Genomic DNA, 57671 nt, shown 5'->3' with positions numbered 1-57671 from the left:
TCTTCGCCTCGCTCGACGCCAGCACGAGTTCAGGCGCCACGCCCTGCATCAGAAGCGCGTACTGCGTCATCGCGAGCAGACACATGTTGTGCGCGGCGAGTTCGTTGAAACGCCACTCGCTCTGGTATTGGCGCACCTTGTCGGCGAAATCGCCGCCGCCCGGCACGATCACGACACGGCCGCCGCCAACTTCGCATAGCTCGGTGAGCCAGTGGCGCAGCGCCGGGTCGTGACTCAGACTGCCTCCGATCTTGACCACCCACATGACTGTTGTCCTCGCGTCCAGTTGAGTGCCCGGCTGGGCTCCGTCATGTTTCAAAACCGTGCTTTTCGCTACCGCTGCTTTTCACTAACGCTTTTCACGACCGCTGCTCATGACAGGGTTCGCGCGCTTGCAGATCGCTCGCCGCGAGCAGCGCGACCGCCACACTCGGCGCGCACGTCGCCGCCCACGCGGCGCAATCGTCCGGCACGCCCGCGAGCGCACCGAAGTCGCGATAGCCGCGCGCTTCCTCGCGCGCCAACGCGGCGACGAGGAACCGGCCGCAGCCCGCGCCCACGAGCGGCGCGGCGGCGAGCGCCGGATGCGCCGCGACCACCCGCGCCAGATTCACGCCGATCTCGCGCAACTGGAGCGCGCGCCAGCGCCGCGCGAAATGCAGCCAGTCGGCGGCGGCCGCTTCGTGCGCGTCGCGCCCGATCATGCGGGCAAGCCGCGCCCGGCTCGCGGCCTCCGTCTTCGGCCCCTGGTCGGCGCTCGGCTGCACGTCGTGCAGCGGGTCGAGTTCGCCCGTCAACCGGTAGACGTCGGCGGTCGTCGCAAACCATTCGTTCATCACGTTCACTGTCACACCGCCAAATTCGATGCGATGCGCGACACCGCACAACGGCGTGCGCACCACGCCCTGGTACACGAGTTCGCCGGTGGCGAGCCGGCCGGCATCGGTCGAAGCGCGCGCGACGACCCGGCCGCCGGCGATCGGAATGATGTCGGTGGTCGTACTGCCGATGTCGATGAGCACGGCGTTGGCCGCGCGGGTAGAGACCCAGTTCGCGGTGGCGAGCCAGTTCGCCGATGCGACGTGGCGCCAGTTGGCCGCGCAGGCGTCGGCGGAGAGCCAGCCGGCGTCACCGGCGTAGAAACGTAACGGTGAACGCGGTGGCGAACCCGCCGGCGAATCCAACTCCGCACCGAGCCGCCGCGCGAGCGTGGCGACGATCGCGCGCACGCCTTCGGCACGATCCGCGAAGAGGTCGACCATCTCGCCGGTCATCGTCACGGCGTGCTGCGCGGTGGACGCGCGGGCCTGCGGCCAGCGCTCGAAAACGAGGCCGACGGTGCGCTCCAGATGATCGAGCCCTTGCCACAGCGGACACGCCCATTGCGCGACATCGCGCACGGCACCGGTGCTATCGGCCAGCGACACCTTCACATGCGCGCCGCCGACGTCCCAGCCGAACACCGCCGCGGGGCCCGCATCGTTCGTGTCGTTCCCGATGTCCTCGCTGTCGTTCACCACGCCGTTCGCCCGTTGATTCGCCATGTCGTCGATCTGTGCCGTGCTCAAGGCCGCACCCCGAGAGTCGGCAGCGGCGAGTTCACGCGCGCCGCCCCGCATCGCCCGACGCGCACCCCATGCGCCGCGAGCAAAGCGCGCGCAAGCGCGCCGCCGCGTGCCGCGGACAATCCCGCATACGCCACCGTGAGACGCGGATTCACCTCGATCACGACCGGCCCGCGCTGCGGATGCCACACCACGTCGATGCCGACAAAGCCGCACAGGCCCGGTATCGCCTGCGCGACGCGCTGCGCGAGCGCTTCGAGCGTGCGGCCCTTGTCGCCGAGACGATCGATCTGATCGACCAGCACGCCGTCGAATTCGACGATCCGCGCAGTCTGGCGCGACGCGTCGCCGTCGCTCAAACCGATCTGCTGACGGTTGATGCTCACCAGTTCGGTGTCGCCGCCGCGGCAGATCAGCGACAAGCTCAACGGCTCGCCGTCGACCCACGCCTGCAACACGGGATTGCGCGCCGCGGCCGCGCGCGCGTCGTATTCGGCGCAGGCATCGGCGAAGCGGTCGAACACGAAAGTATCGAGGCCGCCCGCGCCATCGTCCGGTTTCACGACCCAGCGGCCGTCTTCGCCGGCAACCTCCTCGCCAGATTCGCCCACCTCGCCCGGTTCGAGCGCGGGCGTCGCGGCGATTCCCTGCGCGGCGAGACATGCCGCGGTCGCGCTCTTGCTCGACGCGACGCGGATCGCTTCCTTCGCGCAGCCGAGCCAGCGCGCCGTGCCGACGGCATCGTGAAAGCGCAGCAGCAAGCCGTCGCATTCAGGCGCGATGACCCACGCGTAATCGTGCTCGCGCGCCACGCGCGCGACGAAGGCCGTCATCGATTCGCCGGGCGCGGCCATACAATGAGCGTCGCCCGCGCCGGGCGTTTCGAAGCGCGAGGTCGCGAACGTGACCTGCACGCCGTCGAGTTCGTGCAGATCGGCGACCAGCGCGTCGCGCATCACCCGCCCTTCGACGATCAGCGCGCTCAGGTCGGCGAGACTGCCCGCGGCGGCCAGCTCCGGGTCGATGCCGCCGCCGGTGAGATACTCGTAGACAAAGATCTTGGTCAAAGGAACGCGCCCCTATGCAGGTGATACCGGTTCTCGATCTGCTCGACGGCCACGCCGTGCGCGCGGTGCGCGGCGAACGGACCGCCTATCGGCCCATCCAGTCCCGCCTCGCCGCGACGAGCGAGCCGCTTGCCATCGCCCGCGCGCTGCTCGATGCAAGCGGCGCGCGCACGCTCTATATCGCCGATCTCGGCGCGATCCTCGGGCGCGGTGCGCATGTATCGACGCTCGCCGCGTTGTGCGCCGCGCTGCCCGGCATCCACATCTGGATCGACGCGGGCTTCGCGGACTACGCGTCGATGCGCGCACTGTTCGAGCGCATCGACGCGATCGGGCAATCCATCGAACCTCGATCGAGCGAGCCGGCCAGTCAGCCCTACGGTCAACCCTACACTCAGCCTGACAACCAGCCCATCATTCAGCCCGCCAGCCAGCCCGACAACGAACCCGGCGGCCACGCTGCCCGCACCGGTCTCGCGACGCTCGTGCCGGTGTTCGGCACCGAATCGCTGCGCGACATCCACGCACTGCGCGCGGCGCAAACCGCCGGCCTCGCGCCGATCCTCTCGCTCGATCACCGCGCGGGCGAATTGCTCGCGGCCGCCGAACTCGAACGCTCGTCGGCATGGTGGCCATCGCGCGTGATCGCGATGACGCTCGATCAGGTGGGCAGCTACGCCGGGCCCGACCTCGCCACCTTCGAACGCATCCGCGCGCGCGCCGCCGCGCACACCACGGTGATAGGCGCGGGCGGCATCCGCAATCGCGCCGACATGACCGCCGCGGCCCGCACCGGCGCGACTGCATGGCTGGTTGCGTCGGCGCTGCACGACCGGCAGATCGGCTCCGCGCTCACCGGCTCCTGCTCCGACTCCTGGTAGGCTTGCCATACAATTTCCATGCCACGCGATCAGCAACCTGCGAATGTAAGCGAACGACAAGCTGGGCAGGCTCGGCGTGACACTCTGCTCCAGCGCGGCACACAACCTGTACGGCGCAATGGCCTCGCGGCGGTCTCACTGTGGCCTTTAAACCTGCGTGCCGCGGCTCGTTCGACGCACGCCGCGCGAAGCGTATTCAGACTCACGATCCGCTGAACGCAAAGCAGCACGACCGTGCGCAGTCATCCGGTCCATCACGAGCGCGAGCGCGTCGCCGCGTCATCGCTGCAATCGGCATGGAGCTTGCTAAAAGTGCGCCATGCACCTGTCCCCTACCGATCCATCGACTCCCCGCACGAGCGCACCGAGCTCACCGGGCGTAACCGGCGCGCTCGTGCCGGCCATCACTCGCGACTGGACCTGCCCGTTCTGCCCTTTGCTGTGCGACGACCTCAGCGTCCGCTCGCACGGCGACGGCACGCTCAGTGTGCAGGACACCGAATGTTCGCGGCTCACGCAGGCACTCGCGCAGTACGGCGCCACCGACGCGCAATGCCGCAGCCTCGTCGATGGCAGCGAGGTGGATGGCACAGCCGCACTGGCGCGCGCCGCGCAGCTTCTCGCGAACGCGCGCCGGCCGCTCTTCGGCGGTCTCGCCACCGACGTCGCGGGCGCCCGCGCGCTCTATGCGCTCGCGGCCGAATGCGGCGCGATACTCGATCATCTGCATGGCGATGCGCTGAGCCCGGCGACGCTCGCGTTGCAGGACCGCGGCTCGTTCTTCACGACGCTCTCCGAAGTGCGCTCGCGCGCCGACCTGCTGGTGTTCTTCGGCTGTCAGCCGTCGCGGCGTTATCCGCGCTTTTTCACGCGAACGCTGGCGGGCGCCGATCTCGCGCGCGAGCTGGTGTTCGTCGGCTGCGCGGCGGACCCGGCGGCGGACGGCTTCGCGCAAACGCGCACGGAAACGCTGCTCCCGCACGCCGATCCTTTCGACACGCTCGCGCTGTGGTCCGCGCTCAGCGAAGGGCGCGAGCCGGCTGCGCTGCAGCGCGACGATGGGAGCCATGACGGCAGCGGCCATGACGCCAGTGGTAATGACACCACCGCTGACGCCCGCCCAGACGCCACCCCAGCCGCAACGCTCGCGTCATTGCAGGCACGCATCGCGGCGGCGCGCTACACGGTGGTCGTCTACGAGCCGGGCGCGCTGCCGGGCCCGCACGCGGCGCTGCTCATCGAGGCGCTGAACCGGATCGTCAAGGCGGCGAACCGCACGAGCCGCGCGGCATGTCTCGCGCTCGGCGGCGACGACGGCGCATTGACGGTCAATCAGACGGTGACCTGGCTCTCCGGCATGCCGCTGCGTACGCGCGTGTCGAAGCCCGCGCGAATCGCCGGGACCGCGCCGCTCGATCACGATCCGTACCGCTATCGCGCGAGCCGCCTCATCGCGGACGGCGAAGTGGACGCGCTGCTGTGGGTCGCGAGCTTCGCGCCGCAGGCGTGGCCGGCTTCGCTCGATGCCGCCATCCCGTTGATCGTGCTGGGCCATCCGGCGCTCGCCAACGCCGCAAAGGCGCGCGGTGCGAACACCGTGTTCATTCCGGTCGCGACACCGGCTATCGACAGTGGCGGCCATCTGTTTCGCGTCGATAGTTCGGTCGTCATGCCGCTTGCCGCCGCGCGCGGCGCCGCGCTCGCGCCGGTGGCGGAGATTGCCGCGCGGCTGGGCGCTCTAACGAGTGAGCTATCGGGTGAGTTGTCAAGTGACATATCAAGCGCCCGCCCGATTCCACGCCCGAGCGCCGCACCGCCCGCGCGCCCGCCCGCCCAGCCCCCCGGCGAGGCGCGCCCATGAGCCTCGTCCGACTCAAAGGCGGCACGCTCTTCGACCCCGCTCACAACGTGAACGGCGAACGGCGCGATCTGACGTTCCGCGACGGCCGCATCGTCGACGTTGCGGCCAATACGCCCGCCGATCGCGAATACGACGCCACCGGCATGATCGTGATGGCGGGCGGCATCGACATGCATTCGCATATCGGCGGCGGCAAAACCAATCTGTCGCGCCTGCTGCTGCCCGAGGACCATCGCGCCGATCCGCTGCGCGACGCAGCCTATGAGGCGGTGCAGGACGACGCGGGCCGCTATCTGCGGCTGCCGTCGTGCGGCGTCTGCACGCCGGGCACGCTCGCGACCGGCTACCGCTACGCCGAAATGGGCTACACCGCCGCGTTCGAGCCGGCGATGATGCCGTCGAACGCGCGTCACACGCACCTCGAAATGGGCGACACGCCGATCATCGATCACGGCGCCTACGTGATGCTCGGCAACGACGAACTGTTCCTGCAGATGCTCGCCGCGCGCGACGACTTCGAACGCCTGCGCGACTACATCGGCTGGACGATTCATGCGAGCAAGGCGCTCGGCGTGAAAGTGGTCAACCCGGGCGGCATCTCCGCCTTCAAGTTCAACCAGCGCTCGCTCGACGTCGACGAGCCGCACGTGCACTACGGCATCACGCCGCGCGAAGTGCTGCATACGCTGTCGCGCGCGTTGACCGAATTGCGCGTGCCGCATCCGCTGCACGTGCACGCGAGCAATCTCGGCGTGCCCGGCAACATTGCCTCGACGATCGCGACGATGGACGCCGCCGACGGCCTGCCGATCCATCTGACGCACATCCAGTTTCACAGCTATGGAACCGAGGGGCCGCAGAAGTTTTCGTCGGGCGCGCGGCAGATTGCCGAGGCGGTGAACGCGCGGCCGAACGTGTCGATCGACGTCGGCCAGATCATCTTCGGACAGACCGTCACGGCCTCGGGTGACACGATGATGCAGTTCCGCAACACGCCGCTCGCGCGGCCGCACAAGTGGGTGGTGGGCGACATCGAATGCGATGCGGGCTGCGGCGTCGTGCCGTTCCGCTATCGCGAGCAAAGCTATGTGAACGCGCTGCAATGGATCATCGGCCTCGAGATTTTCCTGCTCGTCGACGACCCGTGGCGCGTCGCGATGACCACCGATCATCCGAACGGCGGCCCGTTCACGAGCTATCCGCATCTGATCCGCCTGCTCATGGACAAAACGTTCCGCGACGAGCAGCTCGCGAAGCTCAATGCCGACGCGCAGGTTGCGAGCGCGCTGCCTGAACTCACGCGCGAGTTCTCGCTGTACGAGATCGCAATCATCACGCGCGCAGGTCCCGCGCGGCTGCTCGGCCTGCGCGATCGCGGCCATCTCGGCGCGGGTGCGGCGGCGGACATCGCCGTCTATCGCGACGAGCCGGACCGCGAGCGGATGTTCACGTCGCCCGCCTACGTGTTCAAGGACGGCGAACTGGTCGCGCGCGACGGCACGCTCGTCGCCACGCCGACCGGCGGCATCCATTTCGTGTCGCCGGACTTCGACCGTGGCATCGAAAAAACGCTGCGCGCCTATAGCGACGCGAACCTCGCGAGCAACTTCGCGCACGCCGCGATCAGCGACGACGAGGTATGCAGTTGCTGCCGTGGCGGACGGCTGTTGCCCGTCGAATGTCTGGTCAACGGTTGAGGGCGGCCGACCTATGTCAGACGCGATGCGCAATGAGGAGCCGCCCACGATGAACGCTCCGGCCACGCTCGAAATCAACGGCACCGTGATCGACGCGACCTTCGCGGAAGCGTTTCCGATGAAGGCGACGCGCCTCGTCATCACCGCGCACACGCTCACCTGGGCGATGCACGCGGCGAACTCGCTGACGGGGTTCGCCACCTCGGTGATCGGCTGCGGCTGCGAGGCCGGTGTCGAGCGCACGCTGGCGCCCGGCGAAACGCCGGACGGACGGCCGGGCGTCGCGGTGCTGCTGTTCGCGGTGTCGTCGAAGGAACTCGCGAAGCAGATCGGCCGGCGCGTCGGGCAATGCGTGCTCACGTGTCCGAGCACCGCGGTATTCGGCGGCATCGATCCCGCCACGAGCCGCGCGCCGCTCTCTGATCTCGCGCCGCTCGGCAGCGGGCTGCGCTTTTTCGGCGACGGCTGGCAGATCTCGAAGATGATTGGCAACACACGCTACTGGCGCGTGCCGGTGATGGACGGCGAGTTCGTCTGCGAGGACACGGCGGCGACGGTCAAGGCGGTCGGCGGCGGCAACCTGCTGCTGCTCGCGCGCGACCAGGACGCCGCGCTCGCCGCCGCCGAAGCCGCCGTCGCGGCGATGCGCCGGCTGCCGAACGTCATCATGCCGTTCCCCGGCGGCATCGTCCGCTCGGGCTCGAAAGTCGGCTCCCGATATGCGGGCGCGAGCGCTTCCACCAACGACGCGTTCTGTCCGAGCCTGATCGGTCTGTCGGCGCGCAGCGAATTGAGCGCGGAAGTCGGCTGTGTGCTGGAAATCGTGATCGACGGTCTCACTGACGCCGATGTCGGCGCGGCCATGACGGCCGGTATCGCGGCGGCGGCCGGACTCGGACGCGCGGCGGGCATGCTGCGGATTTCGGCGGGCAATTACGGCGGCAAGCTCGGGCCGTACCACTTCCATCTGCATGCGCTCGCGGCCGGAGTCGAGGGGGGCCGCGTATGAGCACGAGCACAGGCATGAACACGACGACCCTGCGCGTGAAAACGCCGCCCGGCTTTCGCGTGGATGCCGCCGCGCTGCGGCCCGCGGCGCTGGCGGGCATGAGCGTGGCCGAGATCGAGCGCATCGTTCTGCCGGCTGGCAATGAACGCTGCGTCGTCGGCGATGTGTTCGAGGTGTTGCGTGACGAAGCGGCTGAGGGAATATCTGAGGAATTGCCTGAAAGGATGCCCGCGAAAGCGCCGGTATCGCCAGCCCGTTGTGACGGCCATGCTCCGACGCTCGTCATCGACGGCGCGGCGCAATGGCTCGACCGCCTCGGCGCGGAAATGGACGGCGGCTGCCTCGTCGTGCACGGTCCGGCCGGCGACTACTGCGGCTTCAGGATGAGCGGCGGCATGCTACGGATCGACGGTCACGCCGGGCACTTCACCGGCTGCGAGATGCGCGGCGGCCGGCTCACGGTGCATGGTGACAGCGGCGACTTCGCCGCCGGCGCGCTGACGGGCGACATGGAAGGCATGAGCGGCGGCACGCTGACGATCCACGGCAACGCAGGCGCGCGGCTCGCCGACCGGATGCGCCGCGGCCTCGTGCTGGTCGGCGGCAATGCGGGCGAATTCGCGGCGTCGCGGCTGGTGGCCGGAACCATTGCCGTGGCGGGCGCACTAGGCCCGCATTATGCCTATGGGATGAGACGCGGCACCTTGCTGCTCGCGCGGCGGCCCGCGCATTTGCCTGCGACGTTCGCGGACGGTGGCCACGGTTTCGACGTATTCTGGTCTTTGCTCGTGCGCAGCCTCGCAGATGAAATCGCTCCCTTTTCGCAGTGGCGCGCGGACCGCTTGCCGGTTCGCTATGCGGGCGACCTCGCGGTCGATGGCAGAGGCGAAATACTGATCGCCGGATAAGGCAGTGCGCCCGGCCGATCGAAGGACTGAAACGGTGTTCGACAGCAGTCACCTGGACAGGAGACAGGCATGACCACAGCGGATTCCCCGGATGCAAAGCCCGATGCCGACGCGACAGCGGCTGCCCGCTCGAACGCCGGCGGCCCGCGCTATGCCGGCTTGCTGATCGCGCTGCACTGGCTGATCGCGCTCGGCATCATCGGCCTGCTTGCGCTCGGGCTCTATATGGTCGGCTTGCCGAAGGGCTTGCCTGTCAAGGCGACGCTCATCAACCTGCACAAGTCGCTCGGACTGACGGTTTTCCTGCTGGTGCTTCTGCGCATCGTGGCGCGGGCGGTCCTTCACCGGCCGCCCCTGTCACCGATGCCACCGTGGCAACGCGCCGCCGCGCGCACTACGCAGGGTCTTTTATATGTCGGCATGGTAGCGATGCCGCTCGCCGGTTATCTCGGCTCGTCGTTCAACCGCTACGGAACGCGCTTCTGGGGCATCCTGCTGCCGAAGTGGGGCTGGGACGACGCGCATCTGCGCGAGCTGTTCTTCGGCATTCACGAGGCCATCGGCTATGCGCTGATCGCGCTCATCGCGCTGCACGTGGCCGGCGCGCTGAAGCACCAGTGGATCGATCGCGACAACCTGCTCGCGAGGATGCTGCCATGACGCTACGGAGTCCGACACATAGCCCGCCGCGTGCTTCGCGGCACGCCCTGCCGCCGCTCGAAGCCGATACGCTGCGCACACGCGACGGTCATCGCGTGTGGTTCGCGGTGGCCGGCGCACGTGATGGCGTGCCGGTCGCCGTTCTGCACGGCGGCCCCGGCAGCGGCAGCCAGCCGGGCGCGTTGCGGCTCTTCGATCTGAGCCGCTTTTGCGTCGTGCTGATCGACCAGCGCGGCACCGGCGCATCGACGCCCCACGGCAGCCTGCGCCACAACCGCACCGACTATCTGATCGCCGATCTCGAAGCGATTCGCGCGCGGCTCGGCTTCGAGCGCTGGGGCGTGCTCGGCGGATCGTGGGGCGCGGCGCTCGCGCTCGCGTATGCGGGGCAATGTCCGCAGTCGGTCACGGGCGTCGTGATGCGCGGCCTCTTTCTCACCTCGGCGCGGGAAGTTCGCGCTCTGTTCGTCACGTCGCGCAAACGCGCGCCGCGCGCGTGGGCGAGGCTGCGCGACGCGGCCCGCTGCGAGCGGCCCGCGAAGCTGGCCGCCCGTTGTGCCGCCCGCCTGCAATACGGTGCGCGTTACGGTGTGGACGGTATGGACGACACGCGGCAACGCGCGCTCGCGCTGGCCTGGCGCGATTACGAAAACGCGGTGCTCGCGAGCGCCGCGCCGCGTGCTGCGGTACAACGCGCGGCACAGGCGGTACGGCGAGGCGCGCCCCAACGAGGCACGCACGACTCGCCACGCTACGCCCGCAAGCTGATCGGCAAATACCGGATTCAGGCTCACTATCTCGCGCATCGCTGCTGGCTCGGCGAAACGCGGTTGCTGGCGCTTGCGCGCCGCGCGGCCGCAGCGGGGGTGCCGCTTACCGCCGTGCATGGCGCGCGCGATCCGGTCTGTCCGCCCGACAATCTGCGGCGCTTCGGGCGCGCGGTTCCGGCTGCGCAACTCGAATACGTGAGCACAGCGGGGCATCTGGCGAGCGACCCCGCGCTGCATGCACGCGTCGCGCGCGCGCTCGCCGCGATGTTCCTTCCGGCCAATCACGAGGAGCGCAGCATGCGCCGCGCGGCATGAAGATCAAGGTACTCGGCTCCTCGGCGGGCGGCGGCTTTCCGCAGTGGAACTGCAACTGCCGCAATTGCGACGGCGTGCGCCGCGGCACGCTGAAGGCGACGCGCCGTACGCAGTCGTCGATCGCGGTGAGCGCAAACGGCGAGGACTGGCTGCTCATCAATGCATCGCCCGATCTGCTCGCGCAGATCGCCGCCAACCCCGAGCTTCAACCGGCCCGTCGCGCACGCGATAGCGGCATTGCCGCCGTGCTCGTGATCGACGCGCAAATCGATCATGTGACCGGCCTGCTGATGCTGCGCGAGCGCGACACCCCGTTGCCGCTCTATGCGACCGATGCGGTATGGCAAGACCTCGGCTCGGGTTTCCCGGTCGCGCCGATCCTTTCGCACTACTGCGGCGTCGAGCATCGCCGCATTGCGCTCGACGGCGCGCCGCTCGCGGTCGATGCCTTGCACGGCATACGGATCGACGCGCTGCCGCTCTCGAGCAAGGCGCCGCCCTACTCGCCGCACCGCCACGCGCCCGAGCGCGGCGACAACATCGGGCTCGTGCTGACAAACCTGCAATCGGGCAAGCGCGTGTTCTACGCGCCGGGGCTTGGCGCGATCGAGGAACACGTGCTTGCGGCGATGCGCGAGGCCGACCTGCTGCTCGTCGACGGCACGCTGTGGACTGCCGATGAAATGATTCGCCTGGGCCTCTCGAAGAAAACAGCAGCCGACATGGGGCATCTGCCGCAAACAGGCGCGGGCGGCATGATCGAAACGCTCGATTCGCTCAATGCGGAGCGCTCCGGCGACACCGGCAAACGAGGCGCGATCCGCAAGGTGCTGATCCATATCAACAACACCAACCCGATCCTCGTCGAGGACGGCCCCGAGCGGCGCGTGCTCAGCGAGCATGGGATCGAAGTGGCCTACGACGGCATGAGCTTCGAGCTTTGAAGCCCGCAGATGTAGTGACGAGTGCAGAGAAAGACAGAGAAATACGGTAACGAGGCGCGGCTGTGAACGACCATAAAACGGAGACGGCATGAACGCGAAAGACATTCACGACACGACACCGCCAGGCGAGGCGCGTGCAACCCGAGCACGAAGCACCGACGAGCCCGCCTGGAGCCGTGAGGAATTCGAGGCGCAGTTGCGCGCGAAAGGCACCGCCTATCATATCCATCATCCGTTCAACGTGAAGATGAATAGCGGCGGCTGCTCGCGCGAGCAGATTCGCGGCTGGGTCGCGAACCGCTTCTATTACCAGATCAACATTCCGCTGAAGGACGCGGCGGTGCTGTCGAACTGTCCGGACCGCGAGACGCGCCGCCGCTGGGTGCTGCGCATTCTCGACCACGACGGCTACGACGGCGCGGAAGGCGGCATCGAAACCTGGGCGCGTCTCGCCGACGCGGTCGGTCTCACGCGCGACGAACTGTGGTCGCTCGAACACGTGACGCCGGGCGTGCGCTTCGCCGTCGATGCCTATGTGAATTTCGCGCGCCGCGCGCCGTGGCAGGAGTCGGTCTGCTCGTCGCTCACGGAAATGTTCGCGCCGCAAGTGCATCGCGACCGGCTCGCGAGCTGGCCCGAACATTACCCGTGGATCGAACCAGCGGGCCTCGCGTATTTCCGCTCGCGCATTTCGCTCGCGCAGCGCGACGTGCAGCACGGGCTCGAAGTCACGCTCGATCATTTCACACGACGCGATCAGCAGGAACGGGCGCTCGAGATCCTGCAGTTCAAGCTCGACATTCTGTGGACCATGCTCGACTCGATCGAGAAGGCGTTTCCGCAATGAACGACCTGACACGCGCCGCAGGTGCCACGGAAGGCGCCACCCAGGCCGCGCCCCCTCTGACGATCGCGAAGCCGTTTCGCCTGCAGTGGGAGCCCGCGCAGAACGCGCACGTGCTGCTCTACCCCGAGGGCATGGTGAAGCTCAATCAAAGCGCGGGCGAAATTCTCAAACGCTGCGACGGCACACGCGACATGGACACGCTCATCGCCGAACTGGAACAGGCGTTCAATGCAACCGGGCTTGGCGCCGAAGTGCGGGCTTTCATCGCCGACGCGCACGGGCGCGGCTGGCTGGAGTAGCGCGATGACCGATCTCTCGCAACCCTCGCAACCCGCCCCGCTGCCGGGTTCCGGCGCGCAGCCCGAGGACAGCGGCACCGCCGTGCCGCCGCCGCTCTGGCTGCTCGCGGAGCTGACCTACCGCTGTCCGCTGCATTGCGCGTTCTGCTACAACCCGCTCGACTACACCGATCACAACCGCGAACTCACGACCGCGCAATGGCTCGACGTGCTGCGCGACGCACGCGCGCTCGGCGCGGTACAGCTCGGCTTTTCGGGCGGCGAGCCGCTCGTGCGCGACGACGTCGAAGTGCTCGTGGAAGAAGCGCACAAACTCGGCTTCTACACGAATCTCATCACGTCCGGCGTCGGCCTCACCGAGCAGCGCCTCGGCGACCTCAAGGCCGCCGGGCTCGATCACATCCAGTTGTCGTTCCAGGATTCGACGCAGGAGCTGAACGACTTTCTGAGCAGCACGCGCACGTTCGAGCTGAAGCAGCGCGTGGCCGCCGCGCTCAAGCGGCACGGTTTTCCGATGGTGCTCAACTGCGTGCTGCATCGCTATAACCTGCCGCACGTCGACAAGATCATCGAGATGGCGCTCGCGCTCGGCGCCGAATATCTGGAACTCGCGAACACGCAGTACTACGGCTGGGCACGCGAGAATCAGGCGCAATTGATGCCGACGCGCGAGCAGCTCGAGGAAGCCGAAGCGGTGGTCGCGCGCTATCGCCGCACGCATGGCGGGCGCTGCAAGATTTTCTTCGTCGTGCCCGACTACTTCGAGCGCCGCCCGAAGCGCTGCATGAACGGCTGGGGTGCGGTGTTTCTCGGCGTCGCGCCCGACGGCGCCGCGCTGCCGTGTCACGCCGCGCGCGGCCTGCCCGGCCTCACGCTGCCGAACGTGAAGGACACGCCGTTGCGCGAGATCTGGTACGAGAGCGACGCGTTCAACCGCTTTCGCGGTCTGAGCTGGCTCAAGGAGCCTTGCCGCAGTTGCGAGGAAAAGGAACACGACCTCGGCGGTTGCCGCTGCCAGGCGTATCTGCTCACGGGCGACGCAGCCAACGCCGACCCCGTCTGTGACAAGTCGCCGTTTCACGACAGTGTGGTCAAGATCGTGCAACGCGCGGCATCGGCATCGGTATCCGGCGCGGCAACGGCGGCCCGCGAACAGCCGATTCTGTTTCGCAACGACGCCAACTCGCGCAAGCTCGCGGCCGCGGCCCGCGAGCCCGGTGTCGGCGGCGACCACGGAGCATAACCATGATTACGGAAATCATCTCCGTCCTGCTCGTCGACGACCATGCGGTCGTGCGCGAAGGCTACCGGCGCCTGCTCGAACTGAACTCCGATGTCGAGGTGTGCGGCGAAGCCGGCGATGCCGCGCAAGCGTACCAGCGCTTTTGCACGCTACGGCCCGACGTGGTCGTGATGGATGTGTCGCTGCCGGGAGCGAGCGGCATCGAAGCGATGCGGCGCATGCTCGCGCGCGAACCGGATGCGCGCGTGCTGATCTTCAGCGTGCATGAGGAATCGATCTTCGTGCGCCGCGCGCTCGATGCGGGCGCGCTCGGCTACGTGACGAAGGCGAGCGCGCCCGACGTGCTGGTGGAAGCGGTGCGTTCGATCGCGCGGCGCGCGGGCTATCTGAGCCCGGACATCTCGCAGGCGCTCGCGATGCGCACCGCCTTCAACGAAGGGCCGCCGGGACGCCAGTTGTCGGCTCGCGAGTTCGAGGTGCTGCGTCTGCTCGTGCAGGGCTATACGCTGCCGAGCATCGCCGAGAAACTCGGGCTCAGTCAGAAGACGGTGGCGAACCATCAATCGGTGATCCGCCAGAAGTTCGGCGCCGACAACGGCGTGCAGCTCGCGCAGATGGCGAGCCGCCTCGGACTTCAGTTCACCGGCTCGGCCAGCCCCGCGTGAGCGGGCACGCGCGCGCAGAACAGAAAACCGCCCTGCGGTTTGCTCGCCACGTGGAATTCGCCGCCGAGCGCTTCGACGCGCTCGCGCATGCCGATCAGTCCGAGCCCTGCGCGCGGCTTCGTGAGATCGGTGCCGGGGCCGTCGTCGGCCATCGTCACGACGATTTCGTCGATCGGGGTTGGCGCGCCGCCCTTGCCGCGCTCGCCAGCTTCGGCGTTGTGCGCTTCGCGCGGCGCGCGCACCATGAACAGTTCCACGCGTGAGCGGCGCGCGAACTTCGACACATTGGTCAACCCTTCCTGCACGAGCCGGTAGAGCGTGATGGTGAGCGCATCGCTCAGGCCGCTGAAATCCCCTTCGATGGTCACGGAAAACGAAGCCTCGGGCAACCGCTCGCGCCAGCCGTCGACGCAGTGTTCGAGCGCGCTCGGCAAGCCGAATTCGTCGAGACCGATCGGCCGCAGGCGGCGAATCATGCCGCCGATCTCGCGATACACGTGGCTCGCACTCTGGATCAACCCGAGCGACACGCGATGAATCTCCGGCTCGCGCTCGCCCGACAGATCGCGGATGCGCGCGGCGTCGAGCGAGATCGCGTTCAGATACTGGCCGAGTTCATCGTGAAGTTCGCGCGCCATGTGCCGGCGCTCCATTTCCTGTGCCTGCAGCGCCTGATTGGCGAGGCGCCGGTTATCGGCGAGCAGCTGTTCGGCCTGCTCTTCGAGCATGCGGCGATAGCCCAGGTCGCGGCGCGCCTCGCGGTAGCGGCGCCAGGCAAACCACGCAAGGCCGATGGACAGCACGAGTAACGTGCCCGGCAATTCGTCGAGCTGGAAACGCTCCATGCCGCGCGTGAACCGGTAGGCCTTCTCGCTGAGATCGAACGCGGCGCCAAGCACCGCCGCGAGCACGGTCACGGCGCACACCCATGCGAGGTCGCGCCGTATCGTCGACTGTGGCGGCGGGCGGCCAGCGGAAGATGAGTGGATCGGGTCGCTTGACATGACGTTTGCATTCTACCCAGCCCAATCGCGCGCAGCGGATTTTTGCGCGGGTTTTGGGAACGCTTCCCTGGCAGATCGGGAAAAGCTCCCGCGCGGCTTACAGGCGCGTATGAGAAGCTTTACACAGACGTTAAAGAACGCGAGAACGCGCGACGCGCACACCAATAAAGCCGGCAGGAGACAAAACGATGAGCATGCGATTCCAGGCACGCCGAAAACGCCGCTTCCAGCGGCGTGCCGGCATCACGCTGTATTTCGGCGGTGCGCTCGCGGCCTTGTCGGCGAATGCGTGGGCGCAGGGTGAGCCGGCCGTTGCGGCATCGGCGCCTGCTTCTGCTTCATCGGCTGTACCTGCTGCATCTGCCGCGCCTGCTGCACCCACGGCTGCCGGCGACACCGCCAACAACGCCGCCAACACCAGCACGACGCCCACGACGACACTCGCGCCGATCGTCGTGGTCGGCACCACGCCGCTGCTCGGCATCGGCACGCCGCTCACGCAGGTGCCGGCCAACGTGCAGACAGTTCACGCCGCCGACATCCAACGGCAAGGGCGCCAGACGCTCACCGATTACCTCGCGACGAATCTGCCGAGCGTCAACATCGCCGATGCGCAGGGCAATCCGTATCAGATGAACCTGACCTATCGCGGCTTCACCGCGTCGCCGCTGCTCGGCACCCCGCAGGGTCTGTCGGTGTTCGTCGACGGCGTGCGCGTGAACGAACCGTTCGGCGACGTGGTGAACTGGGACCTGCTGCCGCAACAGGCGATCGACACGATCCAGATCATCCCGGGCTCGAATCCGACCTATGGCTTCAACACGCTCGGCGGCGCGCTCTCGATCACCACCAAGAACGGCAAGGACAACCCGGGCGGCGAGGCCGAGATCTCGGGCGGCTCGTGGGGACGCAAGGCCGCGCAGATCGAACAGGGCGGCACGATCGGCCAGAACCTCGACTACTACTTCACCGCCAACGCCGCGAACGACAACGGCTGGGCCGAGCAGAACGAGAGCCGCATCCGCCAGGTGTTCGGCAAGCTGCGCTATACCGACGCCGATACGACGCTGTCGTTGTCGGCGGGCGGCGCGGACAACGATCTGCACGGCACGCAAACCATTCCGCGCTCGTTCCTTGGCAATCCCAAACAACCTTATACGTATCCCGACCAGAACCAGAACACGGTCGGCTATCTGACGCTGTCGGGCGACCACTACTTCAACGACCACGTCGAGCTGAGCGGCAACGCCTATTACCGGCACTTCCGCAACACCAACACCAGCAGCAACGTCAACGAAGACTACGGCTCGGTGGAGGACGACGGCGACGTCGATACGTTGCAGGCAACCAACGAAAGGTCGACCGTGACGACCGACAGCTACGGCGCGAGCCTGCAGCTCACGCTGCTCGGCAAGCTCGGCGGCATGGAGAACCAGTTCATCGCGGGGATGGCCGTCGATGCCGCCGATTCGAGCTTCACGCAGTCGTCGCAGGACGCGGCCTTCACCGCCTCGCGCGCCACGATCGGCATCGGCGATTACGAGCAGCAGACCTACGCGAAAACACACAATACGAACTACGGCATCTATCTGTCGGACACGCTGTCGCTGACGCCGCACTGGTCGCTCACGCTCGCGGGCCGCTACAACTGGGCCGAGGCGACGATCGGCGACGCGAGCGGCGTGCAGCCGCAGCTCGACGGCCACCATACGTTCTCGCGCTTCAACCCGGCGGTCGGCATCAACTGGAATCCGACGCCGGCGCTCACGGCCTACGCGACCTACAACGAGGGCATGCGCTCGCCGACCGCGATCGAGCTCGCCTGCGCCGATCCGGCCGCGCCGTGTTCGCTGCCGAACGACTTCATCTCCGACCCGCCGCTCCAGCCGGTTATTTCGAAGACCTATGAAGTCGGCGCGCGCGGCAAGATCGGCTCGGCCACGACATGGAGCGCCGCCGCGTACAGCACGACGCTCGACAACGACATCCAGTTCATCAGCAGCAACGGCGCGGGAAGCTCGCAAGGCTTTTTCCAGAACGTCGGCCGCACGCGCCGGCAAGGCGTCGAACTGGCAGGCCAGACGAAGTACGGCCCGGTCACGGTGACCGGCAGCTATAGCTACGTCGACGCGACCTACCAGTCGAGCTGGACCGAAAGCAGTCCGAGCAATTCCAGCGCCGACGCCGACGGCAACATCACCGTCAAGCCGGGCGATCACATTCCCGGCATTCCCGCGACGACGGTCAAGCTGCGGCTCGACTACGCGGCCACCGCGAAATGGCGAATCGGCACGAATCTCACGTGGCGCGGCAGCGTTTACGCGCAGGGCGACGAAAACAACCAGGATGTGAACGGCAGGATCTCGGGCTATCTGCTGATCGACATGGACACCGCGTACCAGGTGACGAAGCAGTTGCAGGTGTTCGCCTCGGTGACGAACCTGCTCGACAAGCGTTACGCGAGCTTCGGCGCGCTGGGTCAGAATTTCTTCACCGGACCCAACAACACCTTCAACGGCGCGAACCCGGTCAACGAACAGTTCGTTGGGCCGGGTGCGCCGCGTGGCTTCTGGGTGGGGCTGCGCTACGCGTGGAAGTAACGGCGCACGGCAAGCCGCTCAATGCGATTCGATCGAGCCGTCGCTGTGCGGATAGGTGACGATGCCCCAGGCGAGCGGCAACTGGCCGATCTGCTTGATCGGCTGATAGCTCTTCGCGTCGAGCACGTAGACCGCATCGGAGCGCCCGCACGCCACCATCAGCTTCGAGCCGTCCGGCGTGAAACTGAAGTGCCAGCAGCGCTGGCCGACCGGCACGTCGGCGATATGCTCGTAGGTGTGGCCGTCGAACACCTGCACCGTCTGGTCGCGCGCCGCGGCCACGAACAGCCGGTGGCCATCGGGGCCGAACGCGACGCCATAGGGGCCGAGTTTGGTGTCGACGGTCTTGAGCACGTCGAACGTGTGCGCGTCGATCACGACGAACTTGCTGAGTGATTCGAGCGTGACCACGTAGTGCTTGCCGTCGGGTGACAGGCGAATGCCGCGCGGCCGCCCGCCGGGTGCAAGCTTCACGGTCCTGATCGGCGCACCGGTGCGCGCGTGATAGACCGACACCGTATCGTCGCCTTCGTTGGTGACCAGCATCTCCTGGCCGTCGCGCGAGAATTCGATGCCTTCGGTTTCGTGACCGCTCGTCACCGAGCGGATCACGCGCCACGTTTTCATATCGACGAGCGCGATTTCCGCGGGCGGCGGGTTGGCATCGTCGTCGTCCGCACCGGGTTTGCCGCCTGCTTTTGCGTCCGCCTTTGCGTCGGGCTTGCCTTCGGGCTTGCCGCCCGCCTCGGCTGCGGGCGGCCCGCCGTTTTCACCGGGCTCGTAGGTCACGTACGCATAGCCGTTGTGCACCCGCACATACTCGGGATTCTTGCCGATCTTCACGCGCTCGACGACCTTGCCGGTTGCCGTGTCGATCACCGCGAGATCGCCCGTGTTCTTGTTGGCGACGAGCAGGCGCGTGCCGTCCGCATTGAGGCTCAGGCCGCGCGGGCCGTCCGCGCCGACCGGAAAGGTCTGGGCGAGTGTCATCTGATCGATGTCGATCACGCCGACGCCGGCCTTCTCGCTCGTCACGTAGGCAAGCGGCGCGGCGGCCTGCGCGGCGCTCGCGGCCAGCACGAGCGCGCCGGCCAGCGCGATGGAACGGCGTGATTTTCGGTTGGGAATCCGTGTCTCCAGCATTGTTGTACTCCGTGGTGAAAGCGCTGCGCCGCGATGGCTCGCGTCATCGATTCAAAGTATCCCACCGTGCGATTGTTTGACAACGAAGATCGGGCGGGAGAATTTCCCGAATTGATTCGCGCGAGCCAGCGCGGGTTCTAAAACCCGGGGCACGGGGAGACAATAACCGCGGAGGTGGCAGTGATGCTGCAAGCTGTGATGGCAAACCCCGCAGGCCCAGGAAAGGCAATGCATCCCGCGACGGGTTACCGTCGTGCCGCGCTCGTGCTGGGCGTCGTGATCGCCGCGCATGCGGCTCTGCTGGCCTTGATGCTCGCGGTACGCGACAGAACACTCGAACGCCCCGTCGAACCGCGCACGATCACCGCCGTGCTGCTGAGCCCCGAACCCGAACCGCCCGCTCCCGCCGCCGCGCTTCCCGCGCCCGCCGCTCCCGCGCCGGCAACGCCGCCGGCTGCCCGCCCCGCCGTTCGCGTGAAACCCGTGCCGCCGCCGCGTGCGCATGCGCCACAGGTGCCGCGGGTGCCGCAGGTACAACGCGCGCCGCAGGAGCCCCCCAGCGTCACGACGCCCGCACCGGCGGCAACGGCGCAAAGCGCCGCGCCGTCCACTCCCGCGCGAGCGGCCACCGCTCCAGCGACACCCGCGCCCGCCGCGCCGATGGCGGCATCCGCACCCGCCGCCCAGCCGGCGATGCCCGCCTCGAGCGCGCCGAAAAACGTCTCGCACGTCGATTGCACGATTCCAAAGCCCGACTATCCTGACATCTCGAGGCGGCGCGGCGAGAACGGCACGGCCGTCGTGCGCTTCGTCGTGGGGCTCACCGGCCGGGTCGAAACGGTGGAGCTGCAAAAGAGCAGCGGCTATGCACGGCTCGACGACGCCGCGCTCGCCGCCGCCCATGCAAGCGCCTGTCAGCCATACAGCGAAAACGGCGTGCCGGTTCGCGCCGCGTATTCGCAATCGTTCGTCTTCGGGCTGGCCGACTGACGCCGCCATCGCGGCGGCGGACCGAAGGCACGGAACCGAAAACGAAGGACTGAAGACGAAAGATTGAAGACGAAGGACAACGAACCAGGGAAACCGCCATGCAACATTACGGACTCGCAAATGTCTGGGAATCAGGTGATCTCGTCACGCGCTGCATACTGTGCGTGCTGGTCATCATGTCGGTCATGTCGTGGACGGTGATCGTCGTGAAGCTGTTGCAGGTGATGCGGCTTCGGCGCGTGACCCGGCAGAGCGACGCGCGCTTCTGGAGCGCGGACCGCTTCGACGACGGCCTGCGCAGTCTCGGCTATCCCGAGTCGAACCCGCACGACAATCCGCTGCTCGCGCTCGCGCTGGCGGGCCATGAAGCTGCGACGCATCATCGGCAGACGCAGCAGCATCTGCACGACCGCATCGACGTGTCGGACTGGATCACGCGGCGCCTGCAGGACACGATGGACGAAACGGTCGCGCGCCTGCAAAGCGGCCTCGCGATCCTCGCTTCGATCGGCAGCACCGCGCCCTTCGTCGGGCTGTTCGGCACCGTCTGGGGCATCTACCATGCGCTGATCGTGATCGGCGAGACTGGGCAGACTTCGATCGACCACGTGGCGGGACCGGTCGGCGAATCGCTCATCATGACGGCGTTCGGGCTCTTCGTCGCGATCCCCGCCGTGCTCGGCTACAACGGACTGACGCGTGCGAACCGCTCGATCGTCGCCCGCCTGAAGCGTTTCGCGCACGGCCTGCACGCGTACTTCGTGACCGGCTCGCAATTGCCTTCGAGCGCCGGTCCGCAGATGCGGGTCGTGCCGCACAGCGGCAACGCCACCCGTGATGGAGACCTCGGATGGCAATGAGCCCGTTCTCCGACGACGACGATCAAGGTCTGATGAACGAGATCAACATGACGCCGCTCGTCGACGTCATGCTGGTTCTGCTCATCATTTTCCTCGTCACCATTCCCGCGATGCAGCACGCGGTCAGGATCGATCTGCCCCGCGCGAGCAGCCAGCCGGAAGCCGTCAAGCCCGCCCACGTCGACGTCGCGGTGCAGGCGGACGGCTCGATTCTGTGGGACGGCCAGCCCGTCACCGACGACGGCTTGCGCGCGCACATCGCCGAGGCCGCGCATGCCACGCCGCAACCCGAGCTGCATTTGCGCGCCGATCGCAAGGTGCCCTACGAGCGGGTGGCCGACGTGATGTCGGCGGCCCAGAGCGGAGGGCTGACGAAGCTCGGGTTCGTGACCGACCCGCAGCGCAAAAAATAGCGCGGTCGGGCATCAACCCATAAGGAGCAGCTTATCGGCGGCGAAAGAATCTCTGAATTCAAATCGGCCTGCGGCTCGGCTATCGTGGTGCGTGTCTGAACGGCAATCACCTTGGCAAGGACCCGACGATGCAAGCCCTTATCTTCGACGTCGACGGCACGCTGGCCGACACCGAGACCGCTCATCTGCACGCATTCAATGCCGCGTTCGCGGAAGCGAAACTCGACTGGTTCTGGGACGAGGCGCTCTATACGCGCCTTCTCAAAGTGGCGGGCGGCAAGGAGCGCCTGCTGCACTACTGGCGCACGGTCGACACAGAAGAAGCCGCGGGCGCGCAAGCCACCCAGGCCGCCGAGGCGCTGCACGCGCGCAAGACCTTTCACTACACCGAACGCGTACGCCGCGGCGGCTTGCCGTTGCGCCCCGGCATCGCGCGCCTGATGAACGAAGCGGCCGCGGCCGGCATGCGCATCGCCATCGCGACGACCACGACACCGGCCAACCTCGACGCCCTGCTGCAAGTCCATTTTGGTGCAGCTTGGCGCACGCGCTTCGCGGCAATCGGAGACGCGGGCACCACGCCGACGAAGAAGCCGGCCCCCGACGTCTATCACCATGTGCTCGAACAGCTCGGTCTGGAAGCCGCGGCCTGTCTTGCCTTCGAAGACTCCGGCAACGGCCTGCTCGCGGCGCGCGCGGCGGGTATTGCGGCCATCGTCACGCCGAGCACGTATACATCGGAGGACTGCTTCGACGGAGCGCTGGCCGTGCTGCCTCACCTCGGCGATCCGCAGACGCCGCTTGCCGGGCCGGTGCGCGGCGAACACCATTGCTGGGTGGACCTGGCGACGCTGCGCCGCTGGCATGGGGACGCTGTGCGTCACGCCGAGCGCGCTGCGCGCGTGCAGCCGAACACGGATCATCGAGCGAACCCAGGTGCGTCATGGCAATGAGCCGCCACTGCAACGCGCTGCTGATCGACCTCGACGGCACGATGATCGACACCGCGCCGGACATCGTCGCCGCCGTCAACGGCATGCTCGATGACCTCGGCGCGACACCGCTGCCGTTCGCCACGGTGACCGGGTTCATCGGCAACGGCGTGCGCAACCTCGTGCAACGCTCGCTGGAAACGGCGAAACCCGGCGAGCGGTTCGACATCGGGCACGCGCAGTGCATGTTCGAACGGCGCTATGCCGCGACCAACGGACAACTGGGCCGCGTGTTTCCGGGCGTGACTACCGGGCTGCGTGAATTGCGGCGGCGAGGGTATCGCGCCGCCTGCGTGACCAACAAACCGCAGGCGCTCGCGGCACCGCTGCTGGAAAAAACAGGACTGGCCGCTTATCTGGACGTGCTGGTCGCGGGCGACACGTTGACCAGCATGAAGCCGTCGCCCGAACCGCTTTGGCATGCGTGCCGGCTGCTCGATGCCGAGCCCGGAGATTGCGTCTTGATCGGAGATTCGGCCGTCGACGTCGCGGCGGCACGCGCGGCCGGTTTGCCTGTTTTCATCGTCAGCTATGGCTATGGCGGGCCGGGCGGTGCCGGCACGTTGCGTGGCGATGCGCTGATCGACTCGTTCGAAGCGTTGCCGGCGGCTTTGGCGCAAACGCGGCCGACCGAAAAAGCAAACGCGAACGCGAGCACAGGAGCGCACATGAGCACGAACGCGAAATAATGCTCACATACAACGCGCACATGGGAAGTAACGCGCACATCTGAACACTGCGTCCCGGCCGCGCAAAGCAAACATGCGTCGCCATCAGCCCGCCGATAACAACCCCGCCACCCGCGCCGATTTCGTCTGCACCGCGATATCCTTCGCCGTCATGCCCCGGTTGTCCTTCAACGACCGGTTCGCGCCGCGTGCGAGCAGCAACTGCGCGGTCTCCGCGCGATCGTATCCCGCCGCCCACATCAATGCGGTGAGATCGTTCTTGTAGGTGCGATTCACGTCGATACCCGTATCGAGCAACTGACCCACGACCTTCGTTTGCCCCTGGCCCGCCGCGTATTCCATCGCGGTCTTGCCGACGCGATCCGTCGCGAGAGGATCGGCGCCATGCGCGAGCAGCAGCGCGACGATTTCATCGAAGCCGCCATACGCCGCGGCCATCAAAGGCGTGACACCCGGCGCGCTCGCGTGCTGCACGTTCGCGCCGCGCTCGATCAGCGTGCGCGCCATCGCCGTATCGCCCTTCTTGCACGCGGTAATCAACGCGGTGTCGCCGATCCGGTTCATCGCGTCCACCGCCGCGCCGTGCTGCAATGCCGCGACGAGCGATTGCTGGTCGTCGTCCTTCGCGGCCGCGAGCAGCTGGCGGTTGATCGCCCCAAGGTCCTGCGCGAGCACGGGCACGCACGCACCGGATGCGGCGGCGAGCACAACGACAAACGCAGCGGCAAGCGCAACCGGACGAGCGAATGTTTCCTTCATGATGTCTGCCCCGTGCTACTGGAGATTGTTGATATAGGCGGCCAGATTATGGATGTCGTCGTCGCTCAGATTGCGCGTCACGCTCGCCATGTTGCCCGCATCATTGGTCCGCGTATGCGAGCGGAAGTCCTGCAACTGCTTGACGATGTACGGATACAGTTGGCCGGAGACGCGCGGAATCTCGTTCTGGCCGGCAAAGCCGCCGAGGTGGCACATCGTGCACAGCACCTCGGCCGATTTCTTCCGGCCCGCTTCGATGCTCGCGCCATCCGTCTTGTACGGTACGGGCACGAGCTTCTGCGCGGCGAAGTAGTCGGCAAGGTCCTGCATGTCCTCGCGCGAGAGATTCGCCGCCATCGGCGACATGCGCGGATCGCTGCGCCGCCCTTCCTTGAAGTCCTTCAGTTCGAGATAGAGATAGCGCGCAGTCTGCCCCGCCAGAATCGGATAGTCCGGATTGGTCGAATTGCCCATCGGACCATGACAGGCCACGCACACCTGCGCTTTCGCCTTGCCCGCCTCGGCATCGGCGCGCGCGCCCGACGGCAGCCATGCGGCCGCGAACCAGCCGCATAGCAGCACCGCCCATGCGCCGCGCACCGCTCTGCGCGCCGCTCTGCGCGTTTCCCGCGCTCCCCGCAGCGCCGGCCCCCTCATGGCAGCGCGAAGACGACCACGCTGTTGCCGCGCTTGTAGTCGAGCTGCGTATTGCCGCCCGCCGCGACCGCGATGTACTGCTTGCCGTTGACCGTGTACGACACGGCCGGCGCATTGACGCCCGCGCCGCACTGGAACTCCCAGAGCTTCTTGCCGGTGGCGGCGTCGAATGCGCGGAACAGGCCGTTGCCTTCGCCGTTGAACACGAGACCGCCCGCTGTCGCGAGCACGCCGCCGATCAGCGGCTGATCGGTCTTGTAGTCCCACGCGATCTTGCCCGTGTCGACGTTCACGGCGGACAGCTTGCCCCACTGCTGCTCGGACGGAATCACCTTGAACGCGCCGCCGAGCCAGAGCTTGCTGCCGCCCGGATAGGCGGCTTCCTCGACCTGATACGTCATCGGCTGATGCAGATTGGCCGCGTAGACGAGACGCGTGTGCGGGTCGAACGCCATCGGCGACCACTCGACGCCGCCGTTCGCGCCCGGCAGCATGCGTGCACCGTCGGCGGTCGGCAAGGCCCACATGTTTTCCTGCGGAATCATCGCCTGCGAATAGCGGATCAGGCGCCCGGTGGCGCGGTCGTGCACGTACACGTGGCCGGTCTTGCCGCCATGCACGATACCCGGAATCATCTTGCCGTCGTTGTCGCGCACGTCGATCAGCATCGGCGGGCTCACCGCGTCGAGGTCCCACACGTCATGCGGCACGTACTGGTAGTGCCATTTGTATTTGCCGGTATCGAGATCGATCGCGACGAGCGAATCCGTATACAGGTTGTCTCCCGGCCGGATCGCGCCATACAGGTCCGGCGACGGATTGCCCACGACGAAGTACACCGTATGCGTTTGCCTGTCGATTGCGGGCGTCATCCACACGCCGCCGCCGAGCGTCTTGTAGAAGTCGCCGCCCTTGTCCGCGAGCTGTTTCTTCTCCGCGGCGATGTCGCGCTTCTCGTCGCGGCCGGTCGCGTCTTTGGTGGCCCACACGCCTTCCTGGCCGGTTTCCGGAATCGTGTAGAACGTCCACAGCAACTGGCCGGAATTCGCATCGAACGCCTTGACGAAGCCGCGAATGCCGTATTCGCCGCCATTCGTGCCGATCAGCACCTTGCCGTCGACCACCGTCGGCGCCATCGTTTCCGAGTAGCCTTCGTCAGGATCGGCGATCTGGCTTTGCCACAGCACGTTGCCGGTCTTCGCGTCGAGCGCGACGAGTTTCGCGTCGAGCGTGCCCATATAGAGCCGGTTGCCCGAGATGGCGACGCCGCGATTGTTGGGCCCGCAACAGAACGTCGTGACCGGACCCATCTTGTGCTTGTAATGCCAGAACTCCTTGCCCGTCACGGCGTCGATCGCGTACACGTGGTTGAACGACGTGGTGAGGAACATCACGCCGTCCGAGACGATCGGCGCGGTTTCCATCGACTCGTTCACCGCCGTCTGGAAGATAAATGCCGGTCTGAGCTTCGCGACGTTCGTCCGGTTGATCTGCGAACCGGGGTAATAGCGCGTCTGCGCGTAGGAGCCGTTCGAATGCAGCCAGGCCGCCTGCGTGGTGGCGGCCCGATCGAGCTGCGCCTGACTCACGGGCTGAAGCGTCGAGGGCACCGGCGCAGCCGTGGTGGTCGAGCTGTTCTGAACTTCGTCGGCGGCGTAGGCCGCGGGCAAGCCGAATGCGGCGGCAAGCAATGGTAGGCCGACCATTCCTTGAATGCGGTTGAGTGGCATGAGCGTCTCCGTGCTTTTTATTGTTCCGATGAATTGCAACGCAGGAGTGCGGCATGGATTCACGCGGACGACTGCGTGAGAAAAACACGATGGCGCAACCCTCGCAGACAACAAAAGCGTACGACTTTCGAATCGTTGATAGCTTTGTCAGGACGGGTCGGCTTCGCAGAGGAGAGGGCGAGCTGATGCAGAGGTCCTCGAAAGGCCGGCTCGATTAAGCGTAGGCGATGTGTTGGGGATTTTCTAGACTTTCGGCTGGCTTTTTGGAAGGCGGGCGCCGTGGTTCGCAATCCGTAGTATTGGGAAACGTCCGCCGAAGAAATAGTGCTGGCGAATGCGCGGCCGCGTCCCCGCGCAACCGCCTCGCACCGGCGTGTGGCGCACGCTGCCCGCGCGGTTTAGACTGCGCGCTGGAACGAGGGGTGGGCAATGGATATCGTGCAGGCCATGAAAGTATTCGCACGCGTGGTCGAAACGAACAGCTTCACGCGCGCGGCCGAGACTCTGGATATGCCGCGCGCTCGCGTGACGGTGACCGTCCAGGCGCTTGAAGCCCGTCTGAAAACGCGCCTACTGCAACGCACAACGCGCAGCCTCAACCTCACGCCGGACGGCGCCGCCTATTACGAGCGGTGCGTGCGCGTCCTCGCGGACATCGACGACATCGAAAGCTCGCTTCTCGGCAAGCAGCGCACGCCGCGCGGCAGGCTGCGGGTGGACATGCCGGGCGCGCTCGGGCGCCTCGTCGTCATGCCGGCGCTAGGCAGCTTTCACGAGCAATATCCCGAGATCGACCTCGTGCTCGGCCTCGGCGACAAGCCCCTCGATCTCGTCCAGGAAGGCATCGACTGCGTGGTGCGCATCGGCACCTTGCAGGATTCATCGCTCGTCGCCAGACGTATCGGCATCTATCAGGCCGTCACCGTTGCGAGCCCGGCCTATCTGCAAGAGGCGGGTACGCCGGAAACGCTGGCCGAACTCGTCAACCATCGCACGGTGAACTACTACTGGAGCCGCACCGGCCGCATCATGCCCCTCACGTTCGAAGCGAACGGCGAAGTGGTCGAGGTCAAGATGCGCGGCTCCATTGCCGTGAACGACGCGGAAGCCTATCTGGGCAGCGCGCTGAATGGCTTCGGCATCGTCCAGGGCGCGCGTTTCATGGCGCTGCCGTACCTGGAATCGGGCGCACTGGTCGAGATTCTTGCGCAGTGGAAGCCAACACCGCTGCCCATTTCGGCGGTCTATCCGCATAACCGCCATCTCTCGTCGAGCGTGCGCGCGTTCATCGACTGGATCACCGGGCTTCTTCGCGACAGTCCGTTGTTCGCGAGCACGCCCGAAGTCGATGCGCGCTGCCGCCCCACGAGCATCGACGCCCAGGATGCCGGCGCGACCGGTTCCGCGGGAGATGAAGCGGAGCCGATTGTGTAGGGCCTGCTCACGCCCATTAAGGATGTGCGAACGAGCCCTTGACTAGGCGGTGGGCACGCGCGCGTAGCGGCCGGCGTCTGCCGTAAGATCCGGCTTCAGTGCCACAGTCGGCGCCAAAGGCTCGAAAGCCCTGTTGACGACGACGGCTCGATAATCCGCAACCTGTGCAGAAGCGGCACCACTGGATCGTCCGCGATGCCTCCCTACTGCACATCATCTCCAATGACCAGGATGCGCTCGCCCGCGGCATAGGGCTGCCACGCAACGCCATCGGCTGGAGCGCCATCGCGAGCGAAAGCGATCCACTGCGCTTGTAGCCAGCCCGAAATCCGCTGGTCTGTCTCATCGTATTCGTCGGCTGTCAGCGTGCCGAAAAGATAACGAAGTTCGGCTGTGTGTTTAGCGAGGAAGTTCGATTTCGCAGCGCCTGGTGACACCCGATCGAAGCGATAACAGTAAAAGCTATGCCCCGAGTCCAGAAGACGCTTTGCTGTTGCCAATAGAGGCTCCGCGAAGACGGCGTCGGTATAGACCCGATCGAATCGTTCGTACATCGAAGTCGCTTGAGCCGCTAGCTGGGAACGCACGGCGCGGGCCTGATTTCCTGCCAGGACTCTCGTCATCGCCCAAAGGAGTATTCGATTGTAGGGCAGCATTCCAGGCCGAATGAAATACCGGGCCTCATTTCGCGTAAAGCCGAGAAGAAGCGGCACAGATCCCAATGGCCGCGCGTCACTATCGACGGGCAGGATCACGCCATCGTTCACCGGCATCCACGCCAGATTTGCTGGCGTATGAACCTTTCCACGTTTCGGAATCACGCCGCTATAGAGATGAGAGGCCTCCTTGACGACCTCGGTCGGAAGCCGCCGCAGGTCATCAGGACCGCCACCCCCTAGATGCGCGATAAGCGCTTCGCTCGCCGCGTAGGTTTTCTCGTTGGGCGCGGAATGGTCAAATGCAAACCGCTCGCTACCGCCGCTTTGCAGGATCGCGCGATGAAACAGCCCCGAGGCTACCGGACAACTCAGCAACGTACGCACCGAATGGCCGCCAGCCGACTGACCGAAGACGGTGACACATCCGGGGTCGCCTCCATACTGCTCGATATTTTCCTGCACCCATCGAAGAGCCGCTATTTGATCCTGGAGACCAAAGTTGCTCCCAAATGCTGAATGCGCCAGATAGCCAAACGCGCCGAGCCTGTAGTTGAAACTGACCACGGTGACACCTTCTGCGGCGAGGCATGAACCGTCGGTTCCATCTTCACAACCCCCGCCACCCAAATAGCCGCCGCCGTGAATCCAAACCATCACAGGCTGCCTTGCTTGCGAATCCAGCGAACGCGTCCAGACATTCAGGTACAGGCAGTCTTCACTCTGGGACCTGGCGCGCGTCTGGAACACCGCGCCTGCAGTCTGAGGGCATATGGGGCCGAACTCCTGGGCCTTTCTGACACCTTCCCATCCGTCCATGGGACCCGGTGGCCTCCAGCGGCGTTCGCCGACGGGTGGCTTCGCATAGGGCACACCCAGGAACCTGAAAATCCCATTCTCACAGAAGCCCTCGATGAGACCTTGCCTGGTGCGTACGGTGGTATCCATAATTTGGCGTCAATAGCGGTGGTTGGTCGACATCCTGACGATGCCCCGTGCAGGCAATTCGCGTCACGGTCATCGGCTATCAGCCATTCCTAGCCAGACGGTGAACCGAGTTCCAACGGACTCGCTGCTCACCGTCAGCCGCCAGTCGTGTGCCAATGCGATTTCCCAGCATATTGCCAATCCGAGACCGGCACCGTCATGTTTCGCATCGGGTGCTCGCCAGAATCGCTTGAAGAGAAACGGAAGGTGTTCCTTCCGTATACCCAGTCCTTCGTCGCTAATCTCGATCGATGCTTCGTCAATCGTCAACGACACGCGGCCGTTTGCAGGCGAGGCGTTGATCGCATTCTCGAGGATATTCTTGAGAAGAATGAAGAGCGCGCTTTTGTCCGCCCGGATTGAAGCCGGTGTGCTGTGCTCGTCGATATGCAGCTTCACCCGCTTTGCATCGGCCTTGCGTGCCAGATACTCGACGACGTCCTGCGCCGCGTCGACAATGCTGACTTCGCCGAAGCTGAAATTCTGTGCCTCGCTGACCTCGGCCAGATGCAGCAACTGTCGCACCTGTCGCGACATCAGATCGATTTCGTGAATCAACAGGTCTTTCCCTTTGATCTCCGGCTGCAACTCGATCCCTGCACGAATCAATGTCAATGGCGTTTGCAGCTCATGCGCAGCGGCAGCAAGAAATTGCTGCTGAACCGTAAAGCCCTTTTCCAGTCGTCCAAGCGCCTCGTTGAAGCCGTTGATCAACGGCCTGATTTCGTTCGGAACACCATTCGTCGAGAGGCGTGTTTTCAGATTGCGCGGCGTAATCTGTGCCGCAGCTTCTGACGCATTCCGCAGGGGCCGGAGCACCCAGCGGATCGCAAATGGCAACGCCAGTCCAAAAATAGCGATTGCGACAAAAAAGACAATTCTGACGACTGCCGGAATAGGCTTGATCTTTAAACTGACGAGCGCTTCGATGAAACGCGCACTTGTCGCTGTCTGCACATAGAAGACGGCCTGCCCTCGAATGATGCGCTGCGTTACGACAAAGAATCGTCTGCCGTCGATATTCGAGTGAGCGATGTGACCAACGGCACCAGAGAAATCAGATGGAAGCCACGAATCCACGTTGCCTGTTTCGGTCGAAGCCAGCAGTACATGTCCCTGTTCGTCCAGCACGCGATATTTGAGTTCGGTGGGCGTCACCCGGAACATCCACGCGTCACGCTCCGGTAGTTGCATGGATACGGGAATGCCAGCTTCGTTGAAGCTGATTCCATCCGCAACCTTATGGGCATATTCCATCTGCATCCGTCGTCCGATGGTCTGCTCCGGATAGTGATCGAACGCGTAGATCACCGGCACAACAAGCGCCGTCAGACAGACTGCAAGTGGCACGACCGTGGTCATCCACAATCTTGCCGACAGACTTTGAAGCCAATAATTGAACATAACGGCGCTATCCGGAAATTTCCTGAAGGGCAAAGCCAGCGCCGCGCACGTTCATCAGACGCGTCTTCGTGCTGATTGCCGCGAGCTTCTTACGCAGCCGGTGCACAGTCACCTCCAGCGCATTCGGTGTGACGGCTTCGCCCAGGCCCCAGGCTGCATGCTCAAGTGCTGCGTGCCGAACCGTCAGGCCAGCTGCTTCGATGAGGCAAAGCATGATCTGCAGTTCGGCGGGCGCAAGCAGCACAGACTGAGCACCGGCACGCATCTCTCGTTGTTGAGGGTCGACCGTTACATCCGCAAACGACGCGACCAACGTTGTCAGTGCCACTGGACGTCGCATCAGGGTGCGCACCCTTGCAACCAGTTCACTCATTGCAAACGGTTTGGTCACGTAGTCGTCCGCACCGCTTTCAAGACCGTCGACACGATCGTGCAAGGCATCGCGGGCGGTCAGCATCAAACAGGGCATCATTTGTCCCTCCGCGCGCAACCCTCGCAGGAAGGTCAGCCCGTCACCGTCCGGCAAGCCCCGATCGATAATGACCACCGCGTATTCGGCGTGGCGTACGCCGTAGGTTGCCTCGGCGATGCTGCGGAACAGGTCCGCCTCGATTCCCACGCCCGCAAGGGCGTCGCGGACCATGCCGGCAAGGCGTTCGTGGTCTTCGACAATCGCAACTCGCGACATGATGCTGCTCTCACCTGAACTGATAGTTATAGCCGATGCTGATTTCCGGAATGAAGCGCTTGCCGACCAGTGGGCTGTCCGTGATGCCGTTGCCAAGGTGCGATACGCCGACGTTCAGCGCGATACGCTGCTGCTTCGTCAATCTGTAAACGACGCTCGTGCCCACTGACGTGTTCCACGTTGCCGTGCCCGTGTACGCCGGACGTCCGGGGCGCGCCTCGGATGGGCGAACGCCATAATAGTAATCAACATAGTCGCTGCTTAACCATTCGACACCCACGTGAGGCGTGATCGAAAAATCTCCGATGTCGAAGGCCTTGCTGTAGTCAATCCTGGCTCGCTCGCCCTTGTTCCCGCCGAGCAGGTAGCTCCCGGAAACTGTTCCGTAGGCGGTGTGCCACGCGAGCGCCGGGCCGTACCAGAACGCACCCTTGCGATCCTCCATGCCATTCAGGATGGGCGCATCGGACTGGTTATAGCCGTCGCGCAGCGAATAGTACCCGCGCAATGCCAGACTCACGCCGCTCCAACTCCCGATCTTCACGTCGACCGTAGTCGCCTGGACATGCACCCATTTGTTGTCGAAGGTAACGAGCGGAAACGGTACGACCTTGGTGCCATACCCGCTGTACGGCGACTCTCCAAAGCCCACGCCCGCACCGAGCCCCCAGTGCGTTACGTTCGTTGCATTGTTCAGAATTGTAAGGCCGGAATTTTCTGCATCGTTCTGATCGGTGCCGTTATCGTCGGCCCAGGCCGTTCCGAAAGAGAGCGCAATCGATACCACGGCCAGGAGAATCTGGCGAACCAGTAAGGGAGTCTTCTTCACAATCGTATCCACGGGGGCGGTTGACGCAACGGAGTCGACTCTATCGGCGCCTCACTTACCCAACACTTACTGGACAAAAGAATGTGATAGAAGAGTTTGAATTCTGTTAATCATGCAGCGGGGCTGAAGAGCTCCGTTGCCCGTTACTTCGCTTTGTTCGGTGTGCAACTTCATCGCCGACAACTACGCGACCCACAAGCATCCGAAGGTCAGAGCGCGGCTGACCCGACGGGCTCGCTAGCACATGCACGTCACACCGGCATATCCGGGTGGCTCAATCAGGCCGAGCGCCGGTTCGGGTTGATTACCTAACAGGCAATTCGTCGCGAACCGTTCGAGAGCGTGTGTCAACTGATCTCCAGCATCCAACGTTACGTCGATCCGTACAACGTCCATAAACGCCCGTTCATGTGGACGACCACCACCGATTCCATTCCTGAAAAGATCGAGCGTTTATGAAAAGCTGTTTCTGGGACAGAACACCAGGGCATCCATGTGCCCATCATGGGCGCATGAAACCTTCGCAACCGGCGTGCTCAGTCCGTGCCGGATTTCGGCGATCTGGGACCGTATAGCAGCCCATTAGGCGGCCCCGCATGCAGTAGCCGGTAACTCGTCACGGCAGCAATATCGTGACTTTTGTCCGTCAGCGAGTTGGCAATCTGTTTGACCGCCGCGTTCACGAGCATGCCGACCAAGCCGCCTCCACTGTAGTTGCCGCCCTCGTTGCTGTTGGCGCTTGCGCTCCCCTGCCACAGCACATCGCCAGTCTTCAGGTCCACCAGCTTCGCCGACGCCGTGACGACAGTCGCGCTATCAAGCACGTGATACACGGCGCCGAATTGCGTGATCTTCGAATACAGCACCGCGTCGGCGCCGAAAATCTCCCGAAGCTTCGCGGGCGAGGTCGCCTGAATATCGGCCGGGACGGTCAGGCCGTTCTGACGGAATGTCTCATCCATTACCGCCACTGGCACCACGTAATAACCCGATTCGGCGAGTGGCATGGTCATCTGCGAAAGCATGCTGTTCGTCGCCTGCACGTCGGTCGTCTCGTTTTCGGGCGGCAGAACGAGGATCGAATGCGGCCGGCTGTTTTTGAAAGCGGTGTAATCGACATGCTTGACGGGTTGCGCGCACGCAGCCAGCAACGCGAATGTCGAGAGGGCAAACCAAGGTCTGAAAGAAAGGAATCTGGACATGACGGCTCGCCTATGGCTGTTTCGTTTTATGTTTCATCAGGAAGTCCATGTAAGTCGAGGACTCCGGAAACAACTCCTTCTCGGCCCCGAACTGCTCCATGGCCGCTCCGTCCTTGCCAACGCTCGCGTATAGCATCCCGAGTTGCGCATGAAAACCCGGCGGAGGCGTAGCGTCCTTTGCGCGGATTTCCTGCAGCGATTTTTCAAGTGCGTCGATCTGCTGCTGCGGGTCCTTGTCTCGCTTGAGGTAGTCATAAACCGCTGGCTGGTAGCCGGTCCATTGGTAAAGGGGCGGCGGGCTGCTTGCCGCACATCCCGTGAGGAGCGCCGCAACTGTCATTGCCGGCAGCCTCATTCCCCGTATCCTGCCCGTATGTTTCATCATAAATCCCGTCAGTGTGGTGACGTGTCGCATAAGAATCTGTGCAACGTCGCTGCCTCTTGCGCCTATCGCGATACCTTGAGCACGCCCTCATCGACCTGCGCAGCCAGATGGTTGACCGCCTCCTGGATCGCGAGGTCAAGCACCTTGCCATTCAGGGCGGAGTCGTAGCTGGCGGTGCCCCCAAAGCCGATGATTTCGCGATTCGACAGGCTGTATTCCCCCGCCCCCTGGCTCGACGCCACGACTTCCGAGGTCGTGGTATTCACCACGTTGAGGCTGACCTTTGCATACGCGACCTGGTTCTTGCCGCTGCCGAGAATGCCAAAGAGCTGGCGATCACCCACTTCCTTGCGGCCAAACTCGGTGACGTCGCCAGTGATGACGAAGTTCGCGCCCTTGATCGCCTGCCCCTTCTTCATGAAGCCAGCTTCCTGACGGATTTCGTCGAGGTTGTCACGATCGAGCACATTGAAGCGCCCACTCTGCTGCAGTGCGGTGATCAGAATCGTCTTGGCCTGACCTCCGAGGCGGTCGACTCCGTCGGAGAAAATCCCTCGCATATAGCTGGACCGGTTGTCGAATTTGCCCACGGCCATCTCGATGCGCTGGCCCGCGTAGGGAGTCTGGGAAACGCTCACAGGCTGAACCGGCAGCGAATGCGACGACTCCGTTGCACATCCACCCAACGACAGGACGGTGGCAAGCACGGCAGATCCATAAATCTTTGACATGTTCTTCGTTCTCCTTTTCGATAAAACAGAAATGCTCGACGCCATCATCAGAATTGCGCCGTCACCTGAAAGCCGAGCGTCACCCGCGCCGTCGGAAAGCCCGAGGGCTTATAGACAGGGGTGCCGGCAAACAGGTCATAGGCGAGCGCACCGACCTTTGCCGATGTGCTGCCTCTGATGCCGACCACGGCGCCCACCAGTTGTGTACCGGCGAGATAGACAGCGCCCGGTCCGAATACATGGCCGTAGTCAATGCCCGCGTAGAACGATTGGCCTGTTGAGCCAATCGGCAACTGGAGTTCGTTGCGCCAGTAGAAACCGCGCTCGGCGGCCAGCATCGTTTCACCGTCGAAGCCGCGCACGGTGTAGCGGCTGCCGATCGTCAGGTCATCGATGTAGTTCAGCGTGTTGTTCGTGAACTGGCCATGCACGGACGTGACGTACCGGAGCGGCTGGCTCGCGATCTGGAACGGTACCGACAGGTTGGCGTCGAGCACGGCCATGCGGAAACGGTAGGTCGGGCCGTCGGGGTAAAAATCCGGTGTCGCGCCGAGGCCACCAATGCCTTGACGATATGCAAGCGACCCGTCGAACTGCGCGGCACCGAAGTAGTGGCGATCGGTCAGCGCCGCTTCGATGAACGTGTTGTTGCGGTGCTGCTGCGGGATATCGATGTCCTCGATGAAGCTCTCGCCAAAGCGCTTCGTCAGCCGGAACTGCGCGCCGAGGACATTGTTCTGGCTGCGCATCAGGACGCGTTGCAGCCTGAGGTCGACCGTCTGCGCATTGCCACTGGAGACGAAGGTCTGGTTGGCCCCCGCGATCTGCTGGTAGTACGTGTTCGTGTACGCCGACAGTGTGCCGGTCCAGTAGCCCCACGGAACCGAGTACGAGCCATTCCAGCCATGCGAGCCCAGACTTTTGTCACCGAATTCGAGGTCCTGGCTCACGCCCACGTCGAAGATGTCGTTCAGGCCGAGCGGGTTGTCGAGGCCGAGGCTCAGGTTGCCTTGCAGTTTGCCGGTCGCCCGCGTGCCGGAGTTGTCGATCGAGGCGACGACGGTCCACGGCTTCGTGCGCTTCACATCCAGTACCACGTCGCTTTCGCCGGGGATGCTGGTGGGGACGATCTGCATGGACACGTCCTGACTGGCAACGCGCTTCATCTGTTCGAGGCCCTGTTCGAGGTCACGCAGGTTTAGTACGTCGCCGTCGCGCGTCGGGAATGCAGACTTCCATGTGCCGCGTGTGGCCGGATCCGAGAATCGGATCTGATTGATCACGCCTGGCACGAGCGCGAACTTAAGTGTCCCGGTTGAGAGATCCTGTTCGGGTAACAGGACGCGCGTCGTGATGTAGCCGCGGCCCAGGATCTGCTGTTGCAGGCTTTTGGTGAGCGTATCAATGCCCTGTTTGCCAACGCATTGACCTCTGTAGTGGTCGAGCCATTCGCGCACAAATGCGAAGCGGTCGAGCGGCAGGGCAGATGCGCCTTGCGCACGCACTGGATCGGGGAGTGTCGATGGTACGTCCAGCACGGATCTGTCGATGCGGAAACACGGCGTTTCGACCGGCAGGTCGGGCCAGCCCGAAGCTTGCTCGATAGTCGAGCGTACCGAGGGTGCGTTGACGGCCGCCTCGCGTTGCTGCGCTTCTTGCTGTTGTTGAACCTGCTGGTTCTGTTCCGAGTTGGCGCGTGCTGCTGCGGCCGTGTCGGCGGGTGTTGGCGTCTGCTGCGCGTGGGACGCGAGCGATACCATGGCTGTGAGCGGCAAGGCCGCCAGCCGTGTAGGAATTTTCATCATTGTTCTATTCGCTGGTCTATGCATTAGTCGATAAGACCGTCGGGCGCATAGACCATTACTCCTTTGTGCGTTGCCAGAATGCAGCGCTGCACGGGGTTCATGAATTTTCGACTTGATTTTGCGCAGTCAATGCATTAGGTTCGTTACATATTTTGATAGATCTAGCCTTGGATATTCTCTTCGCAATTCAGGCAATACGCCTTCAACGTAGTTCGAGATATATACCGGAGCCCAGTCCTTGGTCGTGTCACTCTTGAGCCCGAGCCAGAGAGAACTTGGTGGGACGTGATAAAGCTTTCTATCGACTATGTGTTGGCGTTCTGCATCACAGCGATATTCTTCTGGAACTTTATTAAAAACCGAACCATTGTAGATAGACCAGCTTTTTATCAATGTTCCGACATAAACAATCTGTCCGTCTGTAACTATGAATCGAACCGGGTCGCTTGAGACCATCGGTCGATAGGCACCTGTTGAGATTTGTCGAATTGTATATTCGCCTACTGGCAACTGCATTGCGAAGACTGAAACTTTATCAGGGTATGTTCCGGTGTAAACCGTTTCCTCGCCGGTCTTAATATTGCTCACAGAAAACAAACCGCCTTCGCAGCGCTTTCCGAACACGATTCCCATGCCGAGGCTTGGGCCAGAAAGCTCCGATGCTGTATATCTCTTATTACTTGGCTGGTTCATTGCACAACTAGAAAGCAATAATGCAGTGAAGGCAGCAAATGATAATTTAAAGATTTTGAGATTTTTCAAGATATTTCCTCAATGGCGGGAACGCCTCAAATTTTCTTCAGCAAGCTGTACCTCCTGCGTTGCGAGCGTCATTCGAACCAAATTGCGAAGGCGCAGGAATTTTCATACAACATTTGTCCTGACTGCGATGGACTTCGTTTCATCAGGATGCAACTGCCGGTTGAGCCGATCCGCGTTCGCGCCTTCGAACATGCCCAGAGTGCTGCTCAATCGTCTCAGCGATGCGGGTGACTCGCCGTGGGGGCAAAGAAATAAACTCCAAGCGCAACAACGATGAGAATCATCAGGATAACGAGCAATAGATTTCTCCAACCTCTGCTAGTTGTCGGAAGGTCGCCTAAGCTCCCACCTGCACCCCCAGTGAAAAGCTCTAGAGCAACAAGAAGCAAAGCGGCGAGAACCATCGTTGCCTTCGCGATCGTACCGAAGAACAATTCGGCGAAGCGGTAGGGCCACGTGGAACGGCGTGGCCCTACCGAGGGACGGCGAAAATCCGGACGCATGATATTTCCGCAATAACTCGGTTTGTTGTTTCAGCCAGTCCAATTAGCAGAGTAGACCACCTACCACCACACTGGAAATTGTTCGATTTGATTCTTTATATGTGCCATTGTGTCTTCGTCGATGCGCGAGCTAAACGCCGCCGTCACAGTCGTGCCATCCAAGCCACTTCGCTTGATTTCCCATGACATTTCCGGCATCCCAGCCGATTTTCCAAGGCGTAAGAGAAAATAGTTATTCATATCGGCAAGACTTGCCTCGGCTGCGTCGAGGTCATTCAATCTCGAAACAAACTCGTCCCAACTGACGCAAGCAAACCATAGACTGCTGTGGTAACTAATATCTTGCCCGAACTGCTGTATCTCGGCCGATACTTGCATCCGCATTGACGGAACATGCTCATCCGTTTCGACCAGATCGAAACTCAACCGAAACGGCTTCTGAATCCTGATTTCCATATGCGAATCTCCGGCGACGACATTCGTGACAAGCCTCTCGACGTCGTCAAGTTTCTATTGCTGTGGCCCGCGTCAATCCGTCATCTAAATTCTTCCGGAATGCCTTGTTGTTGAGGCTCCCACTTCCAATCCATTGGCTTCTTTTTTCGATCGAACCACTCGCATCCGTCTGCAATCCACTGTGTCCTTTTCCTTTTGACACTGGTTAATGTGCAGTCCTCGTAACCAAACTCTGTCCCGCAGCAGGGACATATCTCCCATGACGGACTACATCCATCATCGCCCCATGGAGGTGATTTCATTTCGTAACCACATACTCGACAGTTATTTTTGTGCATTGAAATAGTCCAGATTAGTTGGATAGCCGTGTTGAGCAGGGTCCGGTTTGAACATTGTCTTCGGAGCACCATCTGCATTTTTCACAGCAAAGGTGTTTGATGACGGATCGTAATACAGGGTGTCGCCGTTCGGCCGAGTCTTCGTCAATGTTCCCGCCGGCGGATTGTTGACGAAATCCTGCGCGGCTTGCACATATTGCAGGGAGTTCTGGTACTGAGGAAACTCGTCACCGTGCTTTGTCGAGTGCCCATAGGCGTTTTCTACCGGTGTCTTATCTTTTGTCGGAGACCAGAATGTGTTTCCGTCGCCACCTCCCGCCATCGTGAGCGCGTCAGTCACAAGAGCCCTAAGCCAGTCCGGTGTCGCGTCCGTAATCAACTGGCTGACGATCCCCGGCCTGGGCAGCGGTGTCACCAGCGGCCCCGCCTTGATCGATGGGTCAAGTTCCGTGGCAGGATCCGCAATTACACCATCACCCTTGGCCGCTGTTTCGCCCTTGAGCCCCGGCAGACTGATAAGCCCCGCCAGCCACGGCGGTGGCGACGCCATCGGTGGCGCCACCTGATTATTCTCTGCCTCGATCTGTCCAGCACCAGTTGCCGCCGCCGCGTTCGTTCCCGAGGCGGTTGCTATTCCGGCAACCAGGCTCGTCACCAGATTCTCCCGCGCCTGACGGTCTTCCGCCGACATGTCGCTCGTCGGCCCTAGCAGGTTGCCAAGCACCGAACTCGCCGCAGCCCCCATTGCGCCGGCACCACAACTCTGGTTGCTCGCAGCAGCCCCCGCGCAGCCGACAATCGCATGCAGTGCAGCACGGGCGGTATCGCTATCGAGCGAATCTGCAATCGCCTTGACCCCGCTCGCTCCGAGTTCCTGCAGATACGCCACCGTCGCGCTCTGCGCAAACTGCCCCACACTACCGGTCACGTTCCCACCCGCCGCCACACTCAGCGCCGTCAGCACCTGACGATACGATCCGCGCGGTCCCCACTCTGCATTGAGCTGATCGGCCTGCTGCTGCGCCGCCGCGCGCTGCTCCGGTGTCAGATTCGGATCGTTCGCCGCGGCCTTGGCCGCATCCGCTTCCTTCGCGCGATTCGTGACGAACGTCCCAACCTGATTGATGAACTGGCTCGTGATATCGAACCCGGCCTCGATCTTGTCCTTATCGAAGATCGGTGCGACCGACCCAAGCGTGTCCGACGTATCACGGCTGATGCCCGCCACCGCTTCCTCGGCCGTCTGCCCTGTCAGTTGCTGCTGTTTCGCGCCATCGGTGATCGTGATGGTGCCGCCGCTGATCGCGCTCTTCGTGGTGCCGCTCGCGTCACCGGAAGCGCTCATGACGATCGGCGGCGCCATCGCCAGGCCGCTCGAACCGCCGCTGCTCTTCGGCAGCGTCGTGCCCGGCACCGGGTTGACGTTGTTGGCGGTCCCGCTCTGGCTCTTGCCGATATCGCCACCATAGCCGCCGCTGATGCCCATCGACTGCCCGCTGTATTCGGCCGTATTCTCGATGTCGCTATGCGTGAGCGTCGCGGTCGTCAGGCTGTTGACGCCGCTCTGGACCGCAGCATCGCTACTGGAAATCACCGCCCCCTTGAGGTCCGTGTTCCCCTTCACATTGATCTGGAACCCGCCGTCGCCCGCACCGATGCCAGATTGCTCAGTCACGCTCGCATAGTCGCTGTTCAGCTTCTGCTGGCTGATGTTGCCGGCCACGCTCGATGCGCCATAGCAGATCGGCGGCACGCACACGCTCACCGACACACCGCCACTCTGCTGCTTCGAGTTATAGGTGCTCGTGTCCTGCAGGCTCTCGATGTTGAGGTTCCCGCCGACGTTGGCCACCACCTGCTGGCCGTCAGCCACCGCGCCCTTCAGGTTGGTGTCACCGCCCGATTGCAGCGTCAGCGTATTGCCCGCGTTGACGTGCGAGTTGGTCCACGTCGTATCGCTGCCATTGTCATTTCCCTTCGTGCCCGACACACCCGCCTGGAACGAAATGCCATTCGATTCGCCGACGCCGAACGTGACACCGATACTCGCATTCGATCCGCTGTTGGTACTCTGCTGGCTATCAGTGTTCTGCGCGGCCTGCAGATTGATGGCGCCTTCGGCATTGAGCGTTGCGTTATTGCCCGCACTGAGATTGCTGCCGACGACGTTGATGTTGCTGTCCGCGCCCGCGCCAGCCGCCGCAATATTAAGGTTGTGGCCCGCCGATACCGTACTGCCCACTGCGGTACTGGACGACGCCGTCGAACTGCTGTTGCTATGGCTCGTACCGAGCGACACGTTGATGCCAACGCCGCCGACCGCCGTCGGATCACTCATGACTGCGTCATAGGCATTTTTCGCCGCAAGTCCGGTCGTCGCGGCAGCAAGCGCATCGAGCCGCGCGTCGCCGTTCGTCTGCTTCACGTCCTTGCGCATCTGGTTCGCGGTCTGCACCGCCGCGATGACCGGATTGCTGATGCCTGCGGAAATCGCGGTCTGTTTGAATGACTGCTGCTCGTTCTGCGTCGCAGTGTCGTATGCCGCATCGATCGTGACGGTCTTGCCGGCGAGGTTCAGATCATTGGCCGCGTGCAGCGTACTACCGGTCGCATGCAGGTCGTTGCCGGCCGTGATATTGAGGTTGCCGGTCAGCGAGCCGACCATGCTGCCCGTGTTCGCGACCTGCGTTGCCTGCTGCGCGTCGGTGGTCGTGCGCGTGCCGATGGTGTATCCCTGCAAACCGCCGTCGAGCTGGTTCAAGGGATTCAGGCCCGACAGGAAACCGTACTCCTTTTTCTGGGAACTGCTCTGCGACTGCAGGGTGTCCTGCGAGGTCGTGATGTTGACGTTACCTGTCGCCGCAAGCGTCACGTCGTTTGTACCGACCACATTGCTGCCCTGGATGGTCAGATCGCGCCCCGCCTTGACGGCCACCGTATCACCGGACACGGTACTCGCCACGCCGATATTCGCCTGCGTGGCCTGCATCGTGTCGGTGGTCGAGCCGCTGACGAAACTGCCGCGCTTCGACTCCACGGCCTGGTAGCTGTCGTGCTCCTCGCGCGCCTCGTTGATCGTGACGTTGCCGGTGGCCGCGATCGTTGCCGTGCCCGTGCCGTTGTCCACGCCGTTCGTCATGCCGGCAGTCAGGCTCGAACCCGTGAGCGTGACATTGCCCTTGCCCGCGTCCGTGCTGACCGCGCCGAGTGTCGCATTGCCGCCCGCCGTGAAAGTCGTGCCGACCGCGTGTTCGTCGTAGGTATGGTCGACTTCCTTGCGGGTCTTGTCGTCGGTGGCGACGTTGTCGTATTTCGCGGTGTCGGTGACCGTGGCCGCCGTCAGGTTGCCACCTGCGACGACCGCCATGTCGCCGCCCGCCGTCACGTTCGCGCCCCTGAACGTCGTGTCGTTGCCGCTCTGCATCGCGAGATCGCCGCCAGCGGTAATGGCGCTCGTCTCATTGACGGTGGTATTCGCTTCCCAATGATGCTGATCGTTCTGCGTGACCGATTGCGACGTGGTGGACTGCACCGCGTCGACATTAATGTCGTGGCCCGCGGTGATCTGCACGTTTCCGCCCGCGCTGATGTTCGCGCCATGCAAGGTCAGGTCGTTGCCCGCCGCAATCACCATGTCTTCGGTCGACGCGATCGTGCCCTGTGCGCCGAGCAGGGTCTGACTGACCTTGCTGTCGCCGGCCGCCGAACTGATGCCGTTGACGTCGACCAGCGTCGTGTTGACGATGTCGTTGCCCGCCAGCACCGCGACGCGATTGCCGCTGATCATGCCCGAGGCGTTCACCACGTCATGGGTCGCGGAGAGAACCGTCGTTCCGTCCGCATCGCTGCTGCCGATCGAGCCACCACGGTTCAGGATATCGGTCGCGCTCACCACGGTCTGCGTGCCGCCCTTGATCACGCCCGAGTTGGTCGCACTGCCCGTGGCGTGAATCTCCACGTCATCGGCCGAAATCAGCGCTCCGGTGGGTTGCAGGTCGTTCGCATGGGTCTGCGCGAGGTAGACGACAGGCGCCAGCACCTGCTGGGTCGTACCGTCGGGCAGCGTGACGGTCTGACTCACGAGCCAGACGATGTCGCTCGTCAATGCATCCATCTGTGCGGCCGTCAACGCGATACCGGGTTCAAGTCCGAACTGCTGCGCAACGTTCACGCCGTTGGTCATCAGCGCCTGATATTCGTCGAGATTGTTCGTGTAGCCCTGCAGATACACGCGACCGGTCAGTTGCGTGATCTGCTCACGCACAAGCTGCTCCTCATACATGCCGTCGCCGAGCCGCTTCTCCACGGTCTGCGGATTGAGCCCGAGTTGCTGCAGCATGTAGTCGCTGGAGATGAAGCTCGTATAGCTCGTCAGCCGGGGATCGGTCACGACCAGGTACGACGCGCCGGGTGCTGTCTGGTACGTGTACAGCCCGCTCGTGGGCAGCTTGATGTCGAGTTGGCCCGTGCTGCTCGCGACGCTCTGCGGCGCGTTGACCTGGGTTCCCGTCATCTGCTGGTTGGCGCCGAGCGTTCCGCCCGTCGCACCGGCCGCGGAATTTGCGGCCGCGACGTTCGTGTTGTTGACGTCCGTTGCGCTGATCTGCACCACGTTGTTCGCGATGATCGTGCCACCCGTGCCGCCGATCGCCGCGGGCGCGAGCACGATCGACGGCTCGACCACGGTGCCGACGTCCTGCGTGATGTTCTCGTTCCACGCGTAGGTCGACACGATGTCCTGACGCTGGTACTGGTACAGCGTCTGCCCGGTGTTGTTGACCGTGGTGCCGCCGTAATTGCCGGTCCCGTTGCCGATTTCGCCGTCCTGCTGGCTCGAACCGATCTGGATCGAACCGCCCGCCGCGATCGCGCTGTAGCTGTTGTTGATGGTGCCGACATTCGCGAGCGTCAGGTTGCCGCCCGCGAGCAGTTGCGCCTGCTGTGCCTGTGGGCCCGTCACCTGGTCCTGCTGCGTCGTGGTGGTCGTGTCGCGCGCGATCTCGACGCGCTGATAGCCCTTGTGTCCGTCGCTGCGTGTTGCATACTCGGTGGACGGCAGGTAGTTGACGTTCGGGTTGTAGTCGTCCCAGTAGTTGACCGTGACCGAACCGTCGCTGTTCGTCGTCAGTGTGTTGTACCAGATCGTCTGCTGCTGGCCGTTGACGTTGACGACCAGCACGTTGTCGGTCGCGTCCGGCCCGGAGGTCTGCGAGACGATCTGCGAGGCGCCGAAGGTCGCGTCGATCGGCGCGTTGTAGCCGTTATCCCACATCTGCTGCGTGCAGTAACCCTTGTCGCTGTTGCCCGTCGCGCAGGCCATGTACTTGTCGCGCTTGGTCTGGTGGACCGTTTCGACGTCAGTCGTCACGGTCTCGACCGCGGGTGCGGGGCGCGTGTTGGTCAGCGTCTGCGTGGCGACCTCGATGTCGCCCTGGGCCTCGATGGTGGACTGGTCATTGGTGACTGAATTACTGCGGTTGGCGAGCAGACCGTTCGCGTCGCGTGTCGCGTCGGCGGCGATGTAGATATCGCCAAGGCTGAACATGTTCGCGCCGGCCGTGTTCGAAATGTCGCCGGGCGAATAGAGGTTCAGTTCCGAGGCTGCGGCCATGATGGCGGCCGCGCCGGTATTCGCGATGGACTGGCTGCCGTTCAGCGTGACCGTATTGCCGATGATCGCCGCGGTATTGATCAGCGTCGCGCTGTTCGTCGTGACGCTGTCGCCTTCGATGCGGCCTTCGTTCGTGATCGAGTTCGCCGCGTTCACGACAGTGCTGGCCGAGTTGAGGTCCGCGCCGGCCTGGTTGTCCACGTTGGCTGCGTTGACCGTCAGCGCATTGACGGCGCCAATGTTGCCCTGATTCGTGAAGTTGCCGGCGGTGGTCAGCGTCAGGTCATGGTTCGCCTGAATCCGGTTTGCCGCGCTTTGCGTGTAATCGCCGTTGACCGTGATCGCGCCGTCGTTTCCTGCGACGATGCTGCCGTCGCCTGTTAGCTGATTGGTCGTGACGCTCAGGTTCTGGTCGCTGCCGATGGCGCCGCCCTGGTTCGCGAGCGTGCCTGCCGCGATCGCGACGCTGCCGCCGCTGCCGGCGTCGTTGCCGATACGGCCGGCCGCATTGTCGAGTGACGCGACATTCAGCGCGAGCGCGCCATTGGCATGCAACGAACCGTTCCGGTTTGCAAGTGCCGCGCCAGCTCCGTCAAGGGTGAGGTTGTTTGTGCCCGAGAGCGAGCCGCCGCTGTTGTCGGCTGATTGCGCAACGTTCAGTGTCAGGTCGTGGCCCGACACGATCTGCGCGCCGGCGGTGTTCGACAGCGTCTGCGCGTTGACACTCACATCGCCGTTGCCGCCGATCATGCCCGCGCCCCCGACGCCGCTCGTATTCGCGTTCGTCACCGTGGTCGCGTTGATACCCGTCGCACCGGTGCCGATGTTGGCGATACGCCCGTTGGTGTTGTCGACGGACGAACCTGAGACCGCCAGCGTCGCCGTCGCGGCGTTCGCTTCGATCTGGCCGCCGGTGTTGTCGAGCGCGCCCTGTGCGGAAACGTCGACCGCGCTGTTGCCCTGGATGAACCCGGCGCGGTTGTCGAGCGTACCGTTCGAAGTGACGGACGTGGCGCCGCCGGCCGTGATCGTGCCGCCCGCATTCGCGACGCTCGCGCCGGAAACCGATACATCGCCATTGCCGCCGATGATGCCGTTACCGGTGTTGGTCAGCGCGCCACTCGCGTTCACGGTCGTCTTGTCCGTGCCGCTGTTCGCAATCGAGCCGCCATCGTTCGCAACGGTCTGTGCCGATACGTCAAGCAGACCATTGGCCTGCACCGTGCCGCCTGCGTTGTTCAGTGCGCCCGTATCGTCGACCGATACGTTCTGCGCGCCGATATAGCCGCCCGCACTATTATCGAGCGACGCCACCGTGAGCTTGGCCGTGGACTGGCCCGCGAGCGTGCCGCCCCGGTTCGACACCGCACCCGCGTGGATATCCAGCGCGCCGTTGGTCGCCAGTGTGCCGCCATTGTTCGACAGCACGCCGGTGTCGACCGACAGCGTGCCGTTGCCGGAGCTCGTGATCGTGCCGTGGTCGTTGAGCAGCGCGGCGGGGCCGAGTGCGAGATTTGCGCTATTGGTCTGGAGCTTGCCGCCGGTGTTGTCGAGTGTGCCGGAGACGTCGACGCTCGTCGCGCCCATGCCGGTCTGCGTGATCGTGCCGTTGCGGTTCGTGAGGTTCGCGGCCTGAATGCCGAGTTGAGCGGCATCAAGCGTTGCGGAACTGGTGTCGAGCGTACCAGTTGCGTGGGCCGTCAGTGCGTCGCCGGCTTCGATCTTCGCACCCGATGCATTCAGGTCGCCACCGGTCGCCGTGAGCGCGAGATCGCCATTCGCGGCCGTGCTGCTGCCCGAGAGATTGACCGTCGCACCCTGAAGCGTCGCATTGCCACCGGCGATATTGGTGCCAGTGGCCGACAACGTGCCCGTCGCGCTCAGGGTGAGGTCCCCCGACTGCGCGATCGATCCATCGCTGTTGACGCCCGCGCCGAGCGTCCCGCTCGACGCAACGCCGCCCGCGGTCACGTTCAGGTTCTGCTGCGCGGCCAGCGTGCCGCTATTGGTCAGCGCGCCCGGCGTACTGACCGACACCGATTGCTGCGCATACGTCGTGCCGCTGTTATCGATGCCACCTGCCGCCGACGCCGTCAGATTGCCGCTCGCGGTCGTCTTTCCCGCGAGAACCAGCTTGCCTTGCGTGGTCAACGTGAGGTCGCCCGCCTGCGCGGCGATAACACCTGAATTCGAGACGCCAACACCATTCTCGGTGCCCACGAGCACGATGCGATTTGCATACATACCGCCGAGCTGGCTCACGTCGATCGACACACCCGGCGCCGTGCCACTGCCTGCGATCGGTGTCGCGGCCAGCGTGTCATGATCGACCTGGTTCGCACCCGCGACGACATTGAGCGTATTGGCGTAAATCGCCGCATTGGCCTGCACCGCGCGTGCGATCAGGTCAACCTGGTCGACGTTCGTCGCGTTCAGCCCCGCGCCCTGCACGGTGATATTGCCGCCCGTGACGCTGAAGCCCTTCAGGTTGCCGCTCGCATCGAGCAGGGGCGTGCCGGTGGTGAGGATGCCGCGCGTGGTGTTGATGAACCCACCACCATCCACCATGATTCCCGAACCATTGGAAACAACGACTTCGGCCTTGCTGCCCGCCACCTCGAGATAGCCGCGCAGCTGGCTCGGTGAATTGCTGTTGACCTGGTTGAGAATGATGCGCGCGGACTGTCCCGGCGCGAGGTTCGCATTGCCGTTGATCATGCCCGCCTGCTGCGTCTGCACGATGGTCGGCGAATTGTTGAGGATGACACCGGGCTTCTGGACGTCGAACTGCGAATACGTATTGACCGACACCCCCGCGCCGCTGGGGGTGTTGATGTTCACCTGAGGCACCCCATTGGCCGTATTGATGACATTCGGCGCGTGCGCACCGCCACCGACAACCTGAGCGTTGACGAGCGAAGGGACGAGGCCAAATGTCAGCAGCGCGGCAAACGCCGTGAGCCGCATTGCAAACAGCGAGAGGCGTGTTGTGGAACGCGAGGCAGTGGTCTCGCCTGCAGTGTTTTTGCCTGCGGCGCTTGCGGTTTCCGCAACCGCGACGAGCATACCCCGGCACCGGCTGTACACCAGCCGGAACATCTTCGTATTCATTTTTCCGCAGCGATTATTCTTTAACGGGCAAGAAAGGTAGCGCGGCAGGGGATTTGAAAGGGTCAGCTAATGTCAACCAGTTGCAAGGTAATGACAGCGATACGCAATTCAGATTAATCTGATAGGCAAATTCGTTTTCTTCAGTACCACCGAAACGAACGTGCAGGTATGCGTGCCTGAAACGTCCATTGCTTTGCGTGCTACCGTGTTCCGGCGGCAATCCGTGCATTGTTCTTTTCCCGGAAAACACTGTTGAAGTGATTCCGGGATTTATCGGCTCGCCCGCGCAGACCACAATTCCACCATTGTTCGTGTCAGTGAGAACGCAGTGCACTGAACGGCATGTCTACCGTTGCACATTCGAATCCGTGGGTTAAAGACGCTCGCATCGAAGGCCAAAGCCGGCCCATCGCGGTGCGCTGCTCACTTCAAACCTTCACCCGGTCTCTCCCGGCCAGGAGCACATATCATGAAACTCAGCGGAAATACGGTGTTCATCACCGGCGGCACTTCAGGCATCGGCCGAGGGCTCGCCGAAGCGTTCCACAAGCGCGGCAACAGGGTCATCGTTGCAGGACGGCGCCAGGCATTGCTCGATGAAATCGCGAGGCAGAATCCCGGCATCGATACGGTCGAACTCGATATCGGCGATGCCGCCCAGATTCGCGCTGTCGCCGCGCAATTGATCGAACGCTACCCGGCATTGAACGTCGTGATAAACAACGCGGGCATCATGCCGTTCGACGATGCCGGCGGCCCGCTCGACGACGAGCAGGCCGTGCGTCTCGTCGACACGAACCTGCTCGGCCCCGTACGCGTGAGCGCCGCCTTCGTCGAGCATCTGAAGCGCCAGCCCGAGGCCTGCATCGTCAACAACAGTTCGGTGCTCGCATACGTACCGCTCGCGGCGACCGCGCTTTACTCCGCCACCAAGGCCGCGATTCATTCGTACACGCTGTCGCAACGTTTCGTGCTGCACAATACGAGCGTGCGCGTGCTAGAGATCGCGCCGCCGTGGGTCGATACGGATCTCGTTCACAAGAGCGGCGACCCGCGCGCCATGCCTCTCGATGCGTTCATCGCCGAGACGATGACGCTGCTCGAAAGCGCAACCACGGAAATCGTCGTCGAAGCGGCGAAGCCCATGCGCGACAACGCGGGACCCAACGAACACGCGTTCGTCGATCAGTTCAACCAGTTCGTCGCCGACAATCCGATCCCCGGCGCATGAGGGCGGCACAAACACGACTCGCGGCTCTGCATGCGGCAAGCCTGTCGAGGTAACTCCCAGCGCCGTTTCCGCCGGCCTCTTCCTGAGCAGCGGCAAACGCCTGGGATTCCCGACTTCATGAATCACGGAGTTCCACCATGACCACGACACTTGAAGAAAAGAACACCGCGCTCGTTCTCGATGCGCTCGACACGCTGTTCAACAGGAAAGACTATGGCAAGGCCGCGCAGTTCTGGTCCGAATCCTACGTCCAGCATAGCCGGCATGTTCCGGCCGGACGCGACGGGCTGTTCGGTCTCGTCCGCTCGCTCGGCGACGTGCGCTTCGAGTACGACATGGTGGTCGCCAAAGACGACTTTGTCTGGCTGCACAGCCGGTACACCAGTTCGGCCACTCCCGCTGCCCTGATCGCCGTGGACATCCTGCGAATCGAAGATGGCAAGCTCGTCGAGCACTGGGACGTGCTGCAGGACGAACCGACTCGCAGCGAATCGGCCGGAGGCCACCCGATGTTCGGCGACACGTTTCCGGGTGAGCGGTGACGCTGGATTTCACACTGGATCCGTGACGTCAGATTTCCTTAAGGTAATGCCGCTAGGCTGAAAGAGCTTGGGCGATGCTCGATCCATAGCATCGGTTGAAAAATTGCGGGCCATGTGCCTGGTCGATCCTGGTTACCCAGGGCAAGGCGGGGAATCGGAGTGGTTAAACAATACGAATCGAGGGCGCCGGCCTATGGCATCGTGGCGCGTACCCTGCACTGGTTGACGGTCCTGTTGATCGCAGCACAGTTCGTGATCGGCTGGACGATGCCAGGTGTCCACAAGGACACACAGCCCGTCGGGCTGATTGCCTGGCATCTTGGCGTCGGTGCGGCACTGATAGCGGTGATGGTGCTCAGGGTCGTCTGGCGGCTGACTCATCGGCCCGCGCCAGACGAGGCGTTGCCGCCGTTGCTCGGCGTCGTCTCAGGCATCACTCATTTTCTTCTCTATATCTGCCTGCTGCTCGTTCCACTCCTTGGCTGGATCAACGCATCCTCGCGAGGCTGGACGGTTCGCCTCGCAGGCGTCGTGCCGTATCCATCGTTGAGCAGGACAGGATCGCCTTTCGGCCACGCAATGGGCGATGTGCACGGCATCCTTGCGTGGGTGCTATTTTCGCTGATCGTCCTGCACGTCATCGCCGCGTTGTTCCATCATTTCGTTCTGAAGGATCACGTATTGCAGCGGATGCTGCCCAACGCTGGATCGTCGCGGGACTCGACGCACAATCGCTGACCGGGTGGTGCCATGAATAGCGGACGTCGCCGGAAGTTGCCAGACGAGCCAGCCTGTCCGGTTGGGGAAAGCAGCAGCGGCCCCGCCAGGCCGCGCCGTAATTTCCTGCGCATGACGGCAAGTTCTCTTGGCGCATCGACGGCGGCGGCACTGCTTCCGGCCTGGGTCCGCGAAGCGCTGGCGATTCCGGCAAAAACCACGACCGGCACGATCGACGACGTCCAGCATATCGTGATCTTCACGCAGGAGAACCGCTCGTTCGACCACTACTTCGGCAAGCTTCGCGGCGTGCGAGGCTTCAACGACCGGATGGCAATCAGGTTGCCCAACGGCGACCCGGTGTGGAAGCAGCCGGCGGGCACGCACTACATCCTGCCATTCCATACGAGCACGGCGACCACCAGCGCGACCTGCGCGAAAGCGCCCTCGATGAGCTATCTAACCGACATTGCGATGTGGAACAAGGGGCTCTGCAACGCGTGGAATACGGCGCGCCAGCCGGGACTCGGAATGAGTTATTTTTCACGCGACGATCTGCGGTTCTACTACGCGCTCGCCGACGCCTTCACGATTTGCGACCAGTACTATGCGTCGACGTTCACGCAGACCAACCCGAACAGGTTGCACCTGTTCAGCGGCAGCAGCGGGCTTTCCGCGGGCTTCGACCCGTCGCTGGACAATGCGGAGCCGACTCAGGGGTTCAAGTGGCAAACAGTCGCCGAAATGCTCGAGACGGCCGGCGTGAGTTGGCGTGTCTATCAGCAGACCGACAATTTCGACGACAATGCCCTGGCGCTATTTCATAGCTTCAAGTCGGCCGTGCCGACGAGCGCGCTTTACCGCAAGGGCATGGCAACGGTCAACGACATCGCGCAGGCCTTCGCCGCGGATGTGGCGTCGGGCAAGCTACCACAGGTCTCGTGGATAATCGCGCCGACGGCGCTGTCCGAGCATGCGAACTATCACCCGCAAGCGGGAGAGGACCTGAGCGCAAGGCTGCTGGCCGCCCTGGCGTCAAACCCCGAGGTCTGGTCGCGGACCGTGTTCCTTCTGAACTACGACGAGCAAGGCGGCTTTTTCGATCACGCACCACCGCCCACGCCGCCTGGCAATGACGCCGAGGGCAAGACCACGGTCGCGACGACGGGTGAACTCTATAACGGTCTGCCGATCGGGCTTGGATTTCGTGTACCCATGACGGTGATATCGCCGTGGTCGAGAGGGGGTTACGTCTGTTCCGAAGTGTTCGATCACACGTCGATCATCCGGTTTATCGAACGACGGTTCCGGCTTCATTGCCGGAACATCAGCGCGTGGCGCCGCGCGATTTGCGGCGATCTGACGTCGGCGTTCAACTTCAATAATCCGGATTCAAGCTGGCCTGCGTTACCGGATACGAGCGCCTATGTTGCGAGTGCCGATCAGCAATGCAGTTCACTGCCGGCACCGATGGTTCCAACGGTCCAGTCCATGCCGAAACAGGAGCCCGGCACCCGGCCTTCGCGAGCGTTGCCCTATGAGTTTCACGCGAATGCGGGCGTGGATGCGGTGAATGGCACGTTCTCGCTTTTGCTTATCAACAGCGGAAAAACGGGGGCGGCGTTTTCCGCTTACGACCTCGCAACAGGCACCCGCTCACCGCGCCGATATGCGCTCGATCCCGGCACGCAACTCTCCGATAGCTGGACACGATCTCAGCTCAACGGCACGAAGTATTGGATCGCACTTCATGGCGCGAATGGCTTCCTGCGGACCTTTCGCGGCGATTTCGCCAGAAAGCCTAGGCTGAAGACGGCCGAGCCGGAAATCGGGGTGAGCTATGACGTCGCGAATAATGCGATCTGCGTGACCATGCGGAATTCGGGGCGTGTCGGGTGCCGGTTTACGGTCAGATCGAATGCCTATCGCACCGGTAAAAGCCAGTGGATATTTTTCGTGCCAGCGGGCGGCAACGTCAGCAAGAGCTGGCCCGTATCCGCAAGTGGCAACTGGTACGACTTCAGCGTGACGGTCGATACCCAGTCAGCGTTTCTGCGTCGCTTCGCGGGACGCCTCGAAAACGGACACGACCTCGTCAGCGATCCGGCTGCCGCATAGGTGTCATTGGGGCAACTGTCTCTTCTGCGTGAACCCGCTCGTTCCTCAAGCTGTTGGAGAAATGCTCCGTCGACACCTCCCATCACCTCCATGCACTAGCAGGCAAGCGGCCCTGCGCTATCGGACAAGCGCTACCCGGACGAAACCCCGGACGAACATCCAGCCGAAGTCCCCTTCGCATACCTAATGGATTTCCAGGAACCTCATCATGATCGTCGATCCCTCCACCCAGGACGCCAATGCGAGCGACAAACTGCTGATTATGGAGCCCGAAATCCACTCGGCCATTACCCGGTTTCACCGCCCGCCGCTTCCAGCTGCTTCTTCAACGGTGAAACTGTGTGGTCGCGCCCGATCAGCTTCGTGATCCGCATTTCCGCTTCGAGATAGCGACGCGTCGACACGGATTCGATCTGCTCGTCATATTTGCGCAAGATCGGCTCGATTGCGTCCGCCTCGTCCCGCTCGACACGCCAGATTCCGGTCTCGGTTGCACGGAGCACGGCCCGATCGAGTGCCGCTTCGGCGCACAGATAAAGCGCGGGCTCCTGGATGCCGCCCGCTTCGCTCTCGAGATAGAACGTGAAATAGAGAATTCTCGTCAGTTCGTTGAGCAGGTGACGATTGCCTTCTTCGCGCAGCGTCGCCTCGAGCGCGAGGTGCCCGCCGAGCGACAGATGCCGGACGCGCTCGCCCGGCATCGGAAGCAGAAACATCCTGGGCCACCGGACCGCGCCCTTCCCGCCCGTTTTCCCCCGGCGCGACACGGGTCTGCCCATCGTCTCCTCCTCGGTATCGAAAGCTATCGCGCCTCGGCGGCACGAACGGCCGCTGCATGCCGGACGCGCCCCAGCGACTGCGCCGCCGGAACGAGCGACCGGAAAGCGCAATAGCGTTCCTCCAACGTACCGGTGCGCGACACCTGCGGCGAATACGTGTCCTTCACGGGCAATGCCCGGGCGAGTTGCTGAGAATCGATGCCGTATGCGGCAAACCCGAGCCGGGCCGCCCCGATTCCCGCAGCGAATTCGCTGCCGATCAGCGTATGCAACTCCCGCCCGAGCACATCTGCCAGCAACTGCGCCCAATAGCCGCTTCGTGCGCCGCCGCCGACCAGCGAGCACGACCCGACGGCCACACCCGATGCTTCTATCGACGCCAGCGCATCCCGCAACGCAAACGCGACACCCTCCAGCACGGCATAGCCGAGCGACGACGCCGAGGTGTCGAGCGCCAGGCCCAGAAATCCGCCTCGCAGTTGCGGGTCGTTGTGTGGCGTGCGCTCTCCCGCGAGATACGGTAGGAAGATCGGCGCATCCACCGGCACTGCCCCGTCGCCCGGAATCTCGGCGGATAGCGACGCCAGCAGATCCGGCTCGCGTCCCGCCGCAAGCAGCTTCGCCGCCCACTTGAGGCAACTGGCGCCCGACAGGATCGCGCCCATTGCATACCAGCGGCCGGGTATCGCGTGACAGAAGCCGTGCACCCCGTGGGCAATCCCGGCGAGCGGCCGATCGGTCGTCGTCACGACTGCTGCGCTGGTACCGAGCGTCACGAACGATCGGCCCGGCACGCAGGCGCCGATCCCGATCGAGGATGCAGGATTGTCGCCCGCACCGCCCGCCACGACGACCGTCCTTCCTAAATGCAGTTGGTCTGCAATGCTCGCGAGAAGGGTGCCCCCCGCGGCCGTCCCCTCGATCAACTCCGGCAACTGCTCGCGCCGGAGTCCCGTCGCCGCGATCATCGGTTCGAACCACTCGCGCTGCCGCACGTCGAGCCAGAGCGTGCCGGCCGCATCCGACATGTCGGTCAAACGCCGGCCCGTGAGCCTCAGCCGCAGATAATCTTTCGGCGACATGACGCAATCGATCGCGCCGTGCACGTCCGGCTCATGACTCTTCAGCCACAGCAGTTTCGGCGCGGTGAGGCCCGCCATCGGCAAGCAGCCGAGCGCCGCGAGATCGGCACTGAAGCTTTCCGCAAGCAATGCCGCCTCGTTCGATGAGCGACCGTCGTTCCATAAAATGGCGGGACGCAGGCATTCATTGCGGGCATCGACGAGGACCGCACCGTGCATCTGCCCGGACAAGCCGATGCAGGTGATGCGGGCATAGGCCGCGGGATCGTTGCGCCGCAACGTGTCCAGCGCTGTCACGCACGCGTTCCACCAATCCCTGGGATCCTGCTCGGACCAGTCCTTGCGCGGATGCGACGTGGGTATCGGCACGGCCGCGGACCCGACGATCGCGCCGGCTTCGTCCAGCATCAATGCCTTGAGCTCGGACGTGCCGAGATCGACTCCCAATGAAATAGGATCACTAATCAATTTATCGCCCTTCCAGCGTGCACATTCCGTTCCTGTCCGATAGCTGCGCACGGCAGGCGAAGCCGTCATCGCTTCTTCTGCCGGCGCAGCCGACGATCCGGCTACCGCGTCATCCGGTACAGCCGCATGAATTCCGGATCCGCAGCGTAGGCTGAAGCCGCGCTATTTCGTACGGACCATCCGGACGCGCGATCCGCGTCACGAGAAGGTCGACCGCCCGCGCGCCGATTTCCTCCAGCGGCTGTGCAACAACGGTCAGCCTCGGTATGAAAAAGTCCGCCCAATCGAAGTCGTCGAATCCGACGAGGGCCATCCGGCCGGGCACGTCGATCTTCGCGTCCCGTAACGCGTGCATCGCGCCGATCATCATCAGGTTGTTCGCCGCAACGATCGCGCTCGGACCATTCTCTATCGCAAGCAGTTCATGCACGGCGCGGCGCGCGGGCTCGCTGCCGGACTCGCCGCAACGAACGAGGTCGGCGTCGAACGGTATTCCTGCATGACGCAACGCTGCCCGATACCCGTCCAGCCGTTCGACGGAGGTCGGAATGCCCGGTGCGCCCGAAACGAAGCCGATTCGGCGATGCCCATGCTCTATCACATGGGATACCAGTTGCATGCACGACAGGACATTTTCCACGCCCACCTGGTCGAATTCGCCCGGCACGATCCGATCGACCAGCACCGATGGAATCGCGTTCGCCCGCAAGTAATCGAGCGAGCGCCGGTCGCCTCCGGAAGTCGCCGCGAGCACGATTCCGTCGACGCGCCTCTGATGAAGCGCCTGAACGACCCGAAGCTCCTGATCCGGATCGTCGTGCGTATCCGCCAGGAACATCATCAGGCCGCGATGTGCGCATTGCGCTTCGATCGCCCTGACAGTCTCCGTGAAGTAATGATTGGTCAACGCCGATATCGCCACGCCGATCGTCCGGGTGGTCCCGCCCGCCAATGCCTGCGCCAGGGTATTGGGTACATAGCCCGTCGCCTGGATTGCGTCCCTGACCGCCTGTACCGTAGCAGGGCTGACTTTTCGCGTGCCGTTCAACACGTGCGAAACCGTTGACATCGACACGTTCGCAGCCCGCGCAACGTCTTCCATCGTGGCCAATTTTCCTGCTCCTTCCGCACTTCAAGGGATTGATGATTATCAGCGCCAAGTCTATCAAGGGCGCGAACCCTGCGAACGGGCCACCCTTCGTGCCGGTCGCTCCGGCGGTCGCTTCGCCGCGACCGGCGAGGCTCGAGCGCCCGCCTTGCTGCTTGTCTGGCCACTCATGCAGAGCAATACTAGATGATAGGAAAGCGCTTGCGCAAGCGCTTTCTTTTGATTATTGATGCAAAACCATTTCGTCGTAAACACCTATGTCCGAGGCATACGAAAGCGCTTGCGCAAGCGCTTTCGTTTAGTCATGATGCGATGGCCAAGCAACAAGCGTCCATTTCCGGATCGACAGCTTGCGCTGTGCCGCGGCCAATCTGCATCCCGGCCCGCCACCGCCTAGGTCATCTAGATCGCCTTTCACTCCGGGAAGGTATTGCGTCGGCACAAATCCATCACAACACGTACTGAAACATCCAGGAGACGCCCATGCCCTATCTCACCCGACTGCGGCGCGCGCTGATTCCCGCGGCGATCGCCGTCCTCACCTGTACGGCCGGCACTGCTCGAGCGGCAGGCGCGATCACGATCGCCACCCTGAACAACCCGGACATGCTCGAACTGAAGAAACTATCGCCGGAGTTCGAGAAGGCGAACCCCGACATCAAGCTGAACTGGGTGATCCTCGAGGAGAACGTGCTGCGCCAGCGCGCGACGACCGACATCACGACCGGCAGCGGGCAATTCGACGTGGTCACGATCGGCGCCTTCGAGACGCCACAGTGGGGCAAGCGCGGCTGGCTCGCGCCGATGACGAATCTTCCGTCCTCCTACGACGTCGACGACGTGGTCAAGACGGCGCGTGACGGTCTGTCGTACAACGGCACGCTCTACGCGTTGCCGTTCTATGTCGAAAGCTCGATGACGTTCTACCGGAAGGATCTGTTCGCGGCGAAGGGACTCAAGATGCCCGACCAGCCGACCTACGACCAGATCGCGGAATTCGCCGGCAAGCTGAACGATCCGGCGCATGGTCTGTACGGCATCTGCCTGCGCGGCAAGGCCGGCTGGGGCGAGAACATGGGTTACGTGACGACGCTGGTCAATACTTTTGGCGGACGCTGGTTCGACGAGAGCTGGCACGCGCAGATCGACACGCCCGAATGGCACAAGGCGATCGGCTTCTACGTCGATCTGCTGAAGAAAGACGGGCCGCCGGGAGCAAGCTCGAACGGTTTCAACGAGAACCTGACGCTGATGTCGTCCGGCAAATGCGCGATGTGGATCGACGCGACGGTGGCGGCCGGGATGCTCTACAACAAGCAGCAGTCGCAAATCGCCGACAAGGTCGGCTTCGCCGCCGCGCCGGTCGCGGTCACGCCGAAGGGTTCGCACTGGCTGTGGGCGTGGTCGCTCGCCGTGCCCAAGACATCGAAATCCCCCGATGCAGCAAAGAAGTTCGTCGAATGGGCGACGTCGAAAGACTATATCCGGCTGGTCGCGAAGGACGAAGGCTGGGCATCGGTGCCGCCGGGCACGCGCGAATCGACCTACGCCAGCCCCGAGTACCAGAAAGCCGCGCCGTTCTCGTCCTTCGTGCTGAAGGCGATCGAGACGGCCAACCCGAACGATCCGTCGCTGAAGAAGGTTCCGTATACGGGCGTGCAGTTCGTCGCGATTCCCGAGTTCCAGTCGTTCGGCACCGTCGTCGGGCAAAGCATCGCCGGCGCACTGGCAGGCCAGATGTCGGTCGACCAGGCGCTCAAGGCCGGGCAAGCCGCCGCCGACCGCGCGGTGCGTCAGGCCGGCTACCAGAAGTAATGCGACGCGCGCCGTGCGCGCCTAGCGTCGACGCGCACGGCGCACCGGGCAGGCAAGGCCGGAGAGCGGCCCGCGCCCGCGATTCAAACCGGAGGGACTCCGATCATGCGTCACCTGCGTCTTCCCGTGAACCAAACGCCGCTGGCCGGCGACGCCTCGCCGCCGCCGGGCACGCCGCGCCGCGCGCGCGGCGCGAGCTGGCTCGTGTCGCCGTCCATCGCGGTGCTCGTGCTGTGGATGGCGATTCCACTCGCGATGACGATCTGGTTTTCGTTCTCGCACTACAACCTGCTGAATCCGGATCTGCGCGGCTTCGCCGGCTTCGACAATTACCGCTATCT

Annotated in this window: 46 protein-coding genes and 1 pseudogene (1 of these 47 running past the window's edge); 25 read left to right on the top strand and 22 right to left on the bottom strand. The window is 63.8% G+C overall.

Features of this window, described 5'->3' with window-relative positions:
- The 3 genes from B9Z01_RS28960 to B9Z01_RS28950 form a co-directional block, all read right to left on the bottom strand.
- On the bottom strand, positions 1–265 hold the start of the coding sequence (locus B9Z01_RS28960) for an amino acid kinase family protein (RefSeq protein ID WP_085488994.1). Its footprint begins 326 nt before the window's first position; 265 of the gene's 591 nt are visible here — the first part of the coding sequence; the start codon lies at positions 263–265; the stop codon falls past the left edge of the window.
- A 94-nt stretch (positions 266–359) separates the two neighbouring features.
- The gene (locus B9Z01_RS28955) at positions 360–1544 is read right to left on the bottom strand and encodes a hydantoinase/oxoprolinase family protein (RefSeq protein WP_085488993.1); all 1185 of its coding nucleotides are present in this window, start codon (positions 1542–1544) and stop codon (positions 360–362) included.
- A 20-nt stretch (positions 1545–1564) separates the two neighbouring features.
- Positions 1565–2632: an ATP-grasp domain-containing protein gene (locus B9Z01_RS28950; RefSeq protein WP_085488992.1), complete on the bottom strand. Its 1068-nt coding sequence runs from the start codon at positions 2630–2632 to the stop codon at positions 1565–1567.
- 14 nt (positions 2633–2646) lie between these two features.
- Here B9Z01_RS28950 and B9Z01_RS28945 point away from each other — a divergent pair, with 14 nt between their 5' ends.
- The 12 genes from B9Z01_RS28945 (at position 2647) to B9Z01_RS28890 (ending at position 14731) form a co-directional block, all read left to right on the top strand.
- Positions 2647–3513, top strand: a complete 867-nt coding sequence (locus B9Z01_RS28945) for a HisA/HisF-related TIM barrel protein (RefSeq protein ID WP_085488991.1) — start codon at positions 2647–2649, stop codon at positions 3511–3513.
- A gap of 319 nt (positions 3514–3832) precedes the next feature.
- Positions 3833–5374, top strand: coding sequence for a molybdopterin-binding domain-containing protein (locus B9Z01_RS28940; protein ID WP_085488990.1), 1542 nt, complete (start codon positions 3833–3835; stop codon positions 5372–5374).
- Entirely contained in the window at positions 5371–7071 is a 1701-nt protein-coding gene (locus tag B9Z01_RS28935; RefSeq protein WP_085488989.1) for a formylmethanofuran dehydrogenase subunit A, read from the top strand. The genes B9Z01_RS28940 and B9Z01_RS28935 overlap by 4 nt, the downstream gene beginning before the upstream one ends.
- Before the next feature lie 49 nt (positions 7072–7120).
- Positions 7121–8080 carry a formylmethanofuran--tetrahydromethanopterin N-formyltransferase gene (gene fhcD / locus B9Z01_RS28930; RefSeq protein ID WP_085489095.1) on the top strand — a complete coding sequence of 320 codons (960 nt, stop codon included), beginning with the start codon at positions 7121–7123 and terminating at the stop codon, positions 8078–8080.
- 14 nt (positions 8081–8094) lie between these two features.
- Positions 8095–8988 (top strand): formylmethanofuran dehydrogenase subunit C, encoded by an 894-nt coding sequence (locus B9Z01_RS28925; protein ID WP_085489094.1) that lies wholly within the window; start codon positions 8095–8097, stop codon positions 8986–8988.
- Between the two features lie 69 nt (positions 8989–9057).
- Positions 9058–9648, top strand: coding sequence for a cytochrome b (locus B9Z01_RS28920; RefSeq protein ID WP_085488988.1), 591 nt, complete (start codon positions 9058–9060; stop codon positions 9646–9648).
- Complete coding sequence (locus B9Z01_RS28915) at positions 9645–10733, top strand: alpha/beta fold hydrolase (protein ID WP_085488987.1); 1089 nt, start codon at positions 9645–9647, stop codon at positions 10731–10733. Before B9Z01_RS28920 ends, B9Z01_RS28915 begins: the two co-directional genes overlap by 4 nt.
- Positions 10730–11677: a pyrroloquinoline quinone biosynthesis protein PqqB gene (gene pqqB, locus B9Z01_RS28910; protein ID WP_085488986.1), complete on the top strand. Its 948-nt coding sequence runs from the start codon at positions 10730–10732 to the stop codon at positions 11675–11677. Before B9Z01_RS28915 ends, pqqB begins: the two co-directional genes overlap by 4 nt.
- 88 nt (positions 11678–11765) lie before the next feature.
- Entirely contained in the window at positions 11766–12524 is a 759-nt protein-coding gene (gene pqqC / locus B9Z01_RS28905) for a pyrroloquinoline-quinone synthase PqqC (protein ID WP_085488985.1), read from the top strand.
- Positions 12521–12823 (top strand): pyrroloquinoline quinone biosynthesis peptide chaperone PqqD, encoded by a 303-nt coding sequence (gene pqqD, locus B9Z01_RS28900; RefSeq protein WP_085488984.1) that lies wholly within the window; start codon positions 12521–12523, stop codon positions 12821–12823. Before pqqC ends, pqqD begins: the two co-directional genes overlap by 4 nt.
- A 4-nt stretch (positions 12824–12827) precedes the next feature.
- The gene (gene pqqE, locus B9Z01_RS28895) at positions 12828–14066 is read left to right on the top strand and encodes a pyrroloquinoline quinone biosynthesis protein PqqE (RefSeq protein ID WP_085488983.1); all 1239 of its coding nucleotides are present in this window, start codon (positions 12828–12830) and stop codon (positions 14064–14066) included.
- Between the two features lie 2 nt (positions 14067–14068).
- Positions 14069–14731 (top strand): response regulator transcription factor, encoded by a 663-nt coding sequence (locus B9Z01_RS28890; RefSeq protein ID WP_085488982.1) that lies wholly within the window; start codon positions 14069–14071, stop codon positions 14729–14731.
- On the opposite strand, the gene B9Z01_RS28885 is transcribed toward B9Z01_RS28890, so the two are convergent.
- On the bottom strand, positions 14701–15735 hold the full coding sequence (locus B9Z01_RS28885; protein WP_085488981.1) for a histidine kinase: 1035 nt from the start codon (positions 15733–15735) through the stop codon (positions 14701–14703). The genes B9Z01_RS28890 and B9Z01_RS28885 overlap by 31 nt on opposite strands.
- Positions 15736–15923: 188 nt before the next feature.
- On the opposite strand from B9Z01_RS28885, the gene B9Z01_RS28880 reads away from it, so the two are divergent.
- Positions 15924–18335 (top strand): TonB-dependent receptor, encoded by a 2412-nt coding sequence (locus B9Z01_RS28880; RefSeq protein WP_143809100.1) that lies wholly within the window; start codon positions 15924–15926, stop codon positions 18333–18335.
- An 18-nt stretch (positions 18336–18353) separates the two neighbouring features.
- On the opposite strand, the gene B9Z01_RS28875 is transcribed toward B9Z01_RS28880, so the two are convergent.
- Complete coding sequence (locus B9Z01_RS28875) at positions 18354–19478, bottom strand: YVTN family beta-propeller repeat protein (protein ID WP_085488980.1); 1125 nt, start codon at positions 19476–19478, stop codon at positions 18354–18356.
- A 228-nt stretch (positions 19479–19706) separates the two neighbouring features.
- On the opposite strand from B9Z01_RS28875, the gene B9Z01_RS28870 reads away from it, so the two are divergent.
- From B9Z01_RS28870 to gph, 5 genes are all read left to right on the top strand, one after another.
- Positions 19707–20468, top strand: coding sequence for a TonB family protein (locus B9Z01_RS28870; RefSeq protein WP_244196185.1), 762 nt, complete (start codon positions 19707–19709; stop codon positions 20466–20468).
- Positions 20469–20566: 98 nt separating this feature from the next.
- A complete protein-coding gene (locus tag B9Z01_RS28865) occupies positions 20567–21328 on the top strand; it encodes a MotA/TolQ/ExbB proton channel family protein (protein ID WP_085488978.1) in 762 nt (253 codons plus the stop codon).
- Complete coding sequence (locus tag B9Z01_RS28860; RefSeq protein ID WP_085488977.1) at positions 21319–21741, top strand: ExbD/TolR family protein; 423 nt, start codon at positions 21319–21321, stop codon at positions 21739–21741. Before B9Z01_RS28865 ends, B9Z01_RS28860 begins: the two co-directional genes overlap by 10 nt.
- A gap of 128 nt (positions 21742–21869) precedes the next feature.
- Entirely contained in the window at positions 21870–22694 is an 825-nt protein-coding gene (locus B9Z01_RS28855; RefSeq protein WP_085488976.1) for an HAD-IA family hydrolase, read from the top strand.
- Positions 22685–23422 carry a phosphoglycolate phosphatase gene (gene gph / locus B9Z01_RS28850; protein WP_085488975.1) on the top strand — a complete coding sequence of 246 codons (738 nt, stop codon included), beginning with the start codon at positions 22685–22687 and terminating at the stop codon, positions 23420–23422. The genes B9Z01_RS28855 and gph overlap by 10 nt, the downstream gene beginning before the upstream one ends.
- A gap of 84 nt (positions 23423–23506) precedes the next feature.
- Here gph and B9Z01_RS28845 read toward each other — a convergent pair whose 3' ends face one another.
- From B9Z01_RS28845 to B9Z01_RS28835, 3 genes are read right to left on the bottom strand one after another with little or no spacing between them, the layout of a single operon-like run.
- A complete protein-coding gene (locus B9Z01_RS28845) occupies positions 23507–24181 on the bottom strand; it encodes an ankyrin repeat domain-containing protein (protein WP_085488974.1) in 675 nt (224 codons plus the stop codon).
- A 15-nt stretch (positions 24182–24196) separates the two neighbouring features.
- Positions 24197–24838 carry a c-type cytochrome gene (locus tag B9Z01_RS28840; RefSeq protein WP_085488973.1) on the bottom strand — a complete coding sequence of 214 codons (642 nt, stop codon included), beginning with the start codon at positions 24836–24838 and terminating at the stop codon, positions 24197–24199.
- Entirely contained in the window at positions 24835–26568 is a 1734-nt protein-coding gene (locus B9Z01_RS28835) for a pyrroloquinoline quinone-dependent dehydrogenase (protein WP_143809099.1), read from the bottom strand. Before B9Z01_RS28835 ends, B9Z01_RS28840 begins: the two co-directional genes overlap by 4 nt.
- Before the next feature lie 429 nt (positions 26569–26997).
- On the opposite strand from B9Z01_RS28835, the gene B9Z01_RS28830 reads away from it, so the two are divergent.
- Positions 26998–28002 (top strand): LysR family transcriptional regulator, encoded by a 1005-nt coding sequence (locus B9Z01_RS28830; protein WP_085488972.1) that lies wholly within the window; start codon positions 26998–27000, stop codon positions 28000–28002.
- 203 nt (positions 28003–28205) lie between these two features.
- Here B9Z01_RS28830 and B9Z01_RS28825 read toward each other — a convergent pair whose 3' ends face one another.
- The 11 genes from B9Z01_RS28825 to B9Z01_RS28775 all read right to left on the bottom strand — a co-directional run bounded on the left by B9Z01_RS28825 (position 28206) and on the right by B9Z01_RS28775 (position 47470).
- Positions 28206–29606, bottom strand: coding sequence for a carboxylesterase/lipase family protein (locus B9Z01_RS28825; protein WP_085488971.1), 1401 nt, complete (start codon positions 29604–29606; stop codon positions 28206–28208).
- A 69-nt stretch (positions 29607–29675) separates the two neighbouring features.
- Positions 29676–31007, bottom strand: a complete 1332-nt coding sequence (locus tag B9Z01_RS28820) for a sensor histidine kinase (protein WP_244196184.1) — start codon at positions 31005–31007, stop codon at positions 29676–29678.
- 49 nt (positions 31008–31056) lie between these two features.
- Positions 31057–31737 (bottom strand): response regulator transcription factor, encoded by a 681-nt coding sequence (locus tag B9Z01_RS28815; protein WP_085488969.1) that lies wholly within the window; start codon positions 31735–31737, stop codon positions 31057–31059.
- A 10-nt stretch (positions 31738–31747) separates the two neighbouring features.
- Complete coding sequence (locus B9Z01_RS28810) at positions 31748–32566, bottom strand: MipA/OmpV family protein (protein ID WP_085489091.1); 819 nt, start codon at positions 32564–32566, stop codon at positions 31748–31750.
- Between the two features lie 536 nt (positions 32567–33102).
- The gene (locus B9Z01_RS28805; protein ID WP_085488968.1) at positions 33103–33768 is read right to left on the bottom strand and encodes a DUF799 domain-containing protein; all 666 of its coding nucleotides are present in this window, start codon (positions 33766–33768) and stop codon (positions 33103–33105) included.
- A 10-nt stretch (positions 33769–33778) separates the two neighbouring features.
- Positions 33779–34123: a DUF4810 domain-containing protein gene (locus tag B9Z01_RS28800; RefSeq protein ID WP_244196183.1), complete on the bottom strand. Its 345-nt coding sequence runs from the start codon at positions 34121–34123 to the stop codon at positions 33779–33781.
- A 92-nt stretch (positions 34124–34215) separates the two neighbouring features.
- Positions 34216–34884, bottom strand: coding sequence for a CsgG/HfaB family protein (locus B9Z01_RS28795; protein WP_085488967.1), 669 nt, complete (start codon positions 34882–34884; stop codon positions 34216–34218).
- 47 nt (positions 34885–34931) lie between these two features.
- Entirely contained in the window at positions 34932–36686 is a 1755-nt protein-coding gene (locus B9Z01_RS28790) for a ShlB/FhaC/HecB family hemolysin secretion/activation protein (protein ID WP_085489089.1), read from the bottom strand.
- 129 nt (positions 36687–36815) lie between these two features.
- A complete protein-coding gene (locus tag B9Z01_RS35170; protein WP_143809098.1) occupies positions 36816–37451 on the bottom strand; it encodes a hypothetical protein in 636 nt (211 codons plus the stop codon).
- Between the two features lie 563 nt (positions 37452–38014).
- Positions 38015–38410, bottom strand: coding sequence for a hypothetical protein (locus B9Z01_RS28785; RefSeq protein WP_085488966.1), 396 nt, complete (start codon positions 38408–38410; stop codon positions 38015–38017).
- 324 nt (positions 38411–38734) lie between these two features.
- On the bottom strand, positions 38735–47470 hold the full coding sequence (locus tag B9Z01_RS28775; protein ID WP_085488964.1) for a hemagglutinin repeat-containing protein: 8736 nt from the start codon (positions 47468–47470) through the stop codon (positions 38735–38737).
- Between the two features lie 469 nt (positions 47471–47939).
- Between B9Z01_RS28775 and B9Z01_RS28770 the strand changes: the two genes are divergently transcribed.
- The 4 genes from B9Z01_RS28770 to B9Z01_RS28755 all read left to right on the top strand — a co-directional run bounded on the left by B9Z01_RS28770 (position 47940) and on the right by B9Z01_RS28755 (position 52078).
- Positions 47940–48701 (top strand): SDR family oxidoreductase, encoded by a 762-nt coding sequence (locus B9Z01_RS28770; RefSeq protein ID WP_085488963.1) that lies wholly within the window; start codon positions 47940–47942, stop codon positions 48699–48701.
- A 137-nt stretch (positions 48702–48838) separates the two neighbouring features.
- Positions 48839–49243, top strand: coding sequence for a nuclear transport factor 2 family protein (locus B9Z01_RS28765; RefSeq protein ID WP_085488962.1), 405 nt, complete (start codon positions 48839–48841; stop codon positions 49241–49243).
- Between the two features lie 159 nt (positions 49244–49402).
- Positions 49403–49981 (top strand): cytochrome b, encoded by a 579-nt coding sequence (locus B9Z01_RS28760; RefSeq protein ID WP_085488961.1) that lies wholly within the window; start codon positions 49403–49405, stop codon positions 49979–49981.
- Between the two features lie 12 nt (positions 49982–49993).
- Positions 49994–52078, top strand: a complete 2085-nt coding sequence (locus B9Z01_RS28755; RefSeq protein WP_085488960.1) for a phosphocholine-specific phospholipase C — start codon at positions 49994–49996, stop codon at positions 52076–52078.
- A 287-nt stretch (positions 52079–52365) separates the two neighbouring features.
- Here B9Z01_RS28755 and B9Z01_RS28750 read toward each other — a convergent pair whose 3' ends face one another.
- The 3 genes from B9Z01_RS28750 to B9Z01_RS28740 all read right to left on the bottom strand — a co-directional run bounded on the left by B9Z01_RS28750 (position 52366) and on the right by B9Z01_RS28740 (position 55509).
- Entirely contained in the window at positions 52366–52794 is a 429-nt protein-coding gene (locus tag B9Z01_RS28750) for a hypothetical protein (protein ID WP_085488959.1), read from the bottom strand.
- An 86-nt stretch (positions 52795–52880) separates the two neighbouring features.
- The gene (gene xylB, locus B9Z01_RS28745; protein ID WP_208626306.1) at positions 52881–54392 is read right to left on the bottom strand and encodes a xylulokinase; all 1512 of its coding nucleotides are present in this window, start codon (positions 54390–54392) and stop codon (positions 52881–52883) included.
- Between the two features lie 124 nt (positions 54393–54516).
- Complete coding sequence (locus B9Z01_RS28740) at positions 54517–55509, bottom strand: LacI family DNA-binding transcriptional regulator (RefSeq protein ID WP_085488957.1); 993 nt, start codon at positions 55507–55509, stop codon at positions 54517–54519.
- A 489-nt stretch (positions 55510–55998) separates the two neighbouring features.
- Here B9Z01_RS28740 and B9Z01_RS28735 point away from each other — a divergent pair, with 489 nt between their 5' ends.
- Both B9Z01_RS28735 and B9Z01_RS28730 read left to right on the top strand, forming a co-directional pair.
- Entirely contained in the window at positions 55999–57330 is a 1332-nt protein-coding gene (locus B9Z01_RS28735; RefSeq protein WP_085488956.1) for an ABC transporter substrate-binding protein, read from the top strand.
- Between the two features lie 105 nt (positions 57331–57435).
- A pseudogene (locus B9Z01_RS28730) lies at positions 57436–57671 on the top strand (sugar ABC transporter permease); the annotation flags it as partial.

Source organism: Paraburkholderia susongensis (assembly GCF_900177725.1).
Lineage (GTDB): Bacteria > Pseudomonadota > Gammaproteobacteria > Burkholderiales > Burkholderiaceae > Paraburkholderia > Paraburkholderia susongensis.
The sequence above is the reverse complement of the archived record's forward strand: the minus strand, read 5'-3'. Positions and strand labels throughout refer to the sequence as shown.

Coding starts and splice junctions, on each gene's coding strand:
- B9Z01_RS28955 (WP_085488993.1), bottom strand. CDS start 1,544: ATGGCGAATCAACGGGCGAACGGCGTGGTGAACGACAGCGAGGACATC.
- B9Z01_RS28945 (WP_085488991.1), top strand. CDS start 2,647: ATGCAGGTGATACCGGTTCTCGATCTGCTCGACGGCCACGCCGTGCGC.
- B9Z01_RS28940 (WP_085488990.1), top strand. CDS start 3,833: ATGCACCTGTCCCCTACCGATCCATCGACTCCCCGCACGAGCGCACCG.
- B9Z01_RS28935 (WP_085488989.1), top strand. CDS start 5,371: ATGAGCCTCGTCCGACTCAAAGGCGGCACGCTCTTCGACCCCGCTCAC.
- fhcD (WP_085489095.1), top strand. CDS start 7,121: ATGAACGCTCCGGCCACGCTCGAAATCAACGGCACCGTGATCGACGCG.
- B9Z01_RS28925 (WP_085489094.1), top strand. CDS start 8,095: ATGAACACGACGACCCTGCGCGTGAAAACGCCGCCCGGCTTTCGCGTG.
- B9Z01_RS28920 (WP_085488988.1), top strand. CDS start 9,058: ATGACCACAGCGGATTCCCCGGATGCAAAGCCCGATGCCGACGCGACA.
- B9Z01_RS28915 (WP_085488987.1), top strand. CDS start 9,645: ATGACGCTACGGAGTCCGACACATAGCCCGCCGCGTGCTTCGCGGCAC.
- pqqB (WP_085488986.1), top strand. CDS start 10,730: ATGAAGATCAAGGTACTCGGCTCCTCGGCGGGCGGCGGCTTTCCGCAG.
- pqqC (WP_085488985.1), top strand. CDS start 11,766: ATGAACGCGAAAGACATTCACGACACGACACCGCCAGGCGAGGCGCGT.
- pqqD (WP_085488984.1), top strand. CDS start 12,521: ATGAACGACCTGACACGCGCCGCAGGTGCCACGGAAGGCGCCACCCAG.
- pqqE (WP_085488983.1), top strand. CDS start 12,828: ATGACCGATCTCTCGCAACCCTCGCAACCCGCCCCGCTGCCGGGTTCC.
- B9Z01_RS28890 (WP_085488982.1), top strand. CDS start 14,069: ATGATTACGGAAATCATCTCCGTCCTGCTCGTCGACGACCATGCGGTC.
- B9Z01_RS28885 (WP_085488981.1), bottom strand. CDS start 15,735: ATGTCAAGCGACCCGATCCACTCATCTTCCGCTGGCCGCCCGCCGCCA.
- B9Z01_RS28880 (WP_143809100.1), top strand. CDS start 15,924: ATGAGCATGCGATTCCAGGCACGCCGAAAACGCCGCTTCCAGCGGCGT.
- B9Z01_RS28875 (WP_085488980.1), bottom strand. CDS start 19,478: ATGCTGGAGACACGGATTCCCAACCGAAAATCACGCCGTTCCATCGCG.
- B9Z01_RS28870 (WP_244196185.1), top strand. CDS start 19,707: ATGCATCCCGCGACGGGTTACCGTCGTGCCGCGCTCGTGCTGGGCGTC.
- B9Z01_RS28865 (WP_085488978.1), top strand. CDS start 20,567: ATGCAACATTACGGACTCGCAAATGTCTGGGAATCAGGTGATCTCGTC.
- B9Z01_RS28860 (WP_085488977.1), top strand. CDS start 21,319: ATGGCAATGAGCCCGTTCTCCGACGACGACGATCAAGGTCTGATGAAC.
- B9Z01_RS28855 (WP_085488976.1), top strand. CDS start 21,870: ATGCAAGCCCTTATCTTCGACGTCGACGGCACGCTGGCCGACACCGAG.
- gph (WP_085488975.1), top strand. CDS start 22,685: ATGGCAATGAGCCGCCACTGCAACGCGCTGCTGATCGACCTCGACGGC.
- B9Z01_RS28845 (WP_085488974.1), bottom strand. CDS start 24,181: ATGAAGGAAACATTCGCTCGTCCGGTTGCGCTTGCCGCTGCGTTTGTC.
- B9Z01_RS28840 (WP_085488973.1), bottom strand. CDS start 24,838: ATGAGGGGGCCGGCGCTGCGGGGAGCGCGGGAAACGCGCAGAGCGGCG.
- B9Z01_RS28835 (WP_143809099.1), bottom strand. CDS start 26,568: ATGCCACTCAACCGCATTCAAGGAATGGTCGGCCTACCATTGCTTGCC.
- B9Z01_RS28830 (WP_085488972.1), top strand. CDS start 26,998: ATGGATATCGTGCAGGCCATGAAAGTATTCGCACGCGTGGTCGAAACG.
- B9Z01_RS28825 (WP_085488971.1), bottom strand. CDS start 29,606: ATGGATACCACCGTACGCACCAGGCAAGGTCTCATCGAGGGCTTCTGT.
- B9Z01_RS28820 (WP_244196184.1), bottom strand. CDS start 31,007: ATGACCACGGTCGTGCCACTTGCAGTCTGTCTGACGGCGCTTGTTGTG.
- B9Z01_RS28815 (WP_085488969.1), bottom strand. CDS start 31,737: ATGTCGCGAGTTGCGATTGTCGAAGACCACGAACGCCTTGCCGGCATG.
- B9Z01_RS28805 (WP_085488968.1), bottom strand. CDS start 33,768: ATGTCCAGATTCCTTTCTTTCAGACCTTGGTTTGCCCTCTCGACATTC.
- B9Z01_RS28800 (WP_244196183.1), bottom strand. CDS start 34,123: ATGAGGCTGCCGGCAATGACAGTTGCGGCGCTCCTCACGGGATGTGCG.
- B9Z01_RS28795 (WP_085488967.1), bottom strand. CDS start 34,884: ATGTCAAAGATTTATGGATCTGCCGTGCTTGCCACCGTCCTGTCGTTG.
- B9Z01_RS28790 (WP_085489089.1), bottom strand. CDS start 36,686: ATGAAAATTCCTACACGGCTGGCGGCCTTGCCGCTCACAGCCATGGTA.
- B9Z01_RS28785 (WP_085488966.1), bottom strand. CDS start 38,410: ATGGAAATCAGGATTCAGAAGCCGTTTCGGTTGAGTTTCGATCTGGTC.
- B9Z01_RS28775 (WP_085488964.1), bottom strand. CDS start 47,470: ATGAATACGAAGATGTTCCGGCTGGTGTACAGCCGGTGCCGGGGTATG.
- B9Z01_RS28770 (WP_085488963.1), top strand. CDS start 47,940: ATGAAACTCAGCGGAAATACGGTGTTCATCACCGGCGGCACTTCAGGC.
- B9Z01_RS28765 (WP_085488962.1), top strand. CDS start 48,839: ATGACCACGACACTTGAAGAAAAGAACACCGCGCTCGTTCTCGATGCG.
- B9Z01_RS28755 (WP_085488960.1), top strand. CDS start 49,994: ATGAATAGCGGACGTCGCCGGAAGTTGCCAGACGAGCCAGCCTGTCCG.
- B9Z01_RS28750 (WP_085488959.1), bottom strand. CDS start 52,794: ATGTTTCTGCTTCCGATGCCGGGCGAGCGCGTCCGGCATCTGTCGCTC.
- B9Z01_RS28740 (WP_085488957.1), bottom strand. CDS start 55,509: ATGGAAGACGTTGCGCGGGCTGCGAACGTGTCGATGTCAACGGTTTCG.
- B9Z01_RS28735 (WP_085488956.1), top strand. CDS start 55,999: ATGCCCTATCTCACCCGACTGCGGCGCGCGCTGATTCCCGCGGCGATC.